Source organism: Streptomyces sp. enrichment culture (assembly GCF_964273255.1).
Taxonomy (GTDB): Bacteria; Actinomycetota; Actinomycetes; order Streptomycetales; family Streptomycetaceae; genus Streptomyces.
The window spans coordinates 2,346,325-2,403,995 of record NZ_OZ186835.1 but is presented as its reverse complement, the minus strand read 5'-3'; the positions used below and the strand labels follow the sequence as shown (position 1 = coordinate 2,403,995).

Here is a 57,671-nt window from a genome sequence, read left to right as displayed (position 1 = left end):
CGATGCGCTCCGAGAGCCGCCCGAACGCCTCCGGGTCGTACTCCGGCAGGATCCGGCGCCGCGGCGGCCGCGGCTGGTCCAGACGCGGCGTGCCGGGGCGCCGCCCGGCGGCGGTGGCCCCGGAGGGCAGGCGGTCGCGCAGGCCGTCGCGCTCAGGCGCCATCGGTCACCACCCCGTCCCCGAGGTGGAACTCGGTCTCGCGCCAGTCGTCGGGCAGCATGTGGTCCAGCACGTCGTCCACGGTCACCGCGCCCAGCAGGGAGCCCGCCTCGTCGACCACGGGCGCCGCCACCATGTCGTACGTGGCGAAGAACCCGGCGACCTGCGGCAGCGCCGCGTCCGGCTCCAGCGGCTGCAGGTCGTCGTCGATCATCGAGCCGACCAGGGTGAACGGGGGGTCCCGCAGCAGCCGCTGGAAGTGCACGGTGCCCAGGTACTTGCCGGTGGGCGTCTCCTCCGGCGGACGGCACACGTAGACCTGGGCGGCGTGCGCGGGGGACAGGTCGGGGTTGCGGATCCGGGCGAGGGCGTCCGCGACCGTCGCGTCGGGGCGCAGCACGATCGGCTCGGTCGTCATCAGACCGCCCGCCGTGTGCTCCTCGTACGCCATCAGACGCCGCATGTCCGCCGCGTCGCCGGGCTGCATCAGGCTCAGCAGCCGCTCCTGCTCGTCCTCGGGCAGCTCGCCCAGCAGGTCGGCCGCGTCGTCCGGGTCCATCGCCTCCAGCACGTCGGCGGCCCGCTCCTCCTTCAGCTTGCCGAGGATCTCGATCTGGTCGTCCTCCGGCAGCTCCTCCAGCACGTCGGCGAGCCGGTCGTCGTCGAGCGCCGCCGCGACCTCGGCCCGGCGCTTGGGGGAGAGGTGGTGCAGGACGTTCGCCAGGTCGGCGGGGCGCAGCTGCTCGAACGTGGCCAGCAGGTTCTCGGCGCCCTGGCCGTGCTCCTCCAGGGAGAACCCGGTCACCGCCGACCACTCGACGGTCAGCGTCTCCCCCTTGCTGCGCCGGAACGCGCCCCCCTTGCGGCCCTTGCGGACGAACACGCGGTCGATCTCCCACTCCCGCCGGGAGGGCAGCTGATGCACCGACAGGTCGAGGACGGTGACCTCCTCGCCGCCGTCCACCAGGGTCACCCTGCGGTCCAGCAGCTCGCCGAAGACCAGCCGCTCGGTGGGCCGCTGCTCGAACCGCCGGACGTTGAGCACGCCGGTGGAGATGATCTGCCCGGACTGCACGGCGGTGACCCGGGTCATGGGCAGGAAGATGCGACGCCGGGTGGGCAGTTCGACGACCAGGCCGAGCAGTCTCGGCGGGCGCCGGCCGACCCGCAGCATGACGACCAGATCGCGCACGCGCCCCACCTGGTCGCCGTTCGGATCGAAGACGGCGACGCCGGAGAGGTGCGAGACGAAGATCCGGGGGGCGCCCGCTGCCATGGCCGCGGCTCCTTTTCGTGCGGGTGGTTCGTGGTCGGGTACTGCCTGCTGCGTTCGCTGTCCGAATGGCCCGCTCGGATGGGCTTCAGGCTAGCCCGTCCCGATCGGCGGTGCTCCGGGGGCCGGTCCGGACGGACTGGCTCCACTGGTCTCCCCTGCCCCCGGTACTCTGCGGTACGCCGTTCAGGTCCCCCGTCAGAGAGGCAGCCGCACCTGTGACTCCGATCTCCCCGGGCCGCCCCCGCAGTCGCAGTGCCGTGCTGGCGGGCGCCGTGTGCGCCCTGCTGGTCACCGGGACGGCGCTCACGGGGTGTGCCGAGGACCCGAACGAGGGCACCAACGGGGTCGGCAAGCTGCCCGCCGAGCAGATCCAGCAGCGGACCCGCAAGGCCGCCGACTCGGTCGACACCGTCCGGCTGCACGGCACGGTGGTCAGCGGCGGGCGCAGCTACACGCTCGACATGCGGCTCAAGACCGAGGGCGGCATCGGATCGGTCACCTCCGAGGGCCAGACGTTCCGTCTGCTGCGCATCGACGACGAACTGTTCCTGAAGGCGGGCGCCGAGTTCTGGGGCCAGGCGGGCGGCAAGGGCAAGGGCGACGGGGGCGACGGCGGGTCCGCGGCCGACGCGGCGGCGGCCGAGAAGCTGGCCGCGAAGTACGTGAAGGTCCCGCAGGGCGATCCCGCGTACAAGAAGTTCAACGGCTTCACGGACAAGGACGTCCTCCTCGGCGGTCTGCTCACCCTGCACGGCACGCTGGCCACGGACGGCCACCACGAGCAGGCGGGCGTCCGCACCATCCGGATCACCGGCGACGACGGCGCGGGCGGCACCCTGGACGTGTCCCTGGAGGGCAACCCGTACCCGCTGCGCCTGGAGCGCGCCGGCAAGGCGGGCACGCTCACCTTCTCCGCCTGGGGCACCGACTTCCCCCTGAAGAAGCCGGGCAAGGACGAGACCCTCGACTACGGGCAGCAGCTGCCCTCGTCGTAGGCGCGGGCCCGTAGGCGCGGGCCGCCGTGCCTCCGGGAGGGGTCTGCGGACGGCTCTCCCGCAGGGGGCGGGGCCCGGTGACGAGCGGCCCCGTCGGCCTACCGCCGCTTGCGCCGCGCCAGCAGCCGGGGCAGGGCCGCCGGTACCGGGCGCCGGGTGGTCGCCGGGGTCGGCCGGGGCGGCTCGGCCAGGGGGCCGTCGGGCAGGGGGGCGGTCGCCCCGGTCGGCTCCAGCCGCACGACCCGGCACTCGCGCGCCCAGCGCTCCGGCACCGCCTCGCCGTCGGGGGCGTTCAGCCGCTTGCCCTTCAGCTCGGCGACGGCCGCCGTCCACGCCTCGGAACCGGCCGGCAGCTCCACCACCGTCGCCGTCCAGGAGACCAGCCGGCCCCCCTTGTCCTTGCTGCGGACGGTGACCTGCACGCGGGCGCCGTCGGCCAGGCCCGGCAGCGGCTGCTCACCCGGTCCGTCACCCACCAGACAGGCGGCGCCCTCGTGCCAGACGTGCCACAGCGCGCGGGCGGGCCCGGTGGACCCCTCGACCCAGACGAGGCCGGACTTCTTCGTGGCCTCCTCGATGAGGGCCCTGTCGCGCAGCTCGCTTGTCATGAGCCCAGCCTAGCCAGCGTTGTTCACAGCCAGCCGTTGCGCTTCAGCGTGCGGTGGATGCCCAGACAGATCGCCACCGTGACCGACAGCACCAGGGGGTAGCCGTACTTCCAGCCGGTCTCCGGCATGTGCTCGAAGTTCATCCCGTACACCCCGCAGACCATGGTCGGCACGGCGATGATCGCGGCCCACGAGGTGATCTTGCGCATGTCCTCGTTCTGCGCCACGGACGCCTGCGCGAGGTTCGCCTGGAGGATGGAGTTCAGCAGTTCGTCGAAGCCGATGACCTGTTCCTGGACCCGGGCCACGTGGTCGGCCACGTCCCGGAAGTACTTCTGGATCTCCGGGTCGATCAGCCGCATCGGCCGCTCGCTGAGCAGCTGCATGGGCCGCAGCAGCGGCGACACGGCCCGCTTGAACTCCAGCACCTCACGCTTGAGTTGGTAGATCCGCCCGGCGTCCGTGCCGCGCGGGGTGCCCTTGCGGCCCGGCGAGAACACCTCCGTCTCGACCTCGTCGATGTCGTCCTGCACCGCGTCGGCGACGGCGATGTAGCCGTCGACGACGTGGTCGGCGATGGCGTGCAGCACCGCCGAGGGGCCCTTGGCCAGCAGTTCGGGGTCCTCCTGCAGCCGGTGCCGCAGGGCCCGCAGGGAGCCCTGCCCGCCGTGCCGGACGGTGATGAGGAAGTCCCGGCCGGTGAAGCACATGACCTCGCCGGTCTCCACCACCTCGCTGCTGGAGGTGAGCCGGTCGTGGTCGAGGTAGTGGATGGTCTTGAAGACCGTGAAGAGGGAGTCGTCGTAGCGCTCCAGCTTGGGCCGCTGATGGGCCTGGACGGCGTCCTCCACGGCCAGCGGGTGCAGCCCGAACTCCCGGGCGATCCCCGCGAATTCGGCCTCCGTCGGCTCGTGCAGGCCGATCCACACGAAGCCGCCGTCGCGGCGCACCAGCCGCATGGCCTCCTGCGGGTTCAGGGGGCCCTCGGTCGTCAGCCGGCGGCCGTCGCGGTACACGGCGCAGTCGACCACGGCGGTGACCGAGCCGGGGGCGCGGGTGGTGTCGTAGGCGCTGCTCTCCTTCCGCAGCGAGACACGGGAGGGACGGACCACGGCGCGCAGGTCGCGGATCATCGACATGGCGGGCTCCTTCGCGAGCGGGCAACGAAAGGCGCCGGTACGACGGGTGGAACCTCCCGGAATGAGGACGTCCTGACCAGGATTCCCTCCCGGACGGGCGGGGAAGGATGTTTGGCACGTCCACAAAGCGGGGAGCACCGCACCGTCGTGGTGGCGGGCTTCGTCGCTGATACAGCTACAGGGGCAGATCAGGCAGAACGAAACGAAGCGCTCTTCCGGTGGGGACGCACGTACGAGAGGTGGCGCACCAGGAACGGACGAGAGACGTCAGAGGGCGGAAGAGCGGGTGATACTGCACGGTCGACTTCGGTCCATGCCAGCACCACCTCCTCCGGCCGGTCCCTCGTGAGGGACGATTCACCATCCCCGTGGGGATACCCCCGCTGAACGGGGGATGTGTCACTTCGGTGCCGGGACGCGATCACGGCGCCGCCGCAGCCCGGGGGGCCCGGGCGGACGCACTGCTGTGCGCTGTCCCGAAGCACGGCCCAATGTAGCAGCAGGCCGTCATGTCAAGGCGCGGCTTTGCCCGGTACCGGCGAGTTCTATGCTCGGCGCATGGCAGATGTTCTTCCTCTGGTCGAGGCCCGGTTGCGTTCGGCGCTGGGCGAGCCGGACGCGCGCGCCGCGGTCACCTTCCTGGGCACGGACCGCATCGAGGTGCTGCGCTTCCAGGAGGGCGACATCGTGCGCTACGCCACCCTCGGCATGTCCGCGCAGCCCATGACCGACCCCACCGCGGTGGTCGCCGACCCCGTCAGGGGCCCCCGCACGGAGCTGGTGCTCTCCGTGCGGGCCGGCCTCGCCGACACCGACAAGGTGCTCCGCCCGCTGGCCGTACTCGCCGCGTCTCCGCAGGTCGAGGGCGTGGTGGTGGCGCCGGGCGCCTCGCTCGACGTCGGTGAACCGCTGTGGCCGGGAGCTCCGTTCACCTCGGTGCTCGTCGCCGAGCCGGGCGGCCTCGTGGAGGACCTGGAACTGGACGAGCCCCTCGACCCGGTGCGGTTCCTGCCGCTGCTGCCCATGACGCCCAACGAGGCCGCGTGGAAGCGCGTGCACGGTGCCCAGGCCCTCCAGGAACGCTGGCTGGAACGGGGCACCGACCTGCGCGACCCGCGCCGCTCCAGCGTCGCCCTGGACTGAGCCCGCCGTGACCAACCTCACCAACGCGCCCGCCGGGCCGCGGAGTTGGCCCGGGTGAGGTGCGCACCGAGGGGACCGGCCGGCGGCCCGGGGCGGTCCGGACGGGTGATCGTCCTTGACGGGACGCGGAAGGGGTAGGACCGTGGGGCCCTATGAGGGGCGAACCCAGTTGCCCGAAGTGCGGTGGCCGGGTCAGGGCTCCCGGCCTCTTCTCCGATGCGTGGCAGTGCGACGTGCACGGCACCGTGCACCCGCTCCAGCCCGTGATACCGCCGAGCGTCGAGGCGCTCAACGTCGTCGTCCACCGCACCCGGGTACCGGTGTGGATGCCGTGGCCGCTGCCCGTGGGCTGGCTGTTCAGCGGCGTGGCCTGCGCGGGTGACGACCGCAGCGGGGGCCGCGCCACCGCCGTCGCCTGCACCGGGCCGGGGCCGCTCGGGGGCATGGGTGAGCTGGTTCTCGTGGCCGAGGAGCTCGGCGTCGGCCTCGGTGCGCGGTACGCCGGCATCGACGGCCCGGACCCGGGGCCGTACCTGAACGTCGAGAAGCCCGCCCAGACCAAGGTGCTCGCCGCCGGGCGCCCCACCCCCCTCTGGCACGTCAGCAAGACGCCGGACGACCGGGCCGTCTTCGCGGGCGAGGCCCTCGGCCTGTGGCTGTGGGCGGTGGTGTGGCCGGAGCAGTCGGGCCTGCTGATGTACGACGAACTGGTGCTGGCGGACCTGCGGGACGCCGGGGCCGAGGTGGACCTCGTGCCGTGCGGCGCCCTCTCCCCGCGCCTGCTGCAGACGTAGTACGGCCCCGGGCCTCACCCTCCGGAGGAGGGCGGCGGGACGCTGCCGGAGCGGCGCGGGCGGGCCCGGGACATGCCTGCGGTCGGTGACCGGACGGGCACGGGCCGTCCGGCCCGCACCTCTGTAGGGGGCGCGGGCCGGGTTCGGCTGTGACAGGGGTGCTCCGGACTCCGGTTATCCTGGAGCGTCCCCATCCGTCCGTCACCGCTTGGAGTAACGCGTCGTGCGCATCGACCTGCACACCCACTCCACCGCGTCCGACGGCACGGACACCCCGGCCGAGCTGATGCGCAAGGCCGCCGCGGTCGGCCTGGACGTCGTCGCGCTGACCGACCACGACACCACCCGCGGCCACGCCGAGGCCCGCGCGGCGCTGCCCGAGGGGCTGACCCTCGTCACCGGCGCCGAACTCTCCTGCCGCCTCGACGGCGTGAGCATGCACCTGCTGGCCTACCTCTTCGACCCGGAGGAGCCGCGCCTGCTCGCCGAGCGCGAGCTGGTCCGCGACGACCGCGTGCCCCGGGCCCGCGGCATGATCGCCAAGCTGAACGAACTGGGCGTGCCCGTCACCTGGGAGCAGGTGGCGCGCATCGCCGGGGACGGCTCCGTGGGCCGCCCGCACATCGCCACCGCCCTGGTCGAACTGGGCGTGGTGCCGACCGTGAACGACGCCTTCACCCCGCAGTGGCTGGCCGACGGCGGCCGGGCCCACATGGAGAAGCACGAGACCGACCCCTTCGAGGCACTGCGCCTGGTCAAGGGCGCGGGCGGGGTCGCGGTGTTCGCCCACCCGGCCGCGAGCAAGCGGGGCCGGACCGTCCCGGAGGCCGCCATCGCGGAGCTGGCCGCGGCGGGCCTGGACGGCATCGAGGTCGACCACATGGACCACGACCCCGACACCCGGGCGCGGCTGCGCGGCCTGGCCGGGGAACTGGGGCTGCTGGTGACCGGCTCCAGCGACTACCACGGCAGCCGGAAGACCTGCGTCCTCGGCGAGTTCATGACGGACCCCGAGGTGTACGGCGAGATCACCCGGCGCGCGACCGGAGCCTTCCCCGTGCCGGGAGCCGGCGGGGTCTGAGCCCGCCCCTCGTCCCGCGCCCCGTCCTCGCCTCTCGTCTCCCCTTCCTCCGTATCTCCCTCACCCGTACCTCAGCAAGGCAGTCATGTTCGACGTCGCCGTCTTCGGCTCGCTCTTTTTGACCCTGTTCGTGATCATGGATCCCCCCGGGATCACCCCGATCTTCCTCGCGCTGACCGCGGGCCGCACCGGCAAGGTGCAGAAGCGGATGGCCTTCCAGGCCGTCTGCGTGGCCGGCGGGGTGATCGTTCTGTTCGGGCTGGTCGGTCAGCAGATCCTCGACTACCTGCACGTCTCGGTGCCCGCCCTGATGATCGCCGGCGGGCTGCTGCTCCTGCTCATCGCCCTGGACCTGCTCACCGGCAAGACCGACGAGCCGCAGCAGACCAAGGACGTGAACGTCGCCCTGGTGCCGCTGGGCATGCCGCTGCTGGCCGGCCCGGGCGCGATCGTCTCCGTGATCCTGGCCGTGCAGAAGGCCGACAGCACCGCCGCACAGGTGTCGGTGTGGGCGGCGATCCTCGCCATTCACGTCGTGCTCTGGTTCGTGATGCGGTACTCGCTGCTGATCATCCGGATCATCAAGGACGGCGGTGTGGTCCTGGTGACCCGTCTCGCGGGCATGATGCTCTCCGCGATCGCCGTCCAGCAGATCATCAACGGCGTCACCCAGGTCGTCCGGGGCGGCTGACCGCCCGGCCTGCCCGGCCCGCCCACCCCGGCGGCTCGTCCGGTGTCTCCGTGGCGGTCGGCCCCGCCGTTCCCGGGACGCACGAAGCCCCCGTACCCGCGTCGTCAGGTGGGGTACGGGGGCTGTCCGGTGTGCGGCACGGGACCGGCGCCGGGCGGCGGTGCTCCGCGTGCCGACGCACCGCCTCGGCGGCGAGCGGACAGCCCGCGGCGGTGCGGACCCCGCTCACGGGCGACACGGGCCGAGGCCGACACGCGCCGAAACCGACACGGGCCGAGGCCGACACGCGCCGAAACCGACACGCGCCGAACCGACATGGGCCGAGACGGAAGACCGGCACGGGCCCGGGGCGACAGGCGGGCGGAAGGCTGACGGGCGGACGTCGGGCGGGTGGAGGGCAGAGGGCGGACGGAAACGGTCCGTCCGGCGGACGCGGACGCGTCCGGAGCGGCGGGGTACGCCGCGGTCTCCCGCGGTACGGCTTCGGCCGATGCCGCTCGCGCGTTACGGCGTCGGTGTGTCGGCCGGTCGGATCCACAGGCGCTGCCCGATCGCGGCGGCCTGCTGAACGATCCCGTTGACGGACGCGGCGTCCACGACGGTCGTGTCCACGGGTGTGCCGTCGACGTCGTCGAGTCGCATGATCTCGAAGCGCATGGGCTTCTCCTTTCGTCCGGTGATCCTCCTGAGGAGAACTACTCGATGTGCGGGCCCGCGAGCCGGACGGCCCGCGTTCCACCCGTGGACAACCCTCTGCGCCGCACACATATTCCCTAGCTAAAGAAAATTTTCGATCGTCTAAGCATTTCGTCGTCGAGGCGCACACACCCGCGGGCGCCCGTGTGGCCCGGGGCCGTCGCCACGCCGTGGTGCCCGTGGCCGTCACCACGCCCTGTCACCCGTGACCGTCGTCGCCGCGCCGTGTCGTTCACATCGTTACGCCCGGGACCGATCGGGACCGGTTGTGTTCGCAGCGTGACCGTCGCGACAATGGGAGGCGATGAACGACGACCTCGCGGACCTGACCGCCCGCATCGACCGCACGAACGAGCTGCTGCACCGCATGCTCGCCGAGGTGGCGAAGACGCCCTCCACCCACGCGATCTTCGTCGACGCCGGGTACCTCTACGCGGCGGCCGGGCGGCTGGTGGCCGGCACGGAGGACCGCAGGGCGTTCGACCTGGACGCCGACGGTCTCATCGACGCCCTGATCGACCGGGCCCGCAGCATCTTCGCGGACAGCAGGCTCCTGCGCGTCTACTGGTACGACGGCGCCCGGCGCCGCATCCACACCGCGGAGCAGCAGTCGATCGCGGAACTCCCGGACGTCAAGGTCCGCCTCGGCAACCTCAACGCCAACAACCAGCAGAAAGGGGTCGACTCCCTGATCCGCTCCGATCTGGAGTCGCTGGCCCGGCACCGCGCGATCAGCGACGCGGCCCTGCTCGGCGGCGACGAGGACCTGGTCTCCGCCGTCGAGGCCGCCCAGGGCTACGGCGCCCGGGTCCACCTCTGGGGCGTCGAGGCGCCCGAGGGCCGCAACCAGGCCGAGCCGCTGCTCTGGGAGGTCGACAGCCAGCGCACCTTCGACCTGGACTTCTTCAAGCCCTACGTCTCCCGGCGGACCGTCCCCGTCCATGAACCCCCGGCCGGCCGGCCCACCCGCGACGACGTCCGTTTCGTCGGCGCGCAGATCGCCGCCAAGTGGCTGGTGTCGCGCGGCCGGGACTCGCTCGCCGAACTCCTGCCGGGCCACCCCTATCTGCCGGGCTCCGTCGACCAGGACCTGCTGGTCGAGGCGGAGAGCCTGCTGTCGTACTCGCTGCGCGGCCAGGCGGACCTGCGCCGCTCCCTGCGCGACGGCTTCTGGGACCACTTGCAGGGGCAGTACTAGGGCGACGCTTCCGGGCGCACCGGCGGCGCGGGCACCGGCGGGGGCGGTACGGGCCGGGACCAGCCGGGCCCGGCGAGCCGCCGTCCGCCCCGCTCCTCCGCCGGCCCCTCCGGGGCCCGTCGCGGCGGCGGTCCGTTCGACGGTCCTTCCGTTCGACGGTCCTTCCGCGGTTGCCTCCCCGTCAGGCGCGCGCGTTGCCGTCAGGCGCGCGCGTCCCCGCCGGTCTCGCCGACGGCTTCGCCGCCGTCCGTCGGGTCGGTGCCGACCCCGTCCCAGAAGTCGGCGAGGGCCCGGGCGGTCGGCAACGGCCGGTCCACCGTGGGGGAGTGCTCGGCCCCGTCGATGACGGTGCGGTGCGCGCCGAGCCGGACGGCCATCGCGTCCAGGTCCGAGACCGGCCAGGTGTCGTCACGGGCGCCCGACAGGACGTGGAACGGCAGCGGCACGGATGCCAGTTCGCCCACCCGGTCCGGCTCGGCACACAACTGGCGTCCGGTGGCGAGCAGTTGCGCGGGCTTGGTGCCGAGCCAACGGCGCCGCAACTGCTCCTGGCCGCCGATGCCCCGCGCGGGACCCCCGACCTCCTCCGGCGGCCCCATGGCCAGGATCGCCTCCCAGCACTCCGCCATCGACATCACCGCCAGCGCGTCCCGCAGCAGTTTCACCCGCTGCTCCTGGGAGAAGGAGATGCGTCCCGGTCCCGACGCGATCAGGGTGAGCGAGCGGAAGGGGGAGGCGTCCAGCAGCACGGCGGCCCGGGCGATCTGGCCGCCGAGGGAGTGTCCCACCAGGTGCACGGGCGTGCCGAGCGCCGCCGCCTGGGCGAGCACGTCACGGGCCAACTCGACCTGGGCGTAGGCGGTTTCGTCTTCCTCTGGACCGTCCGACTCGTACTGGCCGCGCCCGTCCACGGCGACCGTGCGGTAGCCGCGCGCGGCGAGGGGTTCGTGCACCAGCCGGAAGTCCTCCTTACTGCCGGTGAAGCCCGGCAGCATCAGGACGACGCCCTTGGGTTCCGTCCCGCCGTCCGCCGGCATGTCGACGACGGCGAACTCCCCGCGTGCGGTGCGCAACAGGTGGGCGCGGGCGGCTGCGGGCGGGGCGGACGCGGAGGGATCCGGGGGAACGGGGCGACTGGTCACGGCTGAAGGGTAGCGGGCAGTCGCCCGGTACGACCGGGGCGCGTCCGGGGCGGGGCGCCGTCCCGGCGCGGACAGGCCGACGGCCCGGCCCCCGTGAGGGGAACCGGGCCGTCGGCCGGTGTTCGGATCAGCCGTCCGCGGACTCGGCGGCAGCCGTGGCCTTGCGGGTCCGGCGGGCCCGGGGCCTGGTCTCCGCCGTGGCGTCGGCCTCGGGGGCGGTGGTGGCCGCCTTCCGGGTGCGGCGCGGCTTGGTCTCCGCGGCGGCCTCGGGCTCCTGCGCCGACTGCGCCGGGATGTCGGCGACAGCCGGTTCGGCGGCCTTGCGGGTCCGGCGGGTCCGCGGCTTGGCCTCCGCCGTGGCGTCGGCCTCGGGGGCGGTGGTGGCCGCCTTCCGGGTGCGGCGCGGCTTGGTCTCCGTGGCGGCCTCCGCCTCGGCGGTGCCGTCGGCCGTCTCGGCCTTCACGGCGGCCTTGCGGGTCCGGCGCGGCTTGGCCGGTGCGGCGTCCTGCGTCTGGGCCTCGTCGGTGACCTCGGTGACCGTCTCGGCCTGGGCGGCGGCCTTGCGGGTGCGGCGCGGCCTGGCGGCCGGCTCGGGCACCTCGGCGGTCCCCTCCGCCGTGTCCACGGCGGTGGTGGCGGACTCGGCGGCCGGAGCGGCCGGAGCGGGATCAGCCGTCGCGGCCCGGCGGGTGCGGGTGCGGCGCGGAGCGGCGGCCGGGGCCTCCGGCTCCGTCGCCACGGGCGTCACCGCGGCCTCGGCCGGCTCGGCCGCCGGCGCGTCGGCCGTGGGGGCCGTCTGCTCGGTGCCGGCCGTCTCGGCGGACCTGCGGGTCCGGCGGCGGCGCGGCTTCGCGGGGGCCTCGACGGCGGCGTCCGCGGGAGCGGCGCCCTCGGCCGTGGCGACCGCGGCCTGTGCGGCGTCACCGGCTTCGTCACCGGCGGGGACGGAGGCGGATGCGGTGGCAGCCGGGGCGGCGGGGGCCGCGTCCGACGTCGCCCCGCCGCGCGTACGGCGCCGACGCCGGGGCGTGCGCGGGGCGGTCTCCGCCGCCCCGGTGTCCTCGGCGGACGGCGCGGCGGCGGGCTGCGGTGCCGACTCGTCCAGCGGCGCACCGCCGCGCGTACGGCGACGGCGGCGCGGCGTGCGGGCCGGGCGCTCCTGCTCGGCGGACCGGGAACCGCCCCGGTCACCGCGCTCGCCCCGGCCGCCGCGACCGCGCGGCCCACGGCCACCCGGCTCGCCCAGGTCCTCCAGCTCCTCCGCGTCGAGCCCGGCGCGGGTGCGCTCCGACCGCGGCAGTATGCCCTTGGTCCCCTCGGGGATGCCGAGGTCCGTGTACAGGTGGGGGGAGGTGGAGTACGTCTCCTGGGGGTCGCCGAGTCCCAGGTCCAGCGCCTTGTTGATCAGCTGCCAGCGGGGGATGTCGTCCCAGTCGACCAGGGTGATCGCCGTACCCTTCGCGCCCGCCCGGCCGGTGCGGCCGATGCGGTGCAGGTACGTCTTCTCGTCCTCGGGCGTCTGGTAGTTGATGACGTGCGTCACGCCCTCGACGTCGATGCCGCGGGCGGCGACGTCGGTGCAGACGAGCACGTCCACCTTGCCGTTGCGGAAGGCGCGCAGCGCCTGCTCCCGCGCGCCCTGGCCGAGGTCGCCGTGGACCGCGCCGGAGGCGAAGCCACGCTGCTTGAGCTGGTCGGCGAGGTCGGCGGCGGTGCGCTTGGTGCGGCAGAAGACCATGACCAGGCCACGGCCCTCGGCCTGCAGTATCCGCGCGACCATCTCGGGCTTGTCCATGTTGTGCGCCCGGTACACGAACTGCTTGGTGTTCGCGACCGTCGCGCCCTCGTCGTCCGGTGCGGTGGCACGGATGTGCGTGGGCTGCGACATGTAGCGGCGGGCGAGTCCGATGACCGCGCCCGGCATGGTGGCCGAGAACAGCATCGTCTGGCGCCGGACCGGCAGCAGGTTGATGATCTTCTCGACGTCGGGCAGGAAGCCCAGGTCGAGCATCTCGTCGGCCTCGTCGAGCACGAGGGCCCGGACGTGCTTGAGGTTCAGCTTCTTCTGCCCGGCGAGGTCGAGCAGTCGGCCCGGGGTGCCGACGACCACGTCGACGCCCTGCTTCAGGGCTTCCACCTGGGGCTCGTAGGCACGGCCGCCGTAGATCGCGGTGACGCGCACGTTGCGCACCTTGCCGGCGGTCAGCAGGTCGTTGGTCACCTGGGTGCACAGCTCGCGCGTCGGGACGACGACGAGGGCCTGCGGTGCGTCGGTGAGGTCCTCGGGCTTCGCGCGGCCCGCCTCCACGTCGGCGGGGACGGTGACACGCTCGAGGAGCGGGAGGCCGAAGCCGAGCGTCTTGCCGGTGCCGGTCTTGGCCTGGCCGATGACGTCGGTGCCCGAGAGGGCAACGGGGAGCGTCATCTCCTGGATGGGGAAGGGGGTGATGATGCCGACGGCCTCCAGGGCCTCGGCGGTCTCGGGAAGGATCCCGAGCTCTCGGAACGTCGTAGTCAGGGTGCTGCCTCTTCTGTGTACGCGGTGCGAGGCGAGCGCGGGGGTCGCAAGAGGACCGTGCGGGGACGTCGGCGGCCGTACGGCTGATGCCGTGGACACGGGACCACTGCCAACGCTCTAGCGCTCGAACCGCTGAGGGTTCCCTCCGATCGTCGTACGCAACGTGCCGTACGGTCAGGGAGGCCTGTCGGGTCGGAGCCGATCGGGCCACCGACCGGGCATCCTCATACATGCGGCCTGGCGAGCACGTCGAAGTCCTCAGCAGGCGCATTACCACCATACCCCGGAATCGCGCACACGCCATGGCCGATTTGGTCACGTAGTCGTCGTCACACTGATCGACCGGGCCCGTGCGGAGCACGGCGAGCGGGCTATTGTGCGCTTCATGACGAGCTCTGACAAGCCTGACAACGCCTCGGACACCGCCGGCACCCCCGCGGCTCACACCGGGGTCGCCGCCCTCGACTGGGCTGCCGCGTCCGCCGAACCGCAGTACCGCGCCGCCGTCGTGGACCTGCTCGGTGCGCTGGCGTACGGGGAGCTCGCGGCGTTCGAGCGGCTCGCGGAGGACGCCCACCTGGCGCCCACGCTGCACGACAAGGCGGAGCTGGCGAAGATGGCGTCGGCCGAGTTCCACCACTTCGAGCGGCTGCGGGACCGGCTCGCCGAGATCGGTGAGGACCCGACCCTCGCCATGGAGCCCTTCGTCGCCGCCTACGACGGCTTCCACAAGCAGACCGCGCCCTCCGACTGGCTGGAGGGACTGGTCAAGGCCTACGTCGGTGATTCGATCGCCAGTGACTTCTACCGCGAGGTCGCCGCCCGTCTCGACTCCGACACCCGTGCCCTGGTGCTGGCCGTGCTCGACGACACCGGGCACGGCGGCTTCGCCGTGGAGAAGGTGCGTGCCGCGATCGACGCCGACCCGCGGGTGGGCGGGCGCCTCGCCCTGTGGGCGCGCCGGCTGATGGGCGAGGCCCTGTCGCAGTCCCAGCGCGTGGTGGCCGACCGGGACGCCCTGTCGACGATGCTGGTGGGCGGCGTCGCGGACGGCTTCGACCTCGCCGAGGTCGGCAAGATGTTCTCCCGGATCACCGAGGCCCACACCAAGCGGATGGCGGCGCTGGGCCTGGCGGCCTGACCGGCCGGGCCGGTCCTGCATCAGGGGCCGGTGCGACCCGTGCCCGTGCGCGCCTTGGCGCGACCGGCCGTGCGCGCCCGGTGTCTCGTGGCCGGTACCTCCCGGTCAGGCGGTCGCCGAGCGGCGCCCGAGCCCGCCCGCGGGACGGAGCAGCAGCGACAGGGAGGCCACGGAGACGATCACTGCCCCGAGCAGGATCGCCGGCAGGCCTCCCGCGTCCAGCGCGCTGTGCGTGACGAAGGCGCCGAACAGGGCGCCGGCCACGCCCGTGGGCAGGACCATGGCGGGGGAGGGGAGACGGTGCGGCAGGCGGCGGGTGGCCGCCCATGCCAGAGCCAGGCCGAGGATCGCGGAGCTGATCGCTTCCAAGAGCATGTCGGGGGTCCCTCCCACATGGCCGGCCCGTGCACATCGGTCGTAGCCCGTCTTACCCCTGACCTGCGAAATCCAATCCTGTTCCGGAGACCGTCCGGACCCTGTCCCCCCGAGGGTGATGCCCCGAACGGACGTGCGGGAGGGGTGGCGGTAGCCCGAGCGAGGGCGGGGCGAGGGAGTGGCTCGGGGGCGGTGGCGTGCCCCGGGCAGGCGCCCGCACGGCGGCGGGTAGGGACCCGCACGGCGGCGGGTGCGGACCCGCACGGCGGCGGGTACGGAAGAGGGCCCGTCGGACGTCTTCTCGGGCAGCCGACATCCCGTCGGGAGGGGCCGGAGGCCGCGTGGGGTGCCGCATAGGACAGTGCCCGAACAGAGCACCGTGGCCCGAGCCGGCGGCCGGCACGCGCGACACCGACGGCGGGCCCGCGCCGAGGGACCGCGTCGAGGGCCCGCCGACCCCGTGAGCGGCAGTCCGGCGTGCGGCAGGGCGCCAGAAGCCGAGAGAGCGGGAAGGGCCCGGAGGTACGTGACCTCCGGGCCCTTCCCGTGGAGCGTTGCTTCCGGTGTGCGGCCGGGCGACCGGGCCGCTCGTCGGCTACAGCGCGCCGAAACCCACCTTGCGGGGGGCCGGCTCGCCGATCTCGACATAGGCGAGGCGGTCCGCCGGGACGAGCAGCTTGCGGCCGTGCTCGTCCACCAGGCTCAGCAGCTGGGACTTCCCGGCCAGCGCATCGGCCACCACGCGCTCGACCTCCTCGGCGCTCTGACCGCTCTCCAGAACGATCTCGCGGGGCGCGTGCTGCACGCCGATCTTGACCTCCACGGCTATGTCCCTCCGACGGTCGGTGAGTGCGCGACCTTCCGCGCCGTACCTGCACACATTAGCCCGGTGAGGGGACGCACATGCCGCGCCCGGCCACGCCAGGAGCGAACAACCGACGGGAACAAACGCCCGCCGGTGCCACCGGTCGCCGCTGTGCGCCCCAGGCCCTGTCGTCACCTTCCCGTCTGCCCTGCGGGCGGACGACGGGAAGGTGATGACAGGACCTAGTGCTGCTCGCTGCCGTGCAGCGGGAAGCCCGCGATGCCCCGCCAGGCCAGCGAGGCCAGCAGTTGCACCGCCTGGTCGCGCGGCACGCTGCGGTCGCTGTGCAGCCAGGAGCGCGCCACCACCTGGGCCAGACCGCCGAGCCCCGAGGCGAGCAGCATCGACTCGTCCCGCGACAGGCCGGTGTCCTCGGCGATGACCTCGCAGATCGCCTCGGCGCACTCGTTGGTCACCTTGTCGACCCGCTCGCGCACCGCGGGCTCGTTCGTCAGGTCCGACTCGAAGACCAGGCGGAACGCCCCGCCGTCGTCCTCCACGTACGCGAAGTAGGCGTCCATGGTCGCCCGCACGCGCTGCTTGTTGTCGGTCGTCGAGGCGAGAGCGCCCCGAACGGACTGGATCAGCGCCTCGCAGTGCTGGTCCAGCAGGGCCAGGTACAGGTCCAGCTTGCCCGGGAAGTGCTGGTAGAGCACCGGCTTGCTGACTCCGGCCCGCTCGGCGATGTCGTCCATCGCGGCCGCGTGATAGCCCTGTGCGACGAAGACCTCCTGGGCGGCGCCCAGCAACTGGTTCCGTCGGGCCCGGCGCGGCAGGCGGGTGCCCCTCGGGCGTACCGCCTCTGTCTGCTCGATGGCTGTCACGCCGCCTCCCATTGTCGTCCACATGCGGTGTGAGCCGCGCCGCCATCGTACTTTTCGGTAACCGTGGTGTGCGCGGTGAGAGTGCAGAATTTCACGGACCGGACGGCGGTGAAAGGGCCGCAGGCGGTTTCGGCGCACGCCGGACCGGGCAGGATACGCCCTATTTTCCGTACCTGCCTCGCCGGCGGGACCCACCGTTCGACGGCGCCCTCTCCCGGGACCCTGTCACCGGTAGTCGTCCTCGTCCAGGGCCACGACCCTGGCCTGCTCCACGAGGTCCGCCTCGTTCGCACGGCTCCGGTCGACCTCGGCGAGCGGGTCGTCCTCGTCCGTGTGGATCTCCGCCAGCTGGTCCGCCACGTCGGCACGGGGGGCCTCGACATCCAGTTCCTCGTCCTCGGGCGTGGTCTCGTCCTCGACGAAGGTCTCGGGGTCGGTGGGATCAATGGCCATGACTGGGCTCCCTTCTTCTGCTGCTGCTCCTGCGCATGTCCCTGGGGAAAGACAGGGGGCCACATGCGGGTGCCCTCTGTACGAGCGTAGGAGACTCCCGATTCCGATGCCACGCGGTCTGCGATCGTGAGGTGACAGCGTGTGCGCGGCGCCGGAGAGCCGCGACGGCCGCACGCCGTAGGGGCCGGCTGCCGTCGGGGACGGGCGGCAGCGACGGCCGTCGGACGCGGGTGCGAGAGCCGGTCGTCGAGTACGGGGCCGGGCCGTCGGAGGCGGGGCCGGCACTTCGGGCGCGGGGGCTGGCCGTCGGGCGCGGGGGCCGGCTGTCGGGCGCGGGGGCCGGCTGTCGGAATGCGGGGCCCGGCTGTCGGGGCGCCGAGGAAGCGTCGTGCCGTGCGGGGGTGGGGCTCCGGCGGCGTCGGCTGTGAGGGCGGACACATGAGCTGCCGTGTGATCGTCTCGTAACATTGCCGCATGTCTTCGCCCGAGCTGCCCTCCGTGCCACCCGCCGACGTGCTGTCCGACGCGGCCGCCGTCAGGGTCGCCGAAGGCGAGCACCTCAGGTCCGTCGAACTGCCCGGCATCACCCTCTCCGTCCGGTCGCGCACCCCCGCCCGCGCGGACCTGCCGCCCGCTCTCTACGTGCACGGGCTCGGCGGCTCCTCGCAGAACTGGTCGGCGCTGATGCCCCTGCTCGACGACGTGGTCGCCGGCGAGGCCGTCGACCTCCCCGGCTTCGGGTACTCCCCGCCCCCGGACGACGGCAACTACTCCATCACCGCGCACGCCCGCGCGGTGATCCGCTACCTGGACAGCTCCGGCCGCGGCGCGGTGCACCTCTTCGGCAACTCGCTCGGCGGTGCGGTCGCGACCCGCGTCGCCGCCGCCCGCCCCGACCTGGTCCGCACGCTCACCCTCGTGTCCCCGGCCCTGCCGGAGCTGCGGGTGCAGCGCACCGCCGTGCCGACGGGCCTGCTCGCCGTGCCCGGCGTCGCGCAGCTGTTCACCCGCCTCACCCGTGAGTGGACCGCCGAACAACGGGTGCGCGGCGTGATGGCCCTCTGCTACGGCGACCCCGGACGCGTCTCGCCCGAGGGCTTCCGGCACGCGGTGCAGGAGATGGAGCGGCGGCAGCGGCTGCCGTACTTCTGGGACGCCATGGCGCGCTCCGCGCGGGGCCTCGTCAACGCGTACACCCTCGGCGGCCAGCACGGACTGTGGCGCCAGGCCGAGCGGGTGCTCGCGCCGACGCTCCTCGTCTACGGCGGCCGGGACCAGCTCGTCGGCTACCGGATGGCCCGCCGGGCGACCCGCGCCTTCCGGGACTCCCGGCTGGTGACGCTCCCGGACGCGGGGCACGTGGCGATGATGGAATACCCCACGGCAGTGGCCGCGGCTTTCCGTGAACTCCTCGCGGATGCAACGGATTCGGCGGCCGAGGGGCATACTGTGCAGCCGGGCGCGAAGCGCGCCCCGGGCTCGGCCGCCGGCTCCCGCGCGGACGAGTCCGCCGATGGCGGGGCGACCGCCGAGAACCTGAGGGGCTGAGGCGCGACGTGGGACGCCACAGCCGTCGTGGACCCGCACCCAAGGCCACCGCACCCAAGGCCGCCACTTCCGACGCCGCTTCCAGGGACGCCACCGCAGCCGCGCGGGACGGGCGTCCGCTGCCGGACGGCGCATCCGGTGCCGCCCGGGGCGGCCCGCCGCAGCAACCGGCCCGGTCCCAGCCGCAGCAGTGGCCGGGGCAGGGGTGGCCGGGGCACCCCGGACAGCCGGGGCAGCCACCGGGCGGAGTGCCCGGGCAGAGCGCTCCGTACCCGACCCCGTCCCACGGCGTCCCCGTGCCGTCGGCCCACGCCCACCGCACGACGGGCCCCGCGCCGGCCCACGGGCAGCGCCCCGCCGCGGGCCACCCGCAGGGGCACGCACCGCCCCAGGGCTACGGGACGCCCGCCCAGCACCCGGCCCCGCCGTACGGCACCCCGCCGCAGGGCGTGCAGGCGTACCCGGAGGGGACTCCGGCGCAGGGGGTGCCCCGTCTCCCCGACGGCACCCCGGCGCACGGCTTCCCCCGGCTGCCGGACGGCACCCCGGCGCACGGCGTCCCCCGGGCCCGGGGCGGGCACCCGGAGCAGCGGGAGGCCGGGGGCGGCTGGGGGCAGTGGGAGAGCGCCGCGGGCCCGGCGGCCACGACCGGCCACGGCACGGGAACAGGGACGGCCGCCTCCCTTCCGCGGCCACGGCAGGCGCCTCCCGGGGGCGGCCCGCGACAGGACTACCTCGACGCCTTCGACGACGCCGACGACCTCTTCACCCCGCGCACGCCGCCCGCCGCGGGCGGTCCGGCCGCGGTGCCGCCCGTGCCGCCGCGCCGCACGGATCCGTACGCCTCCGTCACGGAGTGGCCCGGCGGCCCCGGTGCCCCGGCGTCCGCCGGCGGCGCCCAGGACGACGCCGGCCCCCCTCTGCCCCCGGACGAGTCCGCGCAGGCCAAGGGCTCCAAGGGGCGGGCGTTCACCGGGATCGCGGCGGCGGCCGTCACCACCGTGCTCGCCGTCGTCGTGGCCGGGCAGGTCGCCGAGGGCGGCGATGCCTCCGGAGTGCGGGCCCGGTCGGCCACCGACGAGCAGCGCGACATCAGGGAACCCGCTTCGCGCGGTGACGACCGGGAGACCCCGGCCGACACCGCGGCGCCCGACGCCCGTCCGGCGACGTACGAGGAGAAGATGGGCGCCACCTACCCGCTCAAGGCCGACCTCGACGGCTCCGGGACGTTCGACGCGATCCCCGGCATCGCCAAGGGGACGGGCAAGGGACAGCGGATCACCTACCGGGTGGACGTCGAGCAGGGACTCGGACTCGACGGCGATCTGTTCGCCGAGGCCGTGCAGAAGACGCTGAACGACGACCGCAGCTGGGCCCACAACGGTGCCCGCACCTTCGAGCGGATCCACTCGGGCCGCCCGGACTTCGTCATCACCCTCGCCAGCCCCGGCACGACCGCCGAATGGTGTGCCAAGTCGGGCCTGGACACCACCGTCGACAACGTCTCCTGCGACTCGGCGGCCACCGAACGCGTGATGATCAACGCCTACCGGTGGGCCCAGGGCGCGGAGCCGTACGGCGACAAGATCCACGCCTACCGTCAGATGCTCATCAACCACGAGATCGGCCACCGCCTGGGATACGGGCACGTCACCTGCGACAAGGACGGGGACCTCGCTCCCGTCATGCAGCAGCAGACGAAGTTCGTCGACCCCGAGGGGATCGACTGCCGGCCCAACCCCTGGCCGTACCCGAACAGCTGACGGCCCCTCCGGTGTGACGGGGGCGGGCCGCGGACCGGCGCGCACCGCCCCGTCCGGTGCCGGACGCGCGTGCGGCGCGGCGCCCCACGGCGTCCCGGACCGGTCGTGTGACCACCGGTGCCCGATCCATCTCTTAGCGCGACCAAACGTCTCGCGCCCCGGAAAGTTACGACCGTTCACCCCTTCTGATGGTGCGACGGACAACCGTCCATCGCACCACCGCCTGGTCCGCATACGTTCGTCCCGCTGCGAGCCGTCGGGTCAACGGCGGCTCCTCATACGGGAGATCGGGGGTGCACTCGTGCGCATCGGACTGCTTACGGAAGGTGGCTTTCCGTATCTGGGCGGTGACGCCGGGCTCTGGTGCGACCGCCTGGTGCGCGGACTCGGGCAACACGAGTTCGACGTCTACGCGTTCAGCCGCAGTGAGGCCCAGGAGGACGCGGGCTGGGCTCCTCTGCCGCCGCAGGTCGCGCGGGTACGGACGGCACCGCTGTGGGCGGCCGAGGACGACGGGGTGGTGCACGGCCGCCGTGCACGCCGGCGCTTCATGGAGCACTACGGCGAACTGGCCGCCGTCCTGTGCGCCCCGGAGCACGCGCCCCGCGACGCGCACACCGCCGCCCCCGCCCTCGCGCGCGCCGCCGGGGACGCGGACGCGCGGCCCGGTGGCGGCCGTGGCGTCAGCACTCCGGACGCAGCCCCGGCGGCACGGACGGAGTCCCTTGCCGCACCGGAGGCGGACCGTTTCGCCAACGCGCTGTACGGCCTCGCCGCACTCGCCCGTGAGGAGGGCGGCCTGGTCTCCGCCCTGCGGTCCGAGTCGGCCGTACGCGCCCTGGAACGCGCCTGTCGTGCGCCCGGCGCGGGACAGGCCGCGCGCGAGGCCCGCGTGCCGGATCTGCTGGCGGTCGCCGCACACCTGGAACGCGCCCTGCGCCCCCTGTCCCTCGACTGGTATGGCACGGACGGGCTCGGCGCCGTCGACCTGTGCCACGCGGCCTCCGGCGGCCCGGCCGCGCTGCCCGGGCTGCTCGCCCACCACCTGTTCGGCGTCCCGCTGCTGGTCACCGAGTACGGCGTACGGCTGCGGACGCACTACCTGACCCGCCCGGACGCCTCCCCGGCGGTGCGGTCGCTGCTGGCCGCCCTCCACGGCAGGCTCGCCGCCGAGACCTACCGCCGTGCCACGTTCGTCACCCCGGGCAACGCCCACGCCCGCCGCTGGCAGGAGCGCTGCGGGGCCGACCGGGCCAAGCTGCGCACCGTGTACCCGGGCATGGACGCGGCTCCCTTCACCGAGGTGGGGGAGTCGCCCGAGTGCGCCGACCCGCACACCCTGGTCTGGTCCGGCCGCGTCGAACCCGCCAAGGACCTCGTCTCCCTGCTGCACGCCTTCGCCGAGGTGCGCAAGCAGGAGCCCGGGACCCGGCTGCGGATCATCGGCGCCCCGGCGGACGCGGAGGGCACGGCCTACCTCGCCCACTGCCGGGCCCTGGCCGCCCACCTGTTCCCCGACGAGGCCGAGGGACCCCACGCCGTGGGCGACAACCCGGTGTCCTTCGAGGAGACCGGCGGCCCCGGCCTGCCCACCGCGGCCGACGCCTACGCCGCCGGCGCCGTCACCGTGCTGTCCAGCGTCGTCGAGGGCTTCCCCGTCGGTCTCGTCGAGGCCATGTTCTGCGGCCGTGCCACGGTCTCCACGGACGTCGGCGCGGTCGTCGAGGTCATCGGCGGCACGGGCCTCGTCGTCCCGCCGCGCAATCCGCGGGCGCTCGCCGAGGCGTGCGTCTCCCTGCTGCGCGACCCCGCGCGCCGCGTACGCCTCGGGGCGGCCGCCCGCGCCCGCGCACTGGAGCTGTTCACCGTCGAGCAGAACATCGCCGCCTTCCACGGGCTGTATCTGGAGACCGTCGCCCGCACACCCCTGCGCCGCGACCGTCTCGACGGCACCGCAGACCTCCAGCCGTTCGCCGTCCCCGCCGAGGCGCACGTCCCCGGTCACTGGACGGCAGCCCGCGCCACGCCCACCTGGGCACGTCCCACCGCGGCGGCCGGGGCGAGCGCGACGGAGGCCGCACGATGACCGGCCAGCCCCGCCTCAAGGAACTCGGCGACCCCGGAGACCGGCGGACAACAGCCGACGCCGCCGCCCCCACCCATGGCCCGGACGCCGCACCCGCACCCGGCTCCGACGCCTCCCACGGCCCGGACGCCGCACCCGGCCCCGGAACCCCCCGGTGCCCGGACGCCGACCACGGCCGCGGTCCTTCCCCCCGCCCGTACGGCATCCCCGACCCGTACGGCACCCCCGACGCGCCGTCCGGTGAGCGCCTGGTCCCCCGGCGGCCCGGCGCGGGACCGCGGGGCGGCGCCGACCCGGTCAAGGCGCTGCTGCACCGCCACCGCGAGCTGTGCGAACGCGCCGTCGACCCGCTGGAGATCGCCGCCGGCCTGGAGGCGCACGGCATCACCGACCGGACCGCCGCCCGCTTCCGGCACCGGGACGTCTTCTCCCTCGCCGAGGAACTGTTCGCGCGCGTCCCCCGTGACGGCGACGCCGCCCGCCCCGCCCCGGCCCCGCCCCCGGCGGCACGGGCCGACTGGATCGTCCGGGCCCTCCTGCCCGGCCTCCTCTGCCTCGCCGCCCTGCTCGCCCTGCACCTCACCCACGGCCGGACCAGACTCCTCACCGCCGCGGTCGGCATCCTCGCCGTCGCCTCGGCCGTGCGGGCCGCGCTGCGCCGCGGCCCCCTGGGCAGCCCCGGCCGCCCACCGGCCACGGGCCTGACCGGCTGGACCTGCTGGCTCGTCGGCTACGCGCTGCTGGGCGACGGGCTGCTCCAGGTCGCCATCACCGGCGGCCCCGACGGCCCGCCCGCACCCGACGGCGACTGGCCGCTCGCCGTCGCCCCGATGCCGGCCCTCGCCCTGGCCTGCGCCCCGGCCGCCTGGACCGTCCACCTCTTCACCCGCGGAGCCCGGCGCAAACTCACCGCGAGCCGCGGACTGGAGGACTTCGCCGCATCCGTGCGCCCCCTGCTGTTCGGCACCGTCACCCTGTTCCTCTGCGCCCTGGCGGCCCTCGTCGTCGTCTGCGCGTCGGCACTGGACGAGCCGCTCGCCCTCCCCGGGACCCTCGCCACGGGCGCCCTCCTCTACCTGGCCCGCCTCCTCGCCGTGCACGGCTTCACCCGCGGCCCCAGGACGCTGCTCGCGTGCGCGGCCACCGCCCAGGCCCTCGCCCTCACGACCGTCTTCGCCGCCCGTCTCCCCGGCTTCACCGCGCTGTCCGCACCCGTGGAGACCCTGGTCACGGCCTGGCATCCCGCCGCCGTGCCCACCCTCAGCTGCGGCGCGGCGGCCCTCGTCCTGCTGGCCCACGCGGCCCGCCGGCTCACCCGGGCGTCCGCCCACTCCCGTACGGAGCACCCGCGATGACCGGCCCGGTCACCCGTCACCCAGCCGCCGGGCCGCCGGGCAGGCGGGGCCGCCCAGGCGCGCGGCCGGCCGCCCGGTGCGCCCCGGGAACCGGTGGCGCCCGCGCGGCAGCCGCCCCCGCTCCCGCCCTTGCGGGACCGTCGCGCGGGGGCACCGCCTCCGTCACCCCCCTCGCCGTCACCCCCCTCCCCGTCCCGCCCCCACCACGGACGGCCCTCAGCCCGGCCGGGCACGGCCCCACCGCGGGCAGCCCGCATCCCCGAAGGAGAACCCACATGAGCACCCGCCCAGCAGCCTCGGCCGTCGAGGGAGCCGCCCGATGAGAGTCCTGCTGATCGGAGCCAACGGTTACCTCGGCCGCTTCGTCGCCGACCGTCTGCTCGCCGACCCGGCCGTCCAGCTCACCGCCCTGGGCCGCGGCGACGACGCCGACGTCCGCTTCGACCTCGCCACCGGCAGCCCCGGCGCCCTCACCCGGTTCCTCGACGCCGTCCACCCCGGTGTCGTCGTCAACTGCGCGGGCGCCACCCGCGGCGGCGCGCGCGAACTCACCCGGCACAACACCGTCGCCGTCGCCACCGTCTGCGAGGCACTGCGGCGCAGCGGCTGCGGCGCCCGGCTGGTCCAGATCGGCTGCAGCGCCGAGTACGGCCCCAGCCAGCCCGGCTCCTCCACCGCCGAGGACGCCGTGCCGCGCCCCGGCGGCCCCTACGGCGTGAGCAAACTCGCCGCCACCGAACTCGTCCTCGGTTCCGGCCTGGACGCGGTGGTGCTGCGGGTCTTCTCACCCGCCGGGCCCGGCACCCCCGCCGGATCCCCGCTCGGCCGCCTCGCCGAGGCCATGCGCCGCGCCATGCAGTCCGGCGACGGCGAGCTGAAGCTCGGCGGCCTGGGCGCCCAGCGCGACTTTGTCGACGTCCGCGACGTGGCCCGGGCCGTGCACGCCGCCTCGCTGTCCGCGGCCCAGGGCGTCATCAACATCGGCTCCGGCCGCGCGGTCCGGCTGCGCGACGCCGCCGCCGTCCTGGCCCGGGTGGCCGGCTACGGCGGCGCGCTGCACGAACTCGACGGACCCCACACCCCGCACCTGCGGCCGGCCATCGGCCACCCCCGCGCCGAGGCCGACCACCACCCCGTGCCCCCGGCGGCCGCCCCGTACCCGGACGGCTGCGGCAGCTGGCAGCAGGCCGACGTGCGCACCGCACGGGACCGGCTCGGCTGGCGGCCCCGCATCAACCTGGAGGAGTCCCTGGCCGACATCTGGATGGAGGCGGCATGCCGTATCTGACCCGGCCCAGAGCACAGCCCGCCCACACCGACGTGGGCGACGGCTTCGGCATCCCCGGCCTGGCCCACCCCCTCGTCGCCTCGGCCGAGTGGAACCAGCTCACCCGCCCCGGCACCCCGCTGCACTGGGTCGTCCTCGACGTGGCCGGCGGGCCCGGCGTGCAGCCCGACCCCAGCTGCCTGGAGGCCGTCGGCCACCTGCGCAACCGCGGGGTACGCGTCCTCGGCCACCTGGACGCGGCCCACGGCTCCCGCGGCCTGCGCGAGGTGCTCGGCGACGCCCACCGCTTCGCCGACTGGTACCGGGTCGACGGTTTCCTCCTGGACCGCTGCCCGGCGGACCACTTCGCCCTGTCGGCGGTGCGGCGGACGGTCACCGCGCTCCGGGCGGTCCGTGAGGCCGCTCACATCGTGCTGGGCCACGGCATCCACCCCCACCCCGGATACGTGGAGTGCGCCGACCAACTGGTGACGTTCTCCGGCCCGTGGAGCGACTACCGCTGGTCGCAGGTGGCGGAGTGGACCGCCGAGCACCCGCCCGAGCGGTTCTGCCACTTCGTGCACGGCGTGCCCCGCCCGCACCTGGAGGAGGCGCTGCGGATCGCCCGCTGGCAGGGCGCGGCCACCATCTACTTCACCGACCGGGTGGAGCGCGGCGCGCACGGCGCCCCCTGGGAGTGCCTGCCCGGTTACTGGGACGATCTCGTCTCGCGGGTCGGGACGGGTGTCTCGGAATGAAAAAGGCCATGGCACTGTTACGAGGAGAACAACCGTAGTGATTGACCGACCAACGGAGTCCCCGTGTCGTTGCCACCCCTGGTCGAGCCGGCCCCCGAGCTCACCGTAGACGAGGTCCGCAGGTACTCCCGCCACCTGATCATCCCCGACGTGGGGATGGACGGGCAGAAGCGGCTGAAGAACAGCAAGGTGCTCTTCGTGGGCGCCGGCGGTCTGGGTTCGCCGGGGCTGATGTACCTGGCCGCCGCGGGCGTCGGAACGCTCGGCATCGTGGAGTTCGACGAGGTCGACGAGTCGAACCTGCAGCGCCAGGTGATCCACAGCCAGGCCGACATCGGCCGCCCCAAGGCGGAGTCCGCCCGCGACACGATCAAGGGCATCAACCCCTACGTGAACGTGGTGCTCCACGAGGAGCGGCTCGAGTCCGACAACGTGAAGGACATCTTCAGCCAGTACGACCTCATCGTCGACGGCACGGACAACTTCGCGACCCGCTACCTGGTCAACGACGCCTGCGTGCTGCTGAACAAGCCGTACGTCTGGGGCTCGATCTACCGCTTCGACGGCCAGGCGTCCGTCTTCTGGTCCGAGCACGGCCCCTGCTACCGCTGCCTCTACCCGGAGCCCCCGCCCCCCGGCATGGTCCCCTCCTGCGCCGAGGGCGGCGTGCTCGGCGTGCTCTGCGCGTCCATCGGCTCCATCCAGGCCAACGAGGCCATCAAGCTTCTCGCCGGCATCGGCGAGCCGCTGGTCGGCCGCCTGATGATCTACGACGCCCTGGAGATGCAGTACCGCCAGGTCAAGGTCCGCAAGGACCCCGACTGCGCGATCTGCGGCGAGAACCCGACCGTCACGGAACTCATCGACTACGAGGCCTTCTGCGGCGTCGTCTCCGAGGAGGCCCAGGCGGCGGCCGCCGACTCCACGATCACTCCCAAGCAGCTCAAGGAGTGGATCGACGACGGCGAGAAGCTCGAGCTCATCGACGTCCGCGAGCCGAACGAGTTCGAGATCGTCTCCATCCCCGGCGCCCGCCTGATCCCGAAGAACGAGTTCCTCATGGGCAACGCCCTGGAGAGCCTCCCGCAGGACAAGAAGATCGTCTTGAACTGCAAGACGGGTGTCCGCAGTGCGGAAGTCCTCGCGGTCCTGAAGTCCGCGGGCTTCGCCGACGCCGTCCACGTCGGCGGCGGCGTCATCGGCTGGGTCAACCAGATCGAACCGGAGAAGCCGGTCTACTGATCACCCCTCCCGCTGACCCGCGGGATGGAAGAAGCCCATGGCTCCGACCCGTTCGGGGCCGTGGGCTTCTGTCGTCCCCGGCCGGTGTGGTCCGGTCGGTCGGCCCGAGGGCGGCCCGCCCCGGTCGCGGGAACGCCGTCCCGGCCCGAAGGCCCACGGGACCGGGCCCCCGGGCCCTTGAGGTCACTGCCGGGGCCTGAGAAGAGGGGCGGGACGCATGGCTGTCACCTACCTGTTGCCGGCACGGCTGCCGGAGGGCGGCCTCGACGCCTTCGACGCCTACGAGAGGGCCGTCCTGCCGCTGCTCGCCGAGTACGGAGGGCGGCTCGAACGGCGGGTGCGCACGCTGGACGACCGCGTCGAAGCCCACCTCGTGGCCTTCCCCGGCGAGGACGACGTCGCCGCCTACCGGCTCGACCCTCGGGGCTCCGCCGCCGCACCCCTGCTGGAGTCGTCCGGTGCGTCGGTGGAACTGCTCGCCGTGCGGGACGTGCCGTGACCGGTGCCGGCGGTGACCGCGGACGGCCGTCCGCCTGCGGCGGCAGCCGTGGCGTCCGGGTCGCGCCGGGCAGTGCGGCCCGGTCCCTCCCCGGCGTGCGACGGCCGCGCCGGCCGGGAGCGGACCCGGCCCCCTCCCGAACCGTCCCGTGCGGTCCCGGCCCGGTCCGTCAGGAGCAGACCTTGCCGTCCTTCGGGGGCGTGCCCTTCAGGAAGAAGGTGTCGACCGTGGAGTCGACGCACGCGCTTCCGCTGCCGTAGGCGCCGTGGCCCTCGCCCTTCCAGGTGAGGAGGACGCCGACGTCCTTGCCGAGCTCGTCCGCCATCCGGCGGGCGCCCTCGTACGGGGTGGCGGGGTCGCCCGTGTTGCCGATGACCAGGATCGGGTCCGCGCCCGGGGCGCTGACCTCAGGGGTGTCGGACTGGCCGGGCACCGGCCAGTCGTGGCACCAGCCGGCCACGTCCCAGCCCAGTCGCGGGCCGAACACGGGGGATATCTCCTCGAACTCCGGCAGCAGCGCCTTCACCTCCGCCGCGGACGGCCGCTTCTCGCTGTCCAGGCACTGGATGGCCCGCTGCGAATGGGTCATCGTGCCGTACTGGCCCGAAGGATCCCGCTCGTTGTAGCCGTCGGCCAGGGCGAGCAGCGCGCTGCCGTCCCCCTTCCGCGCGGATTCGAGGGCCAGGGTCAGCGCCGGCCAGCCCTCCTTCGTGTAGAGCGGCAGCACGATGCCGGTCAGCGCCAGGGACTCCGTCAGCTTCCGGTCGCCCGACGTCGTCGGGAGCGGCTCGGCGTCCAGCCGCTCCAGCAGGTCGGCTATCTCGCGCGAGCCCTGCTGCGGGTCCTTGCCGGTGGACTTGAGGTAGTTGTTGAGCGCGCGCTGGAAGCCGAGGGTCTGGTTCTTCGCGTGCCCGACGGCGTCGGCCGTCGGGTCGACCACCGCGTCCAGCGTCAGGCGGCCCACCTTCTGGGGGAACAAGTGGGCGTACACGCCCCCGAGCTGGGTGCCGTAGGAGATGCCCAGGTAGTTGAGCCTGTCGTCGCCGAGGGCCTCACGGATGCGGTCCAGGTCGCGGGCGGTGTCGGTGGTCGAGACGTGGGACAGCAGCTTGCCGGCGGACTTCTCGCACCCCTGCCCGAAGTCCGCGGCGTCGGTGAGGAACGTCTTCTCCTCGTCCGCGGTGTCCGGGGTGGTGTCCACCTCCGCCTCGGCGGCCTCGATGTCCTTGTCGCTGCGGCAGCGCACGCCCTCGCTGGCGGCCACCCCGCGGGGGTCCCAGCTGACGAGGTCGTAGCGTTCGCGGAGCTTGGCGGCGGTGCCGGCGTAGGACGGCAGCATGGACACGCCCGAGCCGCCGGGACCGCCGAAGTTGAACAGCAGCGACCCGTGGCGGTCGTCCCCGGTGGACCTGGCGCGGATCAGGGCCAGTCCGATCGTCTCGCCGTCGGGCTTCGACCAGTCCAGCGGGACCTTCAGGGTGGCGCACTGCCACCCCTTCCCCGGGGCCGGCTCGTCACCGGACGCCTTGCAGGCGCCCCAGTCCAGGGCCGAGGTGCCCCGGCCGTCGTCCCCACCGTCCTGGGCGCCGCGGTCGCCGGAGTCGTCACCGGTGCAGCCCGCGGTCAGGAGCCCGGCGGCGACCACCAGGGCCGTCCACCGTACGAAGCGCGCCATCGGACACATCCCCCCTCACTGGCCGTCCGCATCGTCCCGCGGATGGCGGTCAGGCCATCGTAGGCGGAAGGTGCCACGCCCCGGTCACCCTGTGGAAAACCTCGTGACCTGCTTCTTCTCCGTGCCGGACGGCCTCAGGAGCAGACGGTTCCGCTCCGCGGCACCTTCCCGGTCAGCAGATAGCCGTCCACCGCGGCCCGGACGCACCGGTTCTTGCTGCCGTACGCCCCGTGCCCCTGTCCCCGGTAGGTCAGCTCCACGCCGACCCCGTCGCCCAGGGCCTGGACCATCCTGTGGGCGCCCTCGTAGGGCGTGGCCGGGTCGCCGGTGTTGCCGATGACCAGGATCGGCGCGGAGCCGGGCGCGCTCACGTCGGGATGGTCGGCGGCCCCGGGCACCGCCCAGTCGGTGCAGCCGAGCATCCCCCAGGCCAGGGTCTCGCCGAACAGCGGCGAGGCCCTGCGGAACTCCGGAAGGCCGCGCTCCACGTCCGCGGTGTCGTAGCGGGGCTTGTCGTCGGCGCAGTTGATGGAGATGTTGGCCGGGACGAGGTTGCTGTAGTCGCCGTTCTCGTTGCGGCCGTTCATCGAGTCGGCGAGCAGCATCAGAATCGTTCCGTCACCGTCGTAGGCCTGCTCCAGGCCGTCCGTCAGGAACTCCCAGAAGTCGCGCGAGTACAGCGCCTGCAGGATGCCGCCGGTCGCCATGGACTGGGTCAGCTCGCGCGGGAAGACGCCGGGGACCGGCTCACTGTCCAGCCGGGCCAGGAAGCGGGCGATGCGGTCCTTCACGTCCTGGACGCTGTCGCCGACGGGGCACTCCTCGGTCCGCGAGACGCAGTCCTCGGCGTAGTTGTCCAGCGCCAGCTGGAAGCCCCGGGCCTGGCCGAGCGCGCCCTGTTCCGGGGTCTGCGTGGGGTCGACGACCGCGTCGAACACGGCCCGCCCCACCCGTTCGGGGAACAGGTGGGCGTACACGCCGCCCAGTTCGGTGCCGTAGGAGATGCCGAAGTAGTGGAGCTTGTCGTCGCCGAGGACCTGGCGCATCAGGTCGAGGTCGCGGGCGGCCTGGGTGGTGCGCACGTGGGGCAGGATCCGCTCGGAGTTCTTCTCGCAGGCGGCGTTGAACTCCTTGGTGCTGTTCAGCAGTTCGGTGCGTTCCCGCTGGTCGTCGGGGGTCGCGTCCTGCTCGAAGTGGGCGTCGAGCCGTTCGGGTCCCTCGCAGCGCACCGGGGCGCTGCGGCCGACCCCCCGGGGATCGAAGCTGACGAGGTCGTATCGGGTGCGCAGGGTCGCGTAGTCCGGACCGAAGGAGGGCAGGGCGGTCACGCCGGAGCCGCCCGGACCGCCGAAGTTGAAGATCAGGGAACCGATCCGCTCGCTGTCCGGGCCGTCCGCGCGGGCGCGGATCAGTTCGATGCCGATGGTGTCGCCGTCGGGATCGCCCCAGTCCAGCGGTGCCTTCATGGTGGCGCACTGCCACCTCCCGCCGTTCGGCAGGGGAGAGGGGGCCGGGCCACCGCCCTGGGCCTCGGAGGGGGCGGGGCAGTCCTTCCAGCCGAGCTTCTGCTCCGTCAGGTCCTCGGCCTCCGCGTCGTCACCGCAGCCCGCGAGCAGTGCCGGCAGCAGCACGGCGGAGACGGACAGGGCGGCGGCACGCAGGCGGATGGGCTTGGGCATGCCTCCATCCTGCGGTCGCGCGGGACGGGCCGCGCGACCGCGGTGCCGTACGAGGGAGAACGGCGCGAGGCCCCCGGCGGCCGTCGGTACGGTGCACGGCCGGGCCGGCCCGCCCGGCGCCCGGCGCCCGGCGGGGGCCCGTACGGGGCAGTGCACGTGTGTACGCGTCGGGTGCCGGTGCCCGTGTGTACGCGTCGGCGCAGGTGCGCGGGTGTACGCGTCGGCGCATGCGTCGCGTCGGTGCGGGTGCGCGGGGCCCGCACAGGGCTGTACCGACCCGTTGGGCTCCATGGGGCGCCGCTCGCGGCAGGAGGCGGCCCGGGGCGGACCGCTACAGGGCTTCCTTGCGGGTGAGGTGGTTGAAGGCCAGCCAGCCGGGCAGGACCGGGAGCCACAGGGTGAGCAGCCGGTACAGCAGCACCGCGGGGGCGGCGACCTCCTTGGGCAGCCCGACCGCGATCAGACCGACCGTGAGGGTCGCCTCGACGGCGCCCACGCCGCCCGGTGTCGGGGCCGCCGAGCCGAGGGCGTTGCCGGCCAGGAACACCACGGCCACGCCCGCGATGCTGATCGACGTCGACTCGTCGCCGAACGCGCGGACGGAGGCGTCCAGGCACATCACGAAGCACCCGGTCAGCAGGAGCATGCCGCCGATGCCGGTGACCAGCTTCTGCGGGCGCTGCAGCACGTCCAGCATGCGCGGCACGACACCCGCGAACAGCGACCGCACCCGGGTCAGGACGAACTTCCGCAGGAAGGGCACCGACGTCACGACCAGGACCAGCACCGCGACGGTCAGCAGACCCGCGATCACCGTGCGCGAAGGCGAGAGGGACGGGGTCTTCTCGGTGCCCGTCAGATAGCCGAAGGCCAGCAGCATCAGGATGTGGCAGCCGAGACCGAACAGCTGCGACGCCCCGACACTCGCCACCGCGAGCCCCGGCCGCACGCCCGCGCGCTGCAGGAACCGGGTGTTCAGCGCGACCCCGCCCACCGCCGCCGGAGCGACGATCTTCACGAAGGACCCGGCGACCTGGGCCGCCACCGTCCGCAGGAACGGCACCCGCTCCGGCACGAACCCCAGCAGCGCCAGGGCCGCGGCGAAGTAGCTGGCCGCCGAGAACAGCACCGCCGCGGCCACCCAGCCCCACTGGGCGTTGGAGATCAGCGGCCCGAACTCGATGTGGGTGAGCTGCGTCAGCAGGAAGTACGCGCCGATCGCCCCGGCGATGAAGCTGATCAGCGTGCGCGGGCGGACCCGTTCCAGGCGGGCGGGCTCCACCGGGGCCTGCGGCCTGATCCGCAGCACCTCGTGCCGGATCTGGGTGAGCAGGTCCTCCTCGCGTGCCTCCTCCAGGGCGTCGTCGATGGCCCGCTTCTCGGCCCGCTGCTCCGCCCGCACCGCCTTCTTGTCCAGCCGTTCCGTCCGGTCCGACGGAGCGGAGCGGTCCGGGGAGCCGGTCGCCCCGGCCTGCTCCGCGCGCAGCAGCTTGGCCTGCCGGGACGCCTCCAGGACGGCCTCGCGCTCGCGTTCCGCCCGCTCCCGGGCCAGGCGGCGCAGGGTCGCCCGGGTGGAGCGGCTCAGCGCGATGGGCTGCAGCATCGGCAGGCAGTCGGCCACGGCGTCGGGCCCGAGCACGCTCACCGCGGACGCCACCGCGCGCTCCGCGCCCACCCGCAGGCCGAGGGTCACCAGCAGCTGGGAGGTGTCCATGCGCAGCAGCAGGTCACCGGCCGCGATCTCGCCGACGCGCATGTCGGTGAGGATGACGGTGCCGGAACGATCCACCAGGATGGCGTCGCCCACCAGCCTGCGGTGGGCGATCCGGCGGGACTGCAGCGCCCGCACCTGGTGCCAGGTGTCGCGCAGCAGCGCGTCGGTGATCTCCTCGTCGGGCAGCGAGTCCAGCGTGCGTCCGCCGGTGTGCTCGTAGACGAGCATGACCGCGTCGGGGCCCAGTTCGGAGGTCGCGATCAGCTTGGGGGCGTTGGCGCCGGCCGCGATGGCCGCGTACGCGAGCAGCGCCTCCTGCTCCAGGGCCTGGCGCAGCGACTGCAGGCTCCTGCGGGTGGCGAAGCCGCGCAGTGTCAGGTTGCGCCACGCCCGGTAGAAGAAGCCCTGCGCCTGCTGTTCGCGGTCCACGACGGTCACGTCCAGCGGCGGACCGTCCTCCAGGGTGACGAAGTACCTGCGGCCCCGGTCGCCCGTCTCGGTGGCGTCGGGCGCCTCCACGCGGGACGCGGTCACCGGGCGGAAGCCGACGGTCCGCAGGCCCGCCATGAGGTTGCGTCCGGTGGGCCGGACGTTGGGCGAGCCGACGGCGTAGAGGGTGCCGTAGGCCACGCTCCAGCCGATCAGCACGGTCAGGATGATCGAGAACGGTGTCGTGTAGCCGGTGACCAGCATGGAGAACGCGTCGAGCAGCAGCACGACCCACAGCACCGCGCGCCAGCGCGGTCTGCGGGACATGCCCACGGCCGTCATGTACGCGATCACCGGGGCGAGGTAGCCGTGCACCGGGTCGGTCAGGGCGTGGATGTCGCCGGGGGAGGGCTGGGTGAGCGCCTCCTGGATCGAGGCGGGGGCCGCCTGGGCGACCCACAGGTCGGTCGCGAGGGTCACCCCGTGGGCGAGTACGGCGGCGAGCACACCGTCGGCGATGCGCAGCCCGTCGCGTTTGATCAGCCGTTCGATGGCGAAGGCGACCGGCACCAGCAGGATGGCGATGCTGGAGGCCAGGCCCGCGACCTTGATGAGCAGGTCGGGCGCCTGTCCGGTGCCCTTGTTGATGTCCTGTTCCAGGCCCGAGGTGGTGCCGTGGGCGAACGCGGCGATCGCCAGCAGCACCACCACGGCGAGCACGCCCACCAGGAGCCGCATGAGGTCCGACGGGCGGTGCACCCGCGCGGGCAGCAGCGGTTCGTCGCCTTCCACCTCGTCCACGTGCACGGTGTCGGAGGCGGGGTCCTCGAAGGGCCCCGGCCGGCGGGACGGGCGGTCCGCGGCGGCGCGGTGGGCCGGGGACGTCACGCCGGGCCCGCCGGGCTCAGCGGGCTCGCCGGGCTCATGGGACGCGGGCCCGTGAGCGGTTGCACCGGCTTCACCACCGGCTTCACCGGTCCTGCCGGGGGAGTCCTGGCCGTGCGCGTGCCCGTCGCGGGCGTCCGGGGCGGTCCGGCTGCGGGTGCGGCCGTCGCGGTCGCCATGGGCGTCCGGGGCGTCCGGGGTGTTCCGGTCGCGGGCGTCCGGGCCGTCCGAGCCGTCCGAGCCGTCCGGGCGGTCCGAACCGTCCGGGCGGTCCGGGTCGTCCGGGCGCGACGAAGCGCCAGGGGTGCCTTCCGCGTCCCCGGGGTGCGCACCCTGCTGCTTCATCGTCTCTTCTTGGTCTCGTATCACCAGTCACCGCCCGCACGATGGTGGCATGCCGAACCGGCACAAGGGGCAATCAGGGTCCACGTGCGGGGTCGCACAGTCTGCCCGAAAGGGATTCCCCGGGCGAGGCGTACGCACCCGTGCGATCCCCTTCCGTTGTCGGTGGGGTGGTGCAGGATGGGCGGGATGAGTCAGGAAAGCCTTCCGTCCGGTGCCGGCCCGGAGACCCCCGGTGCCCTGCCGGAGTACGCCGAGCGCGTGCTCGACGTGGCGGATCTCATCCCGCCGGGCCGGGTGATGACGTACGGGGACGTGGCCGAATGGCTGGGGGAGGGGGGTCCCCGGCAGGTCGGCCGGGTGATGGCCCTCTACGGAGGAGCCGTCCCGTGGTGGCGGGTCGTGCGGGCGGACGGGGTCCTCCTGCCCGGTCACGCGCTGCGCGCCCTCGGTCACTACCGCGAGGAGGGGACCCCCCTCAAGGAGGCGGGCCGGGCCGCGGAGGACCACCTGCCGCGCATCGACATGCGGCGTGCGCGGTGGGACGGGGGCGGCCGTGCGGAGGGTCACACCTGACAGCTTCGGCCATGCGGCGGACCGCGGTGGGGCAGGTGATCCGTACGGGGGAAGCGGGGCACCTCCGTGGCATGACGTACGTTCGAGACCCGAGGGGCTCACGGGACGGCGGTGCCCGAAGGGAAGAAGCGGAAGCTCTGCTTCCGGCCATCCCGTCGGCGTAGCGTCGGCTGCACGTGTCCCCCTCACCCCGCGACCACCGCCCTCCCCGCGCGGCGGTCCGCCCACCAGAACACCCACCAGGACCGGCGAACCACGTGAGCTCCTCTTCCTCCACCAGCGGCCTGTCGCACCCCCGGGTGCGCCGGGGAAGCCGTGGCGCCTATCGACTGGTCCGTACCCCGCCGCCCCGCTCCCACCCCCCTCGACTGGACGCCGCCCAGCGCGCCGTGGTTGAGCACGGCACCGGCCCGCTGCTCGTTCTCGCAGGTCCCGGCACGGGCAAGACCACCACGCTGGTCGAGTCCGTGGCCGAGCGCGTCGCCCGGGGCGGGGACCCCGAGCGCATCCTCGTGCTGACGTTCAGCCGCAAGGCGGCCGTCGAGCTGCGCGACCGCATGGCCCTGCGCATGGGCGCCGCGAGCGCCCCGCAGGCGACCACGTTCCACTCCTACTGCTACGCCCTGGTCCGGTCCCACCAGGACCACGACCTGTTCGTCGAACCGCTGCGGCTGCTGTCCGGCCCCGAGCAGGACGTCACCGTCCGCGAACTGCTCGCGGGTCAGGTCGACCTGGAGCGGCTCGGCCTCTCCCACGTGCGCTGGCCGGACGAACTGCGCGCCTGCCTGACCACCCGGGGCTTCGCGGACGAGGTCCGCGCGGTGCTCGCCCGCAGCCGGGAACTCGGCCTCTCCCCCGGCGCCCTGGACGCCTTCGCCCGCCGCATCGGCCGCCCCGACTGGCGCGCCGCCTCCGCCTTCCTCGCCGAGTACCTGGACGTCCTCGACCTCCAGGGCGTGCTCGACTACGCCGAACTGGTGCACCGCGCGGTGCTCCTCGCCCGCCGCCCCGAGGTGGCCGCCCGGCTCGCCGCGCAGTACGACGCCGTGTACGTCGACGAATACCAGGACACCGACGCCGCCCAGGTGCGGCTGCTGCGCGCCCTCGCCGGCGACGGACGCACCCTGGTCGCCCTCGGCGACCCGGACCAGTCGATCTACGCCTTCCGGGGCGCCGACGTGAACGGCATCCTCGAGTTCCCCCACGCCTTCCCCCGCGCCGACGGCCGTCCCGCCCCCGTCGAGGTACTGCGCACCTCCCGCCGTTCCGGGGCGGCCCTGCTCGCCGCCACCCGGCTGGTGACCCGGCGGATGCCGCTGCCCCGCCTGCCCGCCGAGCAGGTCCGCGCCCACCGGGAGCTGACCCCGGTGCGGGACGGCGGCCGGGTCGAGGTGTACACCTACCCGACGTCCGGCACGGAGCTGGACAACATCGCCGACATCCTGCGCCGGGCCCACCTGGAGGACGGCGTCCCGTGGGCCGAGATGGCCGTCCTGGTGCGCGCCGGCGCCCGCACCATCCCGGCGGTCCGCCGCGCCCTCACCTCGGCGGGCGTGCCCGTGGACGTCGACGGCAACGACGTACCTCTGCGCCACGAACCCGCGGTGGCACCCCTGCTGACCGCCCTGCGCGCGGTGGCGACGGCGGAGGCGGGCGGGACGACGGGTGCCGGGGCGGCATCGACGCCGGAAGCGGAGGCGGGGGCGGCCGCCGGACCCGATGCGGCACCGGAGGCCGGAACGGCCCCCGAAGCCCCGGCACCGCCGGAAGCGGAGGCCGGGACGAACACCGAAACCCCGGCACCGCCGGAAGCGGAGGCAAAGACAGGCACAGGCACAGACGCCGGCACAGGCACAGACGCCGGCACAGACACAGACACCGGCGACGCCCCCACGCCGGACACCGCTGCGACCCCGGCGGCCGGCCCCCAGGCGGACCCGGCCGACGACGCCGCCCCCGGCACCACGACCGCAGAGGCCGACGCCTGCTGGCTCGACACCGAGACCGCCCTCACCCTGCTCGCCTCGCCCCTCGCGGGCATGGACGCCGCCGATCTGCGGCGCCTCGGGCGGGCCCTGCGCGAGGAGGAGCGGGCGGCGGGCAACCCGCTGCCGCCGCCGTCCGACGTCCTCCTCACCCGGGCGCTCGCCGAACCGGAACGCCTGGCCGTCCACGACCCGGGGTACGCCCGCGGCGCCCAGCGGCTCGGCGCGCTGCTGCGGACGGCCCGCGAACGCCTGGCGCGCGGGGGCACCGCCGAGGAGGCCCTGTGGGACCTCTGGGACGGCACCCCCTGGCCGCAGCGGCTGGAGCGCGCCGCCCGGCGCGGCGGCGCGGCCGGACGGAACGCGGACCGCGACCTCGACGCGGTGTGCGCGCTGTTCGCGACCGCCGCCCGCGCGGAGGAACGCACCGGCGGCCGGGGCGCCCTGAACTTCCTGGAGGAGCTCGAGGCCGAGGACATCGCCGCCGACACCCTCACCCGCCGTGCCGTGCGCCCCGACGCCGTACGGCTGATGACCGCGCACCGGTCCAAGGGCCTGGAGTGGCGCCTGGTCGTGCTGGCCGGCGTCCAGGAGGGCCTGTGGCCCGACCTGCGCCGCCGGGGTTCCCTCCTGGAGGCCGACCGCATCGGCCGCGACGGGCTCGCCGAACCCCTCACCCCGGGCGCCCTGCTCACCGAGGAGCGCCGGCTGTTCTACGTCGCGGCCACGCGGGCCCGGGAGCGGCTCGTGGTGACCGCCGTGAAGGCCCCCGCGGACGACGGCGACCAGCCCTCCCGCTTCCTGACCGAACTCGGCGTCGAGCCCAGGGACGTCACCGGGCGCCCGCGACGCCCCCTGTCCGTGGCGGCGCTCGTCGCGGAACTGCGCGCCACCACCGTCGACCCCCGGGTCTCCGACGGCCTGCGGGAGGCGGCCGCCCACCGCCTGGCCCGGCTCGCCGCCCTCGCCGACGAGGACGGACGGCCCCTGGTGCCGTCCGCGCACCCCTACCGCTGGTGGGGCATGTTCGACGCCACCGAGTCCAAGGTGCCGCTGCGCCGGCGCGACCAGCCCGTCGTGCTCTCCGGCAGCGCCCTCGACCAGCTCGCCAACACCTGCACCCTCCAGTGGTTCCTGGGCCGCGAGGTCAAGGCCGACGCCCCCGCGACCGCCGCGCAGGGCTTCGGCAACGTGGTGCACGTCCTGGCGGACGAGGTGGCGTCCGGGCACACCCCCGCCGACCTCGCCGTGCTCATGGAGCGCCTGGACTCCGTCTGGAACGCGCTGGCCTTCGACGCGCCGTGGAAGTCGGCCCAGGAGAAGGAGAACGCGCGTGCCGCGCTGGAACGCTTCCTGAGGTGGCACGTCATGGACCGCACCGGCCGCACCCCGGTCGCCAGCGAACACGACTTCGACGTCACCCTCGAAGCCGGCGACACCCAGGTCCGCATCCGGGGCCAGATGGACCGGGTCGAGGCCGACGGCGAGGGACGCGCCTACGTCGTCGACTTCAAGACCGGCAAGCAGGCGCCCAGCGGCAAGGAGGTGGAACGCCACCCCCAGCTCGCCGTGTACCAGCTCGCCGTCCGCGAGGGCGCCGTCGACGAGGTCTTCGACGGTGCGCGTCCCGAACCGGGCGGCGCCGAACTCGTCCACCTCCGGCAGGGCGCCGCCCGCCGGGACGGCGGGGAGACCCTGCCCAAGGTGCAGGCGCAGGAGCCGCTGACCGGCGAGTGGGTCGGCGACCTGCTGGCCACCGCCGCCGGCAAGGTCCTCGACGAGAGGTTCGCCCCCACCGCCGGCCAGCACTGCGCCCACTGCGCGTTCCGGGCGTCGTGCAGCGCCCGCCCCGAAGGGCGGCACGTGGTGGAGTGAGGCCGGTGTGACGCTTCGCACCACCCGCTCCCACCTGCGGTTTCGCGGGGACCCGGAGGTGGGCGGGACGTCGCTGTCGGTGCCCGCCGCTAGCCTCTGCGTGTGCCCGCTCGCCTCACCGATCCCGAACAGCTCAAGGAGCTCCTCGGCATCCCGTTCACGCCGGAGCAGACGGCCTGCATCACCGCGCCGCCCGCCCCGCAGGTGATCGTGGCCGGAGCCGGGTCGGGCAAGACGACGGTGATGGCGGCCCGCGTGGTCTGGCTGGTCGGCACCGGGCAGGTCGCACCGGAGCAGGTGCTCGGCCTCACCTTCACCAACAAGGCGGCCGGCGAACTCGCCGAACGCGTCCGCAAGGCGCTGATCAAGGCCGGCGTCACCGATCCCGACCGGCTCGACCCGGACGACCCGCCGGGCGAACCGGTGATCTCCACCTACCACGCCTTCGCCGGACGGCTGCTGACCGACCACGGCCTGCGCATCGGCCTCGAACCGGCCTCCCGGCTCCTCGCCGACGCCACCCGCTACCAGCTCGCCGCCCGGGTGCTGCGCGAAGCCCCCGGCCCCTATCCCGCGCTCACCCGCTCCTTCGCCGACCTGGTCGCCGACCTCCTCACCCTCGACAGCGAGCTGTCCGAGCACCTCGTCCGGCCCGAGGAGCTGCGGGCCCACGACACGGACCTGCTGCGCACCCTGGAGGGCGCCCGGCTCAGCAACGACGACCTGCGCAAGGTCCCCGAGGCCGCGGCCGCCCGCCGCGAGCTGGCCGACCTCGTCCTGCGCTACCGGGCCGCCAAACGCGAACGCGACCTGCTCGACTTCGGCGACCAGATCGCACTGTCCGCCCGCCTCGCGGCGATCCCCGACGTGGGCCGGGCGCTGCGCGAGGAGTTCCGGGTGGTACTCCTCGACGAGTACCAGGACACCTCCGTCGCGCAGCGCGTGCTGCTCGCGGGCCTCTTCGGCGAGGGCACCGGCCACCCGGTGACCGCCGTCGGCGACCCCTGCCAGGCCATCTACGGCTGGCGCGGCGCCTCCGTCGCCAACCTCGACGACTTCCCCGAGCACTTCGCCCGCTCCGACGGCCGCCCCGCCACCCGCCAGGCGCTCAGCGAGAACCGCCGCAGCGGCGGCCGCCTGCTGGACCTCGCCAACGGACTGGCCGCGCCCCTGCGCGCGATGCACGCGGGCGTCGAAGCCCTCCGCCCCGCCCCGGGCGCCGAACGCGACGGCACCGTGCGCTGCGCCCTGCTGCCCACCCACGCCGAGGAGATCGACTGGATCGCCGACTCCCTGGCCCACCTCGTCCGCACCGGCACCGCCCCCGGCGAGATCGCGGTCCTGTGCCGCACGGCCGCCGACTTCGCCGAGATCCAGGGCGCCCTGGTCGCCCGGGACGTCCCCGTCGAGGTCGTCGGCCTGTCCGGACTGCTGCACCTGCCCGAGATCGCCGACCTGGTCGCCGTCTGCGAGGTCCTCCAGGACCCCGGGGCCAACGCTTCCCTGGTGCGGCTGCTCACCGGCCCGCGCTGGCGCATCGGCCCGCGCGACCTCGCCCTGCTCGGCCGCCGTGCCCGGCACCTGGTCACTCACGCGCGCGCGGCCGACGACGACCCCGACCGGCGGCTCGCGGAGGCGGTCGAGGGCGTCGACCCGTCCGAGGTGATCTCCCTCGCCGACGCCCTCGACACGTTCCTCGAAACCCCGATGGACGGCCACGGCGACGACGGCCTGCCCTTCTCCGCCGACGCCCGGGTGCGCTTCGCCCGCCTGGCCGCCGAACTGCGCGACCTGCGGCGCTCCCTCGCGGACCCCCTCATGGACGTCCTGCACCGCGTCCTCGCCGTCACCGGCCTGGAGGTCGAACTGTCGGCGTCCCCGCACGCCCTCGCCGCCCGCCGCCGCGAGACCCTCTCCAACTTCCTCGACATCGCCGCCTCCTTCGCCGCGGGCGACGGCGAGGCCACCCTGCTCGCCTTCCTGGGCTTCCTGCGCACCGCGGCGCAGTACGAGAAGGGCCTGGACAACGCCCTGCCCGGCGGCGAGAACACCGTGAAGGTGCTCACCGCCCACAGATCCAAGGGTCTGGAGTGGGACGTGGTGGCGGTGCCCGGCCTGGTCAAGGGCACCTTCCCCAGCAGCCGGGGCCGCGAGAAGTGGACCGCCCAGGGCAAGGTGCTCCCGCACGCGCTGCGCGGCGACGCCGACACCCTGCCCGACGTCCCGTCCTTCGACGCGCGGGGCCTGAAGGCCTTCCACGAGGCCATGAAGGACCACCAGCACACCGAGGAACTGCGCCTCGGCTACGTCACCCTCACCCGCCCCCGCTCGCTGCTCCTCGGCTCCGGCCATTGGTGGGGGCCCAGCCAGAAGCGGCCGCGCGGCCCTTCCGAGTTCCTGCTCGCCCTGTACGACCACTGCGTCGCCGGTCACGGCGAGATCGAGGCGTGGGCGGAGGAGCCCGCCGAGGGCGAGGAGAACCCGGTCCTCCACCGGCCCGACGGTGACCAGGTCTGGCCCCTGCCCCTCGACAGCGCCGCCCTCGCCCGGCGCCGCGCCGCCGCCGACACCGTCCTGGCCCACCTCGACGCCCTCGCCGCCGACGAGCCGGGCGGCGCCCCGGACGTCCCCGCCCCCACGGACCCGTACGACGACCCCGACTGGCCGCCGCCGCCCGCCGACGAGGAACTCCTCCCGGACGACGAGGCCCTCGGGGGCCCTTGGTCCGGGGACCCCTTCCCCGAGGACCCCGCCGCCTTCCCCGGGGACGAGGGCCCCGTCCCCGACGGCGACCCGTTCTCCGACGACGACCCCTTCCGGGACGATCCCTTCCGGGACGCCCCCTTCCCGGGCGACCCCTTCGCCGGCGGCGACAGCTCTCGCGCCGCCGACGGCCCTCGCACCGCGGACGGCTCTTGTGCCGTCGACGGCCCTCGTACCGCCGACGGCTCCGGCACCCCGGAGACCGGCGACGCCCCCCTCCCCGACGGCCCGCCGGGCCCCCGCCCCGGCCACGGGCGCTCCGCCCCCGACGCCGGCCCCTCCGCCCGCCCCGTCGTCCCGCACCAGGCCACCCGCCCCGGCCCCGGCGTGGACGCGCCGGGCGATCACCGGGCCGCCCACGGGACCCCCGCTCGGGACCCTCGCCTCACCCCCGAGGAAGCCCGCACGGTGGCCTCCTGGGACCGTGACCTCGACGCCCTCACCGGGGAGCTGCTGCGCGCCCGTGATCGTGTCACCGAGGTGGCCCTGCCCCCCTCCCTCACCGCCTCCGAGGTGCAGCGCCTGGCGGCCGACCCCGACGGCTTCGCCCGCGAGCTCGCCCGGCCCATGCCGCGCCCGCCGCAGCCCGCGGCCCGCCGGGGCACCCGCTTCCACGCCTGGGTCGAAGCACGCTTCGAGGCCCTGACGCTGCCCCTGCTCGACCCCGACGACCTGCCGGGCGCCGACGACACCGGCATCGCCGACGAACAGGACCTGCAGGCCCTCAAGGACGCCTTCGAGCGCACCGAGTACGCCCACCGCACGCCGTACCGCGTCGAGGCGCCCTTCCAGCTGACGCTCGCCGGGCGGGTGGTCCGCGGCCGCATCGACGCCGTCTACCGGGACGACGACGGCGGGCGGGTGACGTACGAGATCGTCGACTGGAAGACCGGTCGCGGCCGCGACGCCGACCCCCTCCAGCTCGCCGTCTACCGCCTCGCCTGGGCCGAACAGCAGGCCGTCCCGCCGGAGTCCGTGACCGCCGCGTTCCTGTACGTCCGCACCGGCGAAGTGGTCCGCCCCGACCCCCTGCCCGGCCGCGCCACGCTGGAACGGCTGCTCAGCGGGGATCCGCCCGGTGAGATACCGCACTCCGAGGACGCCGGGGCGGGCCGTTAGGCTCGTGACCATGAGCCAGCCCGTTGACAGTGCCGTCGACGCCGTCCGTACCTACATCGGGGAGCACCGCGCCGCCTTCCTCGACGACCTCGCCGAGTGGCTGCGCATCCCCTCCGTGTCGGCCCAGCCCGACCACGCCCCCGACGTACACCGCAGCGCCGCCTGGCTCGCCGACGCCCTCCGGCGGATCGGCTTCCCGGTGACCGAGGTGTGGCAGACCCCCGGCGCCCCGGCCGTCTACGCCGAGTGGCCCTCTGACGACCCCGCCGCCCCCACCGTCCTGGTCTACGGCCACCACGACGTGCAGCCCGCCGCCCGCGAGGACGGCTGGGACAGCGAACCCTTCGAGCCCGTCGTGCGCGGCAACCGCCTGTACGCGCGCGGCGCCGCCGACGACAAGGGCCAGGTCTTCTTCCACACCCTCGGCGTCCGCGCCCACCTCGCGACCACGGGCCGCACCAGCCCCGCCGTCCACCTCAAGCTGCTCGTGGAGGGGGAGGAGGAGTCCGGTTCCCCGCACTTCCGGGCCCTCGTCGAGGAGCACGCCGACCGCCTCGCCGCCGACGCCGTGATCGTCTCCGACACCGGCATGTGGGCCGAGGACACCCCGACCGTGTGCACGGGGATGCGGGGCCTCGCCGAGTGCGAGATCCGTCTGCACGGCCCCGACCAGGACATCCACTCCGGCTCCTTCGGCGGTGCCGTCCCCAACCCGGCCACCGCCGTGGCCCGGCTGGTGGCCGCCCTGCACGACGACCGGGGGCGCGTGGCCGTCCCCGGCTTCTACGACGGCATCGTCGGCCTCACCGACCGGGAGCGGGAACTCTTCGCCGAGCTGCCCTTCGACGAACGGCAGTGGCTGGCCACCGCCAGGTCCCGCGCCACCGAGGGCGAGGCCGGCTACACCACCCTGGAACGCGTCTGGGCCCGCCCCACCGCCGAGGTCAACGGCATCGGCGGCGGCTACCAGGGCGACGGCAGCAAGACGATCATCCCGTCGTCGGCCATGGTCAAGCTGTCGTTCCGGCTCGTCGCCGGACAGGAGCCCGACCACATCGAGAAGGCCGTCCGCGCGTGGGTGGCCGGCCGGGTGCCCGACGGCATCCGCAGCGACGTCGTCTTCCGCCCCGCCACCCGCCCCTGCCTCACCCCGCTCGACCACCCCGCCCTCCGGTCCGTCGCCCGCTCCATGGGCCGGGCCTTCGACCGCCCCGTGCGCTTCACCCGCGAGGGCGGCTCCGGCCCCGCCGCCGACCTCCAAGACGTCCTCGGCGCGCCGGTGCTCTTCCTCGGCATCTCCGTGCCGTCCGACGGCTGGCACGCACCGAACGAGAAGGTCGAACTCGATCTGCTCCTCAAGGGCGTCGAGACCACCGCGTACCTGTGGGGCGACCTGGCCGAACACTGGCGGCACGATCCCTGACCCGACCGTGCCGCCCGGTCCGGCCGCCCGCGCGGGGCACACTGGAAGGACCCCACCGCAGCGTGCCGCCGGGCCGGTCCCCGCCCGCCGCCCGCACCACCGCCCGCGACCCGACCCGTTCCACCGGGGGAGTTGGAAGCACCCGTGACCACCTGGACCGACCACACCGCCGACCGCCCCGTCTCGCTCACCGCCCCCAGCGGTATCGACCGCGCCGCCCACCACCGTCTCGACGAGGCGTGGCTCGCGGCGGCGTGGAGCCACCCGTCGACGCGCTGCTTCGTGGTCTCCGGCGGCCAGGTCCTCCTCGACGAGACGCCCGACGGGCGGACCGAACTCGTCATGACGCCCTCCTTCGAGGCCCCGCTCACGGAGGCGCACCGCTACTTCCTGGGCATCGACCAGGACGGCGTGAGCTACTTCGCCCTGCAGAAGGACTCCCTGCCCGGCCGCATGGACGACTCCGCCCGCCCGGCCGGCCTGCGCGAGGCGGGACTGCTGCTGTCCCCGCGCGACGCCGGCCTGATGGTGCACGCCGTCGCGCTGGAGAACTGGCAGCGCCTGCACCGCTTCTGCTCCCGCTGCGGCGAACGCACCGTCATCGCCGCCGCCGGCCACATCCGCCGCTGCCCCGCCTGCGGCGCCGAGCACTACCCGCGCACCGACCCCGCCGTGATCATGGCCGTGGTCGACCGGGACGACCGCATCCTCCTCGGCCGCCAGGTCCACTGGCCGGAGGGCCGCTTCTCGACGCTGGCCGGGTTCGTGGAGCCGGGCGAGTCCATCGAGCAGTCGGTGCGCCGCGAGGTCCACGAGGAGGTCGGCATCGACGTCGGCGAGGTCGAGTACCTCGCCAGCCAGCCGTGGCCCTTCCCCTCCAGCCTGATGCTCGGCTTCGTCGCCCGCGCCACCTCGACCCGCATCGAGGTGGACGGTGACGAGATCCACGAGGCCCGCTGGTTCTCCCGCGACGAACTCGACGCCGCGTTCACCTCCGGAGAGGTCCTGCCGCCCTACGGCATCTCCATCGCGGCCCGCCTGATCGAACGCTGGTACGGCAAGCCCCTCCCCACTCGCACCGCGTTCTGACGCGACGCCCGTCGCACGGGCGCGTCCTGCGGGGCCGGGGAGGGGGGTGGTGTCGGAGCTGCACGAAGTCCCGGACCGAGGCGGCTCGGGGACCTCTTTCGAGCCACCCCCCTTGGCCGCGCCTCCGCCGTACGGCGGCAGCAGACCGGCCCGACGCCTCGCAGCGTACGGGCGACCACTGACAACGCCGCCGCGCCACCTGCGCACCACCGTCGCACCGGGGCACTGCGCACCGCGGCACCGGACAGGGCACCGGGCCCGGAGCCCGGACAGCAGTGGGCTCCCCCGGTCACGGCGACCGGGGGAGCCCACTGACACGGGGGACGTCAGACCGCGAGGGCCTGCTTGACCTGGGCCAGGCTCGGGTTCGTCATCACGACCTCCTCGCCGCCCCCGGAGGGGAGCACGCGCACCGTCGGAACCGTCTGGTTGCCCCCGTTCGCCTTCTCGACGAACGCGGCCGACTCCGGGTCCTGCTCGATGTTGATCTCGGTGTACGCGATGCCCTCGCGGTCCATCTGGCTCTTCAGCCGGCGGCAGTAGCCGCACCACGTGGTGCTGTACATCGTCACAGTGCCCGGCATGTCGTTCGCTCTCCTTCGGCGGCTCGGGTAGGTGCCTGTCCACCGGGGAACGTACGCCGGTGCCCCGCCATTCCCGGCGGTCGGGACCCGGGCGCGGGCGCAGCGACGCCTGCCGCCCGCCGGAGTGACGGGCGTCGCATCGGCCGGGGTGACACCGGTCGCATCAGTACGACTGCGAGGCGTCGCCTGTGGACAACCTGCCCATCCGTCTCCGGCGACCTGGCAGCATGGCCGTGTGACAGCAGCAACGCACTCCCCCCTCTTCCCGCAGGTACCGGACTCGGCCGACGCGGTGCTCGAAGGGCTCGACCCCGAGCAGCGCGAGGTGGCCACCTCGCTGCACGGCCCGGTGTGCGTGCTGGCGGGCGCGGGCACCGGCAAGACCCGGGCGATCACCCACCGGATCGCCTACGGGGTGCGCGCCGGGATCCTCCAGCCGTCCAGCGTGCTCGCCGTCACCTTCACCAACCGTGCCGCGGGGGAGATGCGCGGCCGGCTCCGGCAGCTCGGCGCGGCCGGAGTCCAGGCCCGCACCTTCCACTCGGCGGCGCTGCGGCAGCTCCAGTACTTCTGGCCGAAAGCGATCGGCGGTTCGCTGCCCCGGCTCGTCGACCGCAAGATCCAGCTGGTCGCCGACGCGGCCGCCGCCTGCCGCATCCGGCTGGACCGCGGGGAACTGCGGGACGTCACCGCGGAGATCGAGTGGGCCAAGGTCACCCAGACCGTCCCCGCCGACTATCCGCTCGCTGTCGCGAAGGTCTCGCGCGAGGCGCCGCGCGATCCGGCGGAGATCGCCCAGCTGTACGCCGCCTACGAGGAGCTCAAGCGGGAGCGCGTCGTCATCGACTTCGAGGACGTGCTGCTGCTCACCGTCGCCGTCCTCCAGGACCGCCAGGACGTGGCCGAACAGGTGCGCGCCCAGTACCAGCACTTCGTCGTCGACGAGTACCAGGACGTCAGCCCGCTCCAGCAGCGGCTGCTGGAGCTGTGGCTCGGCGACCGGGACAGCCTGTGCGTGGTCGGTGACGCCAGTCAGACGATCTACTCGTTCACGGGTGCGACGCCGGACCACCTCCTCGACTTCCGCACCCGGCACCCCGGCGCGACCGTGGTCAAGCTGGTCCGCGACTACCGCTCCACCCCGCAGGTCGTCCGGCTGGCCAACGGTCTGCTCGCCCAGGCGAGCGGCCGCGCCGCGGACCACCGGCTGGAACTCGTCTCCCAGCGCGCGGGGGGACCCGAGCCGGTCTTCACCGAGTACGGGGACGAACCCGCCGAGGCCGAGGGGACCGCGCGCCGGGTCCGCGAGCTGATCGACGCGGGAGTCCGGGCGAGCGAGATCGCCGTCCTGTTCCGCACCAACGCCCAGTCCGAGACGTACGAGCAGGCCCTCGCCGACGCCGGCGTGCCGTACCAGCTGCGGGGCGCCGAGCGGTTCTTCGACCGCCCCGAGGTGCGCAGGGCGATCGCCGCCCTGCGCGCCGCCGCCCGCTTCGGCGGGAACGACGCCCTGCTCGACGACGCGCCCGACCTGCCGTCCCAGGTGCGCGCCGTGCTGTCGGGGGAGGGCTGGACGGCCCAGCCGCCGGCGGGTTCGGGCGCCGTGCGGGAGCGTTGGGAATCGCTGGCCGCACTGGTGCACCTCGCCCAGGACTTCGTGGCCGCGAGGAACGGCGCCACCCTCGCCGACCTGGTCACCGAGCTCGACGAACGGATCGGCGCGCAGCACGCCCCGACCGTGCAGGGCGTCACCCTCGCCTCCCTGCACTCGGCCAAGGGCCTGGAATGGGACGCCGTGTTCCTCGTCGGAGTGGCCGAGGGCATGATGCCGATCACCTACGCGAGGACCGACGAGCAGGTCGAGGAGGAGCGCCGGCTCCTCTACGTCGGCGTCACCCGCGCCCGTGAACGGCTCCACCTGTCGTGGTCGCTCTCCCGTTCCCCCGGCGGCCGTCCGAACCGCCGGCCCAGCCGCTTCCTGGACGGACTGCGGCCCGGGTCGGGCACCGGCCCCGGCCGCGCCGGCGCGGGCGGCGCGGGCGGAGTGGAACGCGGCTTCCCGGGCCGGGCGCCGGGCGCCCGGGGACCGGGTGCCGCGGCGCCCGGGCGGGGCCGCGGACAGCGCAGCCCCGCGCGCTGCCGGGTCTGCGGCCGCACCCTGACGGACGGCGGCGAGCTGAAGCTGCTGCGGTGCGAGGAGTGCCCCTCCGACATGGACGAGGGGCTCTACGAGCGGCTGCGGGAGTGGCGCGCGGAGCAGGCGCGGCGCAGCGGACAGCCGGCCTTCTGCGTCTTCACGGACAAGACGCTGATGGCGATCGCCGAGTCCGACCCCGCGGACGAGCACGAGCTGGCCCGCATCCCGGGCGTCGGCATGCGGAAGCTGGGCCGCTACGGTGCCGACGTCCTGGCCATCTGCGCAGGCCGCGAGGTCGCCGGGAGCAAGGATCAGGACTGATCCCAACTCGTCGGAAAAATAGTTTGCGCATGCCCCGGGAATCCCCATAGGTTCTTGGGCAAGGGAACGGAGGCCTTCTCGGAGGTCCCGATTCCGTGTTGTACTTGTTCATCCGTCGGACTGGCTCACCCCAGTCCCCGATGCGCCGAGAGGAGGCGAGCCCAATGATCAGCATCACCAGCAACTCCGTCGTCAAAATGACCGATCGTCCGGCCGTCTCCCTGTGCATGCTCGGCGCCTCGAACCAGGGCACCCGTGTGTCCGGCATCGATGCCGCACGCCCGGCGTCCCTTCTTGCTCCCGCGGGCTTTGCCGTCCGTGAGCGCAACATGCGACCGACCGAGGCACTGGAAGCAGTAGTGGCACAGGCCGAGGCCTATGCCTTTGCGGCAGCCGGTGCCGGATTCCGGAAGCAGACGACGCAGCACCACCTGATGTGGGCCTTCCGTGGGCCAGAACCCTGGAGTGATCCAGCCTGATGCGATCAGGCCGGCGCCTTCAGGGCCGCGGAACCCCATCCGGGATCCGCGGCCCTTCTGTTTGTCCACGAACGTGGGCGACACCGATGAAGGTGCCTCGGGGCAGAGAGCAGAACCCGGTACCAGCCGCCATACCGGCCAACCGGCCGGAAACGACCAGACGACCAGACGAGGACAACGAACCGTGCAACTCGAAGCGCACGCCCCGTCCGTACCGCCGTCCGACACGATCCCCAAGCCTGGCTCCACGGAGGACCCGACCTTGACTCCGCTCACCGCGCTCACCGCGCTCGACGACGCCATCGAGAACCTCGGCGTGCCCGTCCCGTGCCGTTCCTACGACCCGGAGGTCTTCTTCGCCGAGTCCCCGGCGGACGTCGAGTACGCCAAGTCCCTCTGCCGTACCTGCCCGCTGGTCGAGGCCTGCCTCGCCGGTGCCAAGGAGCGGCGTGAGCCGTGGGGCGTCTGGGGTGGGGAGCTGTTCGTCCAGGGCGTCGTCGTCGCCCGGAAGCGGCCGCGTGGCCGCCCGCGCAAGAACCCGGTCACGGCATGAACACCCCCGGCACGATCGACCGCCCCCTCACGCACGACCCCCAGAAGCAGGCCCCGATGATCCCGTCCGCTCACGAGCCCTCCGGCTCCGCGACCGAAGACTTCACCACCAGTGGCGCGAACGACTCGCGCCAGAACAGGACCCGAGAGATGCAACTCATCCCCGAAGCCATGGCTCGTGCCCATATGCGCGAGCGGCTCGACGAGGCGCAGCGTGAACGTCAGGCCGTGCGCCTGGTGACCGCGCGCCGCATGCAGCGCCGTGCCGAGCGCGCCTCCCGGCGCGCCCGCCGGGCGCTCGCCATGGCGGTCATGCAGTGACCGACGCTTCGAGAGCCGGGTCTCCGGAACCGGAGACCCACCCTCTTCCGCGGGGGCCGGTCCGTACCGAACGGACCGGCCCCCGCGCCGCGTTGTGCCGCGCCGCGCCGCGTACCGTGCGGCCGGCCGGCCGCGGGGCGGAGGCCGCGGGAGTCACGAGTCGGCCCGACGGCGGTGAGGACGACGGCTCCGCGCAGACGCCGGCGGTAATTCCGCCGTGCGCCCGCCGCAGGACCGGCCGCCGAGGCGCCCGGGCGACCTGACCTGGACGGTATCCGTGGCGGACGGCGTCCGGCGGGCAGCGCCCCGTCACACCCGGGGAACCCCTCAGGGACCCCCCTGGGCCACACCCCTCTTCCCAGCCCGGCCGCCGGTGCGGCGCGGGCCGCGTCTCACGCCTCGGCGGCCGGCGCCTCCCGCACCGGCTCCTCGGGGACGAACCCCGGCAGCCACTCCTCCAGTTCGCCCCGCAGCCGCACCGTCGCCCCGAGCTGGCACAGCACCCCGATCGTGCTCAGCGTCACCCGGTGGATCAGCAGGTACGCCGGGGGCAGGTTGAGCCTGCTGCCCAACTGGTAGGCGGGGGAGCGGGGATCGGCGATGCGGGCGGCCTGGGTGCGCATCCAGCCCCGGGTGAAGGTGAACGCGTCGGCCTGCGCCGGTTCGATGATCGGGAGCAGGTAGTCGAGGACCGCGTCCGGGTCCAGCTCGATGGACTCCTTCACGAAGCCCTCGGTGCACAGCATCGTGTAGACGGCCTCGGCCTCGCCGTCCAGCGTCATGCGCAGGGCCTCACCGATGATCGGGGGCAGTCCGCCGGGGAGGCGGTCGACGGTGCCGAAGTCCAGCACCCCCAGCCGCCAGTCGTCCTCCCCCTCAGGGCCGCCGGGCAGCAGCCGGAAGTTCCCCGGGTGCGGATCGGCGTGCAGCAGACCGGTGCGCGCCGGACCGGAGAACAGGAAACGCGCCAGGAGCTGGCCGGCGCGGTCGCGCTGCTCCTCGGTGCCGTCCGAGATGATCTCCGAGAGCGGGATGCCGTCCATCCACTCGGTGACCAGCACCTGCTCGCCCTGGTGCACCACGTTCGGGACGACGACGTCGGCGTCGTCGGTGAACTCGTCGGCGTGAGCCTGCTGTGCCTGGGCCTCCAGGCCGTAGTCCAGCTCCTCCGAGACCCGGTCCTTGAGCTCGGTGATCAGCGGCTTGACGTCCATGCCCGGGACCAGGGGGCCCAGCAGCCGCGCGAAACGGCTCAGCTGGTTGAGGTCGGAGAGCAGCGCCTCGCCGGCGCCGGGGTACTGCACCTTGACCGCGACCTCACGGCCGTCGTGCCACACGCCCCGGTGGACCTGGCCGATCGAGGCCGCGGCGGACGGCTTGTCCTCGAACTCCAGGAACAGCTCGCGCCAGTCCTCGCCGAGCCGCTCCTCCAGCACCGCGTGCACGCGTCGGGTCGGCATCGGAGGCGCCGCTTCCTGCAGCTTGGTGAGGGCGGCCCGGTACGGCCCCGCCACCTCCTCCGGCAGCGCGGACTCGAAGACCGACAGGGCCTGGCCGAACTTCATCGCCCCGCCCTTCAGCTCGCCGAGGACCTTGAACAGCTGGTCGGCGGTGCGCTGCTGGAGTTCCCGGCCGACGAGTTCGGCGGACTCGCCCACGATCCGCTTGCCGAGCCCCCAGGTCGCCCGTCCGGCGATGCCGAGCGGGAGCGCGGCCAGCTTGGCGGTCCGGGTGACCGCCTTCCGGGGAAGATCAGACATGCGCCCTCCAAGTCCCTGCCGACCGCTGGGCGTCCACCTGGCGGCGTGACTCCTCCGACGGTCCTTGCCTGCCCATTGTTGCGCGTGCCCGCCCCTGTCCGGAGGGGTGTTCCCGCTCACCTTCCGCCGCGGCCCCGCACGGGCACGCCGGATGGGCCCGCACCGGGCGGTGCTGCCAGTGCATCACCGGTGCGGACACCTCCCACCGGGCGCCCGCACTCGACGGGACCCGGCCGTCGAGGAAGGCCAGCGCGTGAGCCGCGGCCAGTCCGGCCACCGTGACCGCCAGGGCCAGGTCGCAGGCCCCGACACGGTGCCCGCCGCCCGACCGCCACTGGGCGGCCAGGCGCGGCCAGGCCGGGTCGCGGTCGACACGCTCCTGCTGGAGGCAGCCCGCGCAGCCGGTGTCGCCGGGCAGGACCAGCGGGCCGACCACGCCGGTGCCCTCCACCACCCCGGCGTACAGGTGGGGAGTACCGGAGGCCAGCAGCGGCTCGGCGGTCGACGGGTGCGGGGCGTGCACGGCGACGTCGTCGCGCGGGGCGAGCACGACCAGGCCGAATCCGTGGCCGTCCGTCCCGGACCGGGACCGGGCCGTGCGCCGCGGGGGCCGCTCCGGTGCCGCCCGACGGGCCGCGCGGCGGGCGGCCTCGTCCCGGCGGTCGCCGACCGCCTCGGCGGGCAGCCCGCCCGGAGCGACGTCCCACGGTTCGACGCGTCCGGCGTCGCGCACGTCCACCTCCCCGACACCGGCTCCCGCCAGCAACGACGCCACAACGGCGCCCACCCGGCCCGCGCCCCGCACCTGCACCCGGGCCTGGCGGCGGGCCGCCAGGATCCGCAGCGCGTCCCCCGGACCGGAGGTGGTCACGGTGAGGGCGGCCAGGTCGGGACGCAACCGCTCCAGCACCTCCGGCCGGCCGCGCAGCGCCTCGGCGCCCGCACCGCCGCCCCTGGCGTCGTCGAGCAGGCCGGCCCGGGAGAGTCTGCGCACCAGCCGGTCCGCATGACCGTCGGGCAGATCCATGCGCCGCCCCTCCTCGCGCAGCAGCTCCAGGCCGCGGGTGCCGTTGAGCAGCTCCAGGAAGCCGCCGGTCGCCCGGTCCACCGGACCGAGCGTCACCGCGTGCGTCGGCGTCATGCCGAACTGCACGGTGTCGAGGTCACGCCAGCCGCGCCTGAGCGCGGGCTTCACCATCGGATGCATCGCAGGCCCCCGTACTGCCGGGTGTGGTTCTCGCCGGAGCCGCGGGTGGTCCGGCCGGCGGTGCCAGCATGCCCGGCGCGGGCCGGGTGGTGCCGAAAGTTGTCCACAGGCTGCGGAGATCGTCGTACTAATCCCGCGCTTGGCGGGGGCGAGTGACATCGAAGCCGTCCGGAGCCGGGACTTCCCCGGGTGCAGCGGGTAACGTCGGGGCGTGCCCGCCGACCCACTGCAACGCGCCGGAACGCCACAGCGCAGCACGACGAGCCAGCCGACGAACGGCTCACGGGCGAGCGCGATCGAGGTCCGCAGGAGCGCCCGCCGACGCAGGACGGTCTCCGCGTACCGCGAGGGCGATCGCACCGTCGTGCTCATCCCCGCCCGGATGTCCGAGGCCGAGGAGCAGCGCTGGGTGAACGTCATGCTCGACAAGCTGGCCGCCCAGGAGAGCCGGCGGACGCTCGGCGACTCCGAGCTGGCCGAGCGCGCCGAGCGGCTGTCGGCGCAGTACTTCGACGGCCGGGCCCGGCCCGCGAGCGTGCGCTGGGTCACCAACCAGAACACCCGCTGGGGTTCGTGCACCCCGGCCGAGGGCAGCATCCGGCTGTCGCACCGCCTGCAGGGCATGCCCGAGTACGTCATCGACTACGTCCTGTGCCACGAGCTGGCGCACCTGCTGGTGCCCGGGCACGGCCCCCGGTTCTGGCGGCTGCTCGAGGCGTACCCGAAGACCGAGCGGGCCCGGGGCTACCTGGAAGGCGTGGTCGCCGCCGAACGGCTGCCCCACGTGCCGGGCGCGCAGGGCGAGTGAGGGAGCACCGCGCGTGAGCGCCCCGCGGTGGGCGCCGCGTGCGTTGTGTACCGGGTCTGTACCGACATCGTCCGATGTCGGCGATTGCCGTTAGCCTGGCGCGACGCACTCGCACTCGGGATGGGGGACGGTCGTACGCATGGCCAGGGAATTCCAACGCGGCCACAAGGCCAGGATCAGTGACCTCACGGCGGGCACGGATCTGTACGTAGGCGTGCAGATCTCCGGCCCCGGGCTGACCTTCGACATCAGCTGCTTCGGTCTGGACGCCGACGAGCGGCTGTCCGACGACCGGTACTTCGTCTTCTACAACCAGCCGAAGTCCCCCGAGGAGTCCATCCAGCTGCTCGGCGCGCAGGCGGGCGACACCGAGTCCTTCCGGGTCACCCTCGACCGGATCCCGCAGCAGATCAAGAAGCTGTCCTTCACGGCGACCCTCGACGGCGCCGGCCAGATGTCGCAGATCGGCCCCGGATACATCCGGATCGTGGCCGGCGGCGAGGAAGTGGCCCGCTACCCGTTCACCGGTGCGGAGTTCTCCACCGAGCGGGCCGTGATGCTCGGCGACTTCTACTTCAAGGACGTGTGGCGGTTCGCCGCCGTCGGCCAGGGCTTCGACGGCGGGCTCGACGCCCTGCTGAAGAACTTCGGCGGCGAGGTCGCCGAGGAGGAGCCCGCCGCACCGCAGCCCGAGCCGCAGTCCGGTGGCGCTCCCGGCTTCGCCCCGCCCGCCCAGGCGGCCGCCCCGCCCGCCTTCGGCGTTCCCGCCGGAGCCCCGGCCCCGGCCGCCCCCGCCCCGCAGCCCGCGCCGCAGGGCTTCGCGCCGCCGCCGGGCGCCACCCCGCCGCCGGCCCCCGCACCCCCCGGGCCGCCCCCGGTGCATGCCGCGCCGACCATCGTCGCGCCGCTGCACACCCCGCCCGGCGGGTCGCCGGTACCCCCGCCGCCGCCCCCGGCGCCCGGCCTGCCGCCGCAGCCGTACAGCCAGCCCGGCCCCGGCCAGCAGGTTCCCGGCCAGTCCGCCCCGCTGCCGCCGGGGTACGCCGCTCCGCCGCAGGCACCGCAGGCACCGCAGGCACCGCAGGCACCACAGGCACCCGCCCCGCCGCCCGGTTACGGTCAGCCGACGCCCCCGCCGGGCGGGGGCTACGGCCAGCAGCCCCCGCCCGGGCAGGTGCCGGGGCAGCAGGCCCCCTACGGGGCTCCCCAGGGCGCCCCGCAGAGCCCGGGCGTGCTCGGCGCGCTGCAGAAGTTCAAGGAGACCCCCACCGGACAGCGGTGGACCCCGCAGAACAAGAAGCTGATCCGCGTCGACCTCGGCATGGGCGGCCAGCCCGTGCTGGCCCGGCAGGGCAGCATGGTGCTGTACCAGGGCAAGGTCGACTTCAGCTACAAGGGCGCCGGCTTCACCGGCCGCGTCGTCGGCAACGCCACCGGCCAGGAGATGCAGCTGATGCGCTGCACCGGCCAGGGCCAGGTGTTCTTCGCCGAGGACGCCACGATGCTGCACCCGATCGAGCTCCAGGGCGACGCCGTGTGCGTCTCCGCGGAGAACGTCCTCGCCTTCGACGAGGGCCTCCAGTACGAGGTCCGCCGCATCGAGGGCCACGGCATCCCGGGCGGCGCCCTGTTCACCATGCAGTTCCAGGGCACCGGCACCATCGTCGTCAAGACCCACGGCGTGCCCGTGGTCCTGCCGGTCACGCCCACCACGTTCGCCGACTGCAACGCCGTGGTCGCCTGGTCGGCCGCCTCCCAGGTGGTCGTCTCCAGCCAGGTGAGGATGCGCCGCAACTCCTACCCCGGGGACACGGGGGAGAGCGTCAACCTCCAGTTCCGGGGTGCTCCCGGCAACTTCATCGTCGTCCAGCCGTACGAGATCTAAAGGGAGCCCGTCATGAACCAGCCACCCGCGGGCTTCGCCCCCGCGCCCGTCGGCGCCCGCATGGAGAACCACGGCAACCACATGCTGAAGGTCGCCATGCAGTCCGGACACGACCTCTTCGCCCGCGTCGGCTCCATGGTCGCCTACGAGGGCTTCGTGCAGTACGAGCCCAACCCGCCGGCCGTCCGCCAGATCGCCAAGGACTGGCTGACCGGGGAGGGCGCCCCCCTGATGAAGTGCTCCGGGGACGGCCTGCTCTACCTGGCCGACTACGGCGCCGACGTCGTCGTGATCAACCTGAACGGCGACGGCATCTCGGTCAACGCGACCAACCTGCTCGCCTTCGACGCGCACCTCGACTGGGGTGTGGAGCGGGTCAAGGGCCTGGCGAAGTTCGCCGGCCAGGGCCTGTGGAACACCAGGATCTCCGGGCAGGGCTGGGTCGCCCTGACCTCCCGCGGCAAGCCGATCGTCGTCGACTGCGGAGGCGGGGACGACGAGACGTACGTCGACCCGGACGCCCTGGTCGCGTGGTCCCCGAACCTCAAGGTGAAGGGCAAGCGCAGCTTCCGCGCCCAGTCGCTGATCGGCCGCGGCAGCGGCGAGGCCTACCAGATGGCCTTCTCCGGTCAGGGCATCGTCGTCGTCCAGCCCAGTGAGGACAGCACCGACCGTCTCCGGGTCCGGGGCTGAGGGGGAGCAACCACACCATGCAGAGCCCGCTTTTCGCCTACAACGACCAACCGGCCCAGGACCGCTGGAGCCTGCAGAACAAGCACATGCTGCGGGTCGCCCTGGAGGGCCACGACGACGTGCTGGCCCGCAAGGGGTCCATGGTCGCCTACCAGGGCCTGGTCGAGTTCGACGCCGAGTACCAGAGCCGCGGCCAGGCGCGGTCCCGCGCGCGCACCGGTGAGGGACTGGACCTGATGCGCTGCCACGGGCAGGGCACCGTCTACCTCGCCAACCTCGCCCAGCACATCCACGTCATGGACGTGGACCAGGAGGGCCTGACGGTCGACAGCAGCTACGTGCTGGCGATGGACTCCGCGCTGCACCACGAGGTCATCGCGGTCGACAGCCAGTACGGCATCTCCGGCTCGGGCAAGTACCAGCTCAACATCACCGGCCGGGGCCGGGTCGCCCTGATGACCTCCGGCATGCCGCTGGTGATGCAGGTGACGCCCGACAAGTACGTCAACTGCGACGCCGACGCGATCGTGGCCTGGTCCACCGCCCTGCGGGTGCAGATGCAGGCCCAGACGCACTCGTCCGGCGTGTGGCGGCGCCGGGGCAACACCGGCGAGGGCTGGGAGCTCAGCTTCATGGGCAGCGGCTTCGTCCTGGTTCAGCCCAGCGAACTGCTGCCGCCGCAGAACGCCCAGATCGGCTCGGGCCTCGCCGCGCAGTACGGCATGGGTCAGCAGGGCGCCCGGGGGCACAACCAGGGCAACGTCTGGAGCTGACGGGCCGGCCACCGCGGGGCACGACAGAACGGGTGAGGGGCGGCCGTCACGACGGCCGCCCCTCACCCGTGCGTCCGCGGCATCCCCTCAGACGCCGAGCCGCGCCCGGGCCGCCTCGACCAGACGGACGACGGAGGCGTCGGCCACATCCGCCACCGCGCCGTAGGGGAACCAGCGCAGGTCCAGCGACTCGTCGCTGATCGCCTCGACCGCGCCGGACGGCGGCAGGGCCGCGTACTGGACGTCGAGGTGCCAGGCGCAGGGCGTCTCGTGGCGGTCCAGACGCACCGGACCGCCCGGCAGCAGGGTCAGACCCGCGATGCCGGACTCCTCGGTGCCTTCCCGCAGGGCGGCCGCCGCCAGCGTGGCGTCGCCCGGCTCGCAGTGGCCGCCCATCTGCAGCCACATGCGCAGCTTCCGGTGCAGGGTCAGCAGCACCCTGCCCTGCTCCGGGTCGATCACCAGGGCGCTCGCCGTCACGTGGCCGTCCCGGCAGGCCTTCCACATACCGTCCGGGTGGGCGGCGAGGTGGTCGAGGTAGGCGTCGCGCAGCTCCGGCTGGTCCTCGTACCCCTTGAGCACGAGAACCGCGTCGTCGTGGAGGCTCACCCGGCGTCGTCGCCCTTGCGCCCGTCCTCGCCGTCGGTCCGGTCGGGGCCCTCGGCCTCCCCGGTGCCCCCGGTGCCGCCGCCCTTCTTGCGCAGGTCGGGCTTGCCGGCCGCCTCGCCGAGCATCTTGTCCAGCTCGGAGAAGTCGATCTGCTCGCGGTGCACGAAGCCGTCCGGGTCGTCCAGGTCCGTCGCCGTCGGCAGCATGTCGGGGTGCGCCCACAGGGCGTCCCGGCCGTCGACGCCGCGCGCGTCCGTGAGGGAGGCCCACAGGCGCGAGGCGTCCCGCAGGCGGCGCGGGCGCAGCTCCAGACCGATCAGCGTGGCGAAGGTCTGCTCCGCGGGGCCGCCGGAGGCACGGCGGCGGCGCAG

47 protein-coding genes (2 of these 47 only partly in view) are annotated in these 57,671 nt (G+C 74.1%); 28 read left to right on the top strand and 19 right to left on the bottom strand.

The window, feature by feature from the left end:
* Both ACSU53_RS10190 and ACSU53_RS10185 read right to left on the bottom strand, forming a co-directional pair.
* On the bottom strand, positions 1-163 hold the 5' portion of the coding sequence (locus ACSU53_RS10190; RefSeq protein ID WP_437026606.1) for a DUF1003 domain-containing protein. The gene continues 449 nt to the left of window position 1, outside the view; the window shows 163 of its 612 coding nt (coding positions 1-163); the start codon lies at positions 161-163; its stop codon lies off the left edge, out of view.
* Positions 153-1,436 carry a magnesium transporter MgtE N-terminal domain-containing protein gene (locus ACSU53_RS10185; protein ID WP_437026604.1) on the bottom strand — a complete coding sequence of 428 codons (1,284 nt, stop codon included), beginning with the start codon at positions 1,434-1,436 and terminating at the stop codon, positions 153-155. Before ACSU53_RS10185 ends, ACSU53_RS10190 begins: the two co-directional genes overlap by 11 nt.
* Before the next feature lie 215 nt (positions 1,437-1,651).
* Between ACSU53_RS10185 and ACSU53_RS10180 the strand changes: the two genes are divergently transcribed.
* Entirely contained in the window at positions 1,652-2,431 is a 780-nt protein-coding gene (locus ACSU53_RS10180) for a hypothetical protein (protein WP_437026602.1), read from the top strand.
* A gap of 98 nt (positions 2,432-2,529) precedes the next feature.
* Here ACSU53_RS10180 and ACSU53_RS10175 read toward each other — a convergent pair whose 3' ends face one another.
* Positions 2,530-3,039, bottom strand: a complete 510-nt coding sequence (locus ACSU53_RS10175) for a hypothetical protein (RefSeq protein ID WP_437026601.1) — start codon at positions 3,037-3,039, stop codon at positions 2,530-2,532.
* A gap of 23 nt (positions 3,040-3,062) precedes the next feature.
* Positions 3,063-4,178 carry a magnesium and cobalt transport protein CorA gene (locus tag ACSU53_RS10170; protein WP_437026600.1) on the bottom strand — a complete coding sequence of 372 codons (1,116 nt, stop codon included), beginning with the start codon at positions 4,176-4,178 and terminating at the stop codon, positions 3,063-3,065.
* Positions 4,179-4,736: 558 nt separating this feature from the next.
* Between ACSU53_RS10170 and ACSU53_RS10165 the strand changes: the two genes are divergently transcribed.
* The 4 genes from ACSU53_RS10165 to ACSU53_RS10150 all read left to right on the top strand — a co-directional run bounded on the left by ACSU53_RS10165 (position 4,737) and on the right by ACSU53_RS10150 (position 7,887).
* Positions 4,737-5,321, top strand: coding sequence for a suppressor of fused domain protein (locus ACSU53_RS10165; RefSeq protein WP_437026598.1), 585 nt, complete (start codon positions 4,737-4,739; stop codon positions 5,319-5,321).
* A 152-nt stretch (positions 5,322-5,473) separates the two neighbouring features.
* Entirely contained in the window at positions 5,474-6,115 is a 642-nt protein-coding gene (locus tag ACSU53_RS10160) for a DUF6758 family protein (protein ID WP_437026596.1), read from the top strand.
* Between the two features lie 223 nt (positions 6,116-6,338).
* Positions 6,339-7,196 (top strand): PHP domain-containing protein, encoded by an 858-nt coding sequence (locus ACSU53_RS10155; RefSeq protein WP_437026594.1) that lies wholly within the window; start codon positions 6,339-6,341, stop codon positions 7,194-7,196.
* Between the two features lie 85 nt (positions 7,197-7,281).
* Positions 7,282-7,887: a MarC family protein gene (locus ACSU53_RS10150; protein ID WP_362091395.1), complete on the top strand. Its 606-nt coding sequence runs from the start codon at positions 7,282-7,284 to the stop codon at positions 7,885-7,887.
* 504 nt (positions 7,888-8,391) lie between these two features.
* Here ACSU53_RS10150 and ACSU53_RS10145 read toward each other — a convergent pair.
* Positions 8,392-8,544, bottom strand: coding sequence for a hypothetical protein (locus tag ACSU53_RS10145; RefSeq protein ID WP_203592801.1), 153 nt, complete (start codon positions 8,542-8,544; stop codon positions 8,392-8,394).
* A 343-nt stretch (positions 8,545-8,887) separates the two neighbouring features.
* On the opposite strand from ACSU53_RS10145, the gene ACSU53_RS10140 reads away from it, so the two are divergent.
* On the top strand, positions 8,888-9,781 hold the full coding sequence (locus ACSU53_RS10140) for an NYN domain-containing protein (protein ID WP_437026591.1): 894 nt from the start codon (positions 8,888-8,890) through the stop codon (positions 9,779-9,781).
* 200 nt (positions 9,782-9,981) lie between these two features.
* Here ACSU53_RS10140 and ACSU53_RS10135 read toward each other — a convergent pair whose 3' ends face one another.
* Both ACSU53_RS10135 and ACSU53_RS10130 read right to left on the bottom strand, forming a co-directional pair.
* Positions 9,982-10,923 carry an alpha/beta fold hydrolase gene (locus tag ACSU53_RS10135; protein ID WP_437026589.1) on the bottom strand — a complete coding sequence of 314 codons (942 nt, stop codon included), beginning with the start codon at positions 10,921-10,923 and terminating at the stop codon, positions 9,982-9,984.
* Between the two features lie 127 nt (positions 10,924-11,050).
* Positions 11,051-13,348 (bottom strand): DEAD/DEAH box helicase, encoded by a 2,298-nt coding sequence (locus ACSU53_RS10130; protein ID WP_437026587.1) that lies wholly within the window; start codon positions 13,346-13,348, stop codon positions 11,051-11,053.
* 478 nt (positions 13,349-13,826) lie between these two features.
* Between ACSU53_RS10130 and ACSU53_RS10125 the strand changes: the two genes are divergently transcribed.
* The gene (locus tag ACSU53_RS10125) at positions 13,827-14,582 is read left to right on the top strand and encodes a ferritin-like domain-containing protein (protein ID WP_437026585.1); all 756 of its coding nucleotides are present in this window, start codon (positions 13,827-13,829) and stop codon (positions 14,580-14,582) included.
* A gap of 105 nt (positions 14,583-14,687) precedes the next feature.
* On the opposite strand, the gene ACSU53_RS10120 is transcribed toward ACSU53_RS10125, so the two are convergent.
* The 4 genes from ACSU53_RS10120 to ACSU53_RS10105 form a co-directional block, all read right to left on the bottom strand.
* Positions 14,688-14,957, bottom strand: a complete 270-nt coding sequence (locus tag ACSU53_RS10120; protein WP_362091412.1) for a hypothetical protein — start codon at positions 14,955-14,957, stop codon at positions 14,688-14,690.
* Positions 14,958-15,552: 595 nt separating this feature from the next.
* Positions 15,553-15,780 carry a DUF3107 domain-containing protein gene (locus ACSU53_RS10115; RefSeq protein WP_437026583.1) on the bottom strand — a complete coding sequence of 76 codons (228 nt, stop codon included), beginning with the start codon at positions 15,778-15,780 and terminating at the stop codon, positions 15,553-15,555.
* Positions 15,781-16,004: 224 nt separating this feature from the next.
* The gene (locus ACSU53_RS10110; protein ID WP_437026581.1) at positions 16,005-16,646 is read right to left on the bottom strand and encodes a TetR/AcrR family transcriptional regulator; all 642 of its coding nucleotides are present in this window, start codon (positions 16,644-16,646) and stop codon (positions 16,005-16,007) included.
* 225 nt (positions 16,647-16,871) lie between these two features.
* Positions 16,872-17,099, bottom strand: coding sequence for a hypothetical protein (locus tag ACSU53_RS10105; protein WP_437026579.1), 228 nt, complete (start codon positions 17,097-17,099; stop codon positions 16,872-16,874).
* A gap of 474 nt (positions 17,100-17,573) precedes the next feature.
* On the opposite strand from ACSU53_RS10105, the gene ACSU53_RS10100 reads away from it, so the two are divergent.
* From ACSU53_RS10100 to ACSU53_RS10065, 8 genes are all read left to right on the top strand, one after another.
* The gene (locus ACSU53_RS10100; RefSeq protein ID WP_437026577.1) at positions 17,574-18,647 is read left to right on the top strand and encodes an alpha/beta fold hydrolase; all 1,074 of its coding nucleotides are present in this window, start codon (positions 17,574-17,576) and stop codon (positions 18,645-18,647) included.
* 8 nt (positions 18,648-18,655) lie between these two features.
* Positions 18,656-20,410 carry a DUF3152 domain-containing protein gene (locus ACSU53_RS10095; RefSeq protein WP_437026575.1) on the top strand — a complete coding sequence of 585 codons (1,755 nt, stop codon included), beginning with the start codon at positions 18,656-18,658 and terminating at the stop codon, positions 20,408-20,410.
* Positions 20,411-20,711: 301 nt separating this feature from the next.
* Positions 20,712-22,496: a DUF3492 domain-containing protein gene (locus ACSU53_RS10090; RefSeq protein ID WP_437026573.1), complete on the top strand. Its 1,785-nt coding sequence runs from the start codon at positions 20,712-20,714 to the stop codon at positions 22,494-22,496.
* Complete coding sequence (locus ACSU53_RS10085; RefSeq protein ID WP_437026572.1) at positions 22,493-23,851, top strand: hypothetical protein; 1,359 nt, start codon at positions 22,493-22,495, stop codon at positions 23,849-23,851. Before ACSU53_RS10090 ends, ACSU53_RS10085 begins: the two co-directional genes overlap by 4 nt.
* Before the next feature lie 319 nt (positions 23,852-24,170).
* Positions 24,171-25,139, top strand: a complete 969-nt coding sequence (locus ACSU53_RS10080) for an NAD-dependent epimerase/dehydratase family protein (protein ID WP_437026570.1) — start codon at positions 24,171-24,173, stop codon at positions 25,137-25,139.
* Positions 25,127-25,876 carry a spherulation-specific family 4 protein gene (locus ACSU53_RS10075; RefSeq protein ID WP_437026568.1) on the top strand — a complete coding sequence of 250 codons (750 nt, stop codon included), beginning with the start codon at positions 25,127-25,129 and terminating at the stop codon, positions 25,874-25,876. Before ACSU53_RS10080 ends, ACSU53_RS10075 begins: the two co-directional genes overlap by 13 nt.
* Before the next feature lie 63 nt (positions 25,877-25,939).
* Complete coding sequence (gene moeZ / locus ACSU53_RS10070) at positions 25,940-27,118, top strand: adenylyltransferase/sulfurtransferase MoeZ (protein WP_437026566.1); 1,179 nt, start codon at positions 25,940-25,942, stop codon at positions 27,116-27,118.
* A 217-nt stretch (positions 27,119-27,335) separates the two neighbouring features.
* Entirely contained in the window at positions 27,336-27,617 is a 282-nt protein-coding gene (locus ACSU53_RS10065; protein ID WP_437026564.1) for a hypothetical protein, read from the top strand.
* A gap of 169 nt (positions 27,618-27,786) precedes the next feature.
* Here the strand turns inward: ACSU53_RS10065 and ACSU53_RS10060 are convergent, their stop codons facing one another.
* The 3 genes from ACSU53_RS10060 to ACSU53_RS10050 form a co-directional block, all read right to left on the bottom strand.
* Complete coding sequence (locus ACSU53_RS10060; RefSeq protein WP_437026563.1) at positions 27,787-29,292, bottom strand: alpha/beta hydrolase; 1,506 nt, start codon at positions 29,290-29,292, stop codon at positions 27,787-27,789.
* Between the two features lie 134 nt (positions 29,293-29,426).
* A complete protein-coding gene (locus tag ACSU53_RS10055; RefSeq protein WP_437026561.1) occupies positions 29,427-30,971 on the bottom strand; it encodes an alpha/beta hydrolase in 1,545 nt (514 codons plus the stop codon).
* Between the two features lie 331 nt (positions 30,972-31,302).
* Positions 31,303-34,344, bottom strand: a complete 3,042-nt coding sequence (locus ACSU53_RS10050; RefSeq protein WP_437026560.1) for a lysylphosphatidylglycerol synthase domain-containing protein — start codon at positions 34,342-34,344, stop codon at positions 31,303-31,305.
* 186 nt (positions 34,345-34,530) lie between these two features.
* On the opposite strand from ACSU53_RS10050, the gene ACSU53_RS10045 reads away from it, so the two are divergent.
* From ACSU53_RS10045 to nudC, 5 genes are all read left to right on the top strand, one after another.
* Positions 34,531-34,917 carry an MGMT family protein gene (locus ACSU53_RS10045; RefSeq protein ID WP_437026559.1) on the top strand — a complete coding sequence of 129 codons (387 nt, stop codon included), beginning with the start codon at positions 34,531-34,533 and terminating at the stop codon, positions 34,915-34,917.
* A 257-nt stretch (positions 34,918-35,174) separates the two neighbouring features.
* The gene (locus ACSU53_RS10040; protein WP_437026557.1) at positions 35,175-38,777 is read left to right on the top strand and encodes an ATP-dependent helicase; all 3,603 of its coding nucleotides are present in this window, start codon (positions 35,175-35,177) and stop codon (positions 38,775-38,777) included.
* Between the two features lie 102 nt (positions 38,778-38,879).
* Positions 38,880-42,659, top strand: a complete 3,780-nt coding sequence (locus tag ACSU53_RS10035; RefSeq protein ID WP_437026555.1) for an ATP-dependent helicase — start codon at positions 38,880-38,882, stop codon at positions 42,657-42,659.
* Between the two features lie 10 nt (positions 42,660-42,669).
* Positions 42,670-44,082, top strand: coding sequence for a dipeptidase (locus ACSU53_RS10030; protein WP_437026553.1), 1,413 nt, complete (start codon positions 42,670-42,672; stop codon positions 44,080-44,082).
* A 132-nt stretch (positions 44,083-44,214) separates the two neighbouring features.
* Positions 44,215-45,171 carry an NAD(+) diphosphatase gene (nudC, locus tag ACSU53_RS10025; RefSeq protein WP_437026551.1) on the top strand — a complete coding sequence of 319 codons (957 nt, stop codon included), beginning with the start codon at positions 44,215-44,217 and terminating at the stop codon, positions 45,169-45,171.
* 326 nt (positions 45,172-45,497) lie between these two features.
* Here nudC and ACSU53_RS10020 read toward each other — a convergent pair whose 3' ends face one another.
* Positions 45,498-45,755, bottom strand: a complete 258-nt coding sequence (locus tag ACSU53_RS10020) for a mycoredoxin (protein WP_437026549.1) — start codon at positions 45,753-45,755, stop codon at positions 45,498-45,500.
* 235 nt (positions 45,756-45,990) lie between these two features.
* Here ACSU53_RS10020 and ACSU53_RS10015 point away from each other — a divergent pair, with 235 nt between their 5' ends.
* From ACSU53_RS10015 to ACSU53_RS10000, 4 genes are all read left to right on the top strand, one after another.
* Complete coding sequence (locus tag ACSU53_RS10015) at positions 45,991-48,213, top strand: ATP-dependent DNA helicase UvrD2 (protein WP_437026547.1); 2,223 nt, start codon at positions 45,991-45,993, stop codon at positions 48,211-48,213.
* Between the two features lie 164 nt (positions 48,214-48,377).
* The gene (locus ACSU53_RS10010) at positions 48,378-48,692 is read left to right on the top strand and encodes a hypothetical protein (RefSeq protein WP_437026546.1); all 315 of its coding nucleotides are present in this window, start codon (positions 48,378-48,380) and stop codon (positions 48,690-48,692) included.
* 184 nt (positions 48,693-48,876) lie between these two features.
* A complete protein-coding gene (locus ACSU53_RS10005; protein ID WP_004983671.1) occupies positions 48,877-49,245 on the top strand; it encodes a WhiB family transcriptional regulator in 369 nt (122 codons plus the stop codon).
* Positions 49,242-49,565 (top strand): hypothetical protein, encoded by a 324-nt coding sequence (locus ACSU53_RS10000; protein WP_437026544.1) that lies wholly within the window; start codon positions 49,242-49,244, stop codon positions 49,563-49,565. Before ACSU53_RS10005 ends, ACSU53_RS10000 begins: the two co-directional genes overlap by 4 nt.
* Before the next feature lie 392 nt (positions 49,566-49,957).
* On the opposite strand, the gene ACSU53_RS09995 is transcribed toward ACSU53_RS10000, so the two are convergent.
* Both ACSU53_RS09995 and ACSU53_RS09990 read right to left on the bottom strand, forming a co-directional pair.
* Positions 49,958-51,325 carry an ABC1 kinase family protein gene (locus ACSU53_RS09995; protein ID WP_437026543.1) on the bottom strand — a complete coding sequence of 456 codons (1,368 nt, stop codon included), beginning with the start codon at positions 51,323-51,325 and terminating at the stop codon, positions 49,958-49,960.
* The gene (locus ACSU53_RS09990) at positions 51,318-52,532 is read right to left on the bottom strand and encodes a TOMM precursor leader peptide-binding protein (RefSeq protein ID WP_437026541.1); all 1,215 of its coding nucleotides are present in this window, start codon (positions 52,530-52,532) and stop codon (positions 51,318-51,320) included. Before ACSU53_RS09990 ends, ACSU53_RS09995 begins: the two co-directional genes overlap by 8 nt.
* Before the next feature lie 211 nt (positions 52,533-52,743).
* Between ACSU53_RS09990 and ACSU53_RS09985 the strand changes: the two genes are divergently transcribed.
* The 4 genes from ACSU53_RS09985 to ACSU53_RS09970 all read left to right on the top strand — a co-directional run bounded on the left by ACSU53_RS09985 (position 52,744) and on the right by ACSU53_RS09970 (position 56,691).
* On the top strand, positions 52,744-53,340 hold the full coding sequence (locus tag ACSU53_RS09985) for a M48 metallopeptidase family protein (protein ID WP_437026539.1): 597 nt from the start codon (positions 52,744-52,746) through the stop codon (positions 53,338-53,340).
* A gap of 139 nt (positions 53,341-53,479) precedes the next feature.
* Positions 53,480-55,225, top strand: a complete 1,746-nt coding sequence (locus ACSU53_RS09980; RefSeq protein ID WP_437026538.1) for a TerD family protein — start codon at positions 53,480-53,482, stop codon at positions 55,223-55,225.
* Positions 55,226-55,237: 12 nt separating this feature from the next.
* Positions 55,238-55,918: an AIM24 family protein gene (locus tag ACSU53_RS09975; RefSeq protein WP_437026536.1), complete on the top strand. Its 681-nt coding sequence runs from the start codon at positions 55,238-55,240 to the stop codon at positions 55,916-55,918.
* A 17-nt stretch (positions 55,919-55,935) separates the two neighbouring features.
* The gene (locus tag ACSU53_RS09970; RefSeq protein ID WP_437026535.1) at positions 55,936-56,691 is read left to right on the top strand and encodes an AIM24 family protein; all 756 of its coding nucleotides are present in this window, start codon (positions 55,936-55,938) and stop codon (positions 56,689-56,691) included.
* 87 nt (positions 56,692-56,778) lie between these two features.
* Here ACSU53_RS09970 and ACSU53_RS09965 read toward each other — a convergent pair whose 3' ends face one another.
* Both ACSU53_RS09965 and ACSU53_RS09960 read right to left on the bottom strand, forming a co-directional pair.
* Positions 56,779-57,300, bottom strand: coding sequence for an NUDIX hydrolase (locus ACSU53_RS09965; RefSeq protein ID WP_437026533.1), 522 nt, complete (start codon positions 57,298-57,300; stop codon positions 56,779-56,781).
* On the bottom strand, positions 57,297-57,671 hold the 3' end of the coding sequence (locus tag ACSU53_RS09960) for a zinc-dependent metalloprotease (protein WP_437026531.1). The gene runs 1,107 nt beyond the window's last position; only the last 375 of its 1,482 coding nucleotides appear in the window; its start codon lies beyond the right edge, outside the window — the gene reads right to left on this strand; it ends in the stop codon at positions 57,297-57,299. The genes ACSU53_RS09965 and ACSU53_RS09960 overlap by 4 nt, the downstream gene beginning before the upstream one ends.

Bases quoted from the DNA above. Each gene is read 5' to 3' on its own strand.
- ACSU53_RS10185 (WP_437026604.1), bottom strand. From the start codon at position 1,436: ATGGCAGCGGGCGCCCCCCGGATCTTCGTCTCGCACCTCTCCGGCGTC.
- ACSU53_RS10175 (WP_437026601.1), bottom strand. From the start codon at position 3,039: ATGACAAGCGAGCTGCGCGACAGGGCCCTCATCGAGGAGGCCACGAAG.
- ACSU53_RS10170 (WP_437026600.1), bottom strand. From the start codon at position 4,178: ATGTCGATGATCCGCGACCTGCGCGCCGTGGTCCGTCCCTCCCGTGTC.
- ACSU53_RS10165 (WP_437026598.1), top strand. From the start codon at position 4,737: ATGGCAGATGTTCTTCCTCTGGTCGAGGCCCGGTTGCGTTCGGCGCTG.
- ACSU53_RS10160 (WP_437026596.1), top strand. From the start codon at position 5,474: ATGAGGGGCGAACCCAGTTGCCCGAAGTGCGGTGGCCGGGTCAGGGCT.
- ACSU53_RS10150 (WP_362091395.1), top strand. From the start codon at position 7,282: ATGTTCGACGTCGCCGTCTTCGGCTCGCTCTTTTTGACCCTGTTCGTG.
- ACSU53_RS10145 (WP_203592801.1), bottom strand. From the start codon at position 8,544: ATGCGCTTCGAGATCATGCGACTCGACGACGTCGACGGCACACCCGTG.
- ACSU53_RS10140 (WP_437026591.1), top strand. From the start codon at position 8,888: ATGAACGACGACCTCGCGGACCTGACCGCCCGCATCGACCGCACGAAC.
- ACSU53_RS10130 (WP_437026587.1), bottom strand. From the start codon at position 13,348: ATGACGCTCCCCGTTGCCCTCTCGGGCACCGACGTCATCGGCCAGGCC.
- ACSU53_RS10125 (WP_437026585.1), top strand. From the start codon at position 13,827: ATGACGAGCTCTGACAAGCCTGACAACGCCTCGGACACCGCCGGCACC.
- ACSU53_RS10120 (WP_362091412.1), bottom strand. From the start codon at position 14,957: ATGCTCTTGGAAGCGATCAGCTCCGCGATCCTCGGCCTGGCTCTGGCA.
- ACSU53_RS10105 (WP_437026579.1), bottom strand. From the start codon at position 17,099: ATGGCCATTGATCCCACCGACCCCGAGACCTTCGTCGAGGACGAGACC.
- ACSU53_RS10100 (WP_437026577.1), top strand. From the start codon at position 17,574: ATGTCTTCGCCCGAGCTGCCCTCCGTGCCACCCGCCGACGTGCTGTCC.
- ACSU53_RS10085 (WP_437026572.1), top strand. From the start codon at position 22,493: ATGACCGGCCAGCCCCGCCTCAAGGAACTCGGCGACCCCGGAGACCGG.
- ACSU53_RS10080 (WP_437026570.1), top strand. From the start codon at position 24,171: ATGAGAGTCCTGCTGATCGGAGCCAACGGTTACCTCGGCCGCTTCGTC.
- ACSU53_RS10075 (WP_437026568.1), top strand. From the start codon at position 25,127: ATGCCGTATCTGACCCGGCCCAGAGCACAGCCCGCCCACACCGACGTG.
- ACSU53_RS10065 (WP_437026564.1), top strand. From the start codon at position 27,336: ATGGCTGTCACCTACCTGTTGCCGGCACGGCTGCCGGAGGGCGGCCTC.
- ACSU53_RS10060 (WP_437026563.1), bottom strand. From the start codon at position 29,292: ATGGCGCGCTTCGTACGGTGGACGGCCCTGGTGGTCGCCGCCGGGCTC.
- ACSU53_RS10055 (WP_437026561.1), bottom strand. From the start codon at position 30,971: ATGCCCAAGCCCATCCGCCTGCGTGCCGCCGCCCTGTCCGTCTCCGCC.
- ACSU53_RS10050 (WP_437026560.1), bottom strand. From the start codon at position 34,344: ATGAAGCAGCAGGGTGCGCACCCCGGGGACGCGGAAGGCACCCCTGGC.
- ACSU53_RS10045 (WP_437026559.1), top strand. From the start codon at position 34,531: ATGAGTCAGGAAAGCCTTCCGTCCGGTGCCGGCCCGGAGACCCCCGGT.
- ACSU53_RS10030 (WP_437026553.1), top strand. From the start codon at position 42,670: ATGAGCCAGCCCGTTGACAGTGCCGTCGACGCCGTCCGTACCTACATC.
- ACSU53_RS10020 (WP_437026549.1), bottom strand. From the start codon at position 45,755: ATGCCGGGCACTGTGACGATGTACAGCACCACGTGGTGCGGCTACTGC.
- ACSU53_RS10010 (WP_437026546.1), top strand. From the start codon at position 48,378: ATGATCAGCATCACCAGCAACTCCGTCGTCAAAATGACCGATCGTCCG.
- ACSU53_RS10000 (WP_437026544.1), top strand. From the start codon at position 49,242: ATGAACACCCCCGGCACGATCGACCGCCCCCTCACGCACGACCCCCAG.
- ACSU53_RS09995 (WP_437026543.1), bottom strand. From the start codon at position 51,325: ATGTCTGATCTTCCCCGGAAGGCGGTCACCCGGACCGCCAAGCTGGCC.
- ACSU53_RS09990 (WP_437026541.1), bottom strand. From the start codon at position 52,532: ATGCATCCGATGGTGAAGCCCGCGCTCAGGCGCGGCTGGCGTGACCTC.
- ACSU53_RS09980 (WP_437026538.1), top strand. From the start codon at position 53,480: ATGGCCAGGGAATTCCAACGCGGCCACAAGGCCAGGATCAGTGACCTC.
- ACSU53_RS09975 (WP_437026536.1), top strand. From the start codon at position 55,238: ATGAACCAGCCACCCGCGGGCTTCGCCCCCGCGCCCGTCGGCGCCCGC.
- ACSU53_RS09970 (WP_437026535.1), top strand. From the start codon at position 55,936: ATGCAGAGCCCGCTTTTCGCCTACAACGACCAACCGGCCCAGGACCGC.